This window comes from Streptomyces sp. 549 (genome assembly GCF_030124175.1).
Lineage (GTDB): Bacteria > Actinomycetota > Actinomycetes > Streptomycetales > Streptomycetaceae > Streptomyces.
Window position 1 is genome coordinate 57,672 of sequence record NZ_JASKMT010000004.1, and the last position, 55,788, is coordinate 113,459.

A 55,788-nucleotide genomic window follows, 5' to 3' on the forward strand; every position below is an offset into this window, starting at 1 on the left:
CAGCCGCGTCCGCCGCCGAGCGGTCGGCGGCGAGCTGCTCCTCGGGAATGGTGTACACCAGGCCCCCGTAGTCCAGCTCGACCATCGAACGCGGGTGGAAGTCCTCAAGCCAGCGCCCCACATCTATCAGGCCGTCCACGAGTGCTCCTTCGCCCAGCTCCGCGCGGAACAGCTTCAGCGCGCGGGCAAGGCGTCTGCGGGCCTGCACCATGGGCGTCCGGTAGCGCAGCGCAAGCCCATCCCGGGCCTTGCCGTACTCGCGCTCGGCGTCGTCGAACATCAGGAACCAGCGGACCGGGACGTGCCACAGGGCCGAGCGGATCCACGGGCGGGCGTCCGCGTGGTGCGGGGCGCGGCTGCGCCACTCGTCGAAGTCGGCCAGCGCCTCGCGCCGCACCACCGGTGGCAGGGCCGCGTCCCGCACCGGGGGCGGCAGCTCCTCCCCCGCCTCCGCCAGGGCCAGCCAGCCGCGCAGCCGGGTCCGCCACGGGCACACGCACAGCACGCCGTCCACCTCGCTGACGAACGCGTCGGCGCTCTCCCGCACCGGCACCGGCAGCGGCGGGACGGCCAGCAGGGCGGCCAGCGAGCGGCGCAGCTCGTCCTGGGCGTCCGGCAGGTCCGCCCTGCGGGCGTAGCCGACCCAGTGGGAGCGCTCCGGCTCGGGAAAGGCCGCCAGCGGCTCGTACACGCGCAGGTACGCCGCGTACGGCACGGACAGGGCCGGCGTCGGAGCCACAGCTGGCACCTTTCCTCGTCGGGGGTTCCGGGCAGCCACCGCCCCGCTGCGGGCCCGGTCGGCCACCGGCAGGTGACCCTCTCGATCTACCCCGATAGTGGCACCGTGACGATCCGCCGCGCCGACAGGTCGTACTCTGCTGCACTACAGGCCCTCCCCACCCGCAGGAGGGCGTCCCATGCGACTACAGGAGTCACCACCGTGACTGACGTACGTCTCCCCGTCAGCGTCGACGGGCAGCACGCCGACCGCGCTGACCAGGCCGACCGCACCGGCCACACCCTCCCGGCCGGTCCCGGCGACCGGGTGCTGCGCACCCTCTTCCGCTCCGAGCAGGGCGGCCACGAGCAGGTGGTGTTCTGCCAGGACCGCGCCAGCGGCCTCAAGGCGGTCATCGCCCTCCACTCCACCGCGCTGGGCCCCGCCCTGGGCGGCACGCGCTTCCACGCCTACGCGGACGCCGAGTTCCCCGAGCAGGCGGCCGCCCAGGACGCCCTCGACCTCGCCCGCGGCATGTCGTACAAGAACGCGCTCGCCGGCCTCGCGCACGGCGGCGGCAAGGCCGTGATCATCGGTGACCCCGACACGCTCAAGTCGGAGGAGCTGCTGCTCGCCTACGGCCGCTTCGTGGCCTCCCTCGGGGGCCGCTACGTGACGGCCTGCGACGTGGGCACCTACGTGCAGGACATGGACGTCGTCGCCCGGGAGTGCCGCTGGACCACGGGCCGCTCGCCGGAGAACGGCGGCGCCGGCGACTCCTCGGTGCTCACCGCGTTCGGCGTCTTCCAGGGCATGCGGGCCAGCGCCCGGCACCTGTGGGGCGAGCCGACGCTGCGCGGCCGCAAGGTCGGCGTCGCCGGGGTCGGCAAGGTCGGCCACCACCTGGTGCGGCACCTCGTCGAGGACGGCGCCGAGGTGGTCGTCACCGACGTGCGCGAGCAGTCGCTGGCCCGGGTCACGGCCGAGCACCCGCAGGTGGCCGTGGTGGCCGACACCGACACGCTGATCCGCACCGAGGGGCTGGACGTGTACGCGCCGTGCGCACTCGGCGGCGCCCTGAACGACCGGACCGTCCCGGTGCTGACCGCTCGCGTGGTCTGCGGCGCGGCGAACAACCAGCTGGCGCACCCCGGGGTCGAGAAGGCGCTCGCCGACCGGGGCGTGCTGTACGCGCCGGACTACGTGGTGAACGCCGGCGGTGTGATCCAGGTCGCCGACGAGCTGCACGGTTTCGACTTCGCTCGTGCGAAGGCGAAGGCGGAGAAGATCCTCGACACCACGCTGGAGATCTTCCGCGGTGCCGACCGGGACGGCGTGCCGCCCGCGGTCGCCGCCGACCGGCTCGCCGAGCAGCGCATGGCCGCCGGTCCCGCGGACACCACCGCGCGCTGAGCCCGTCCCGCACGCTCGCACACGGAAGCGACATGTCGGACCTGCGTGCGACTGTCCGGTGGCGGAGAGACATCGCTCACCACCCCGTGGCGGTACACGGGTTGTACAGAAGGTAAAATAAGCTCTGACCAGCGAACAACTGGTCGCCGGGGGCGTCAGCGGGCTGCCGGGTGGTGCGGGCGGCGTACCGTACGGCCTCGGAAGCAGGTACCGTTGAAGCCCTGGGAGCCGGGCCCTGACGTGAGGGTCCGCTCCGAACCATGAACGCGTGTCAAGACTCTGGGGCCGTCGAGCCCCGTCGTTGAGGGGGTCGAGCCATGGGGCGCGGCCGGGCCAAGGCCAAGCAGACGAAGGTCGCCCGCCAGCTGAAGTACAACAGCGGCGGGACGGATCTCTCGCGCCTGGCTGAGGAGCTGGGCGCATCGACGTCGGATCAGCCGCCTAACGGCGACGGTTTCGAGGACGATGAGCTGGAGGACGACCCGTACGCACAGTACGCGGATCGTTACAACGACGATGACGGCGGGCAATCGTCGGACTCGCCGAGTCGGCGCGTCTGACGCGTCGGTCGTCAGCATTTCCACCTAGGAACCCGGTCCGGCAGCCGCCGGACCGGGTTCTGTGCTGCCCGGGCCCGCCAGCCGGGCGTGCCTCGACGGCCGTCGGCACGCACCTGCGGTGGCCGTGGCAGATGCGAACCCGCGCAACCGTCAGTGGCTCACCACCAGCGCCCCACCGGCGGCTGCCCGGAGGCGGCGGCCGGTGGGGCGCTGGTGGTGCGTTGCCGTGGATCGGTGCCGAAGGTGCGGGTGCCGACCTGCCGGGGCTCCGGCGCGGGAGGCAGGAGTCAGGAGGCGCCCAGCAGCACCGGGGTCAGCTGGCGTAGTCACCGCTGAGGGCCGCTGCAGTGGAGTGGTCGCCGCGCTCGGTGACGTCACCGGCGACCCAGGCGTCCACGCCGCGGTCGGCCAGCGTGGCCAGGGCCGCGTCGACGGCCTCCGGCGGCACCACGGCCATCATGCCGACGCCCATGTTCAGCGTCTTCTCCAGCTCGTCCCGCGCCACGCCGCCGACCTGGCCGACGGTGTCGAAGACCGCGCCGGGGGCCCAGGTGGAGCGGTCCACCCGGGCGTGCAGCGCGTCGGGAACCACTCTGGCGAGGTTGCTGGCCAGGCCGCCGCCGGTGATGTGCGAGAAGGCGTGCACGTCGGTGGTGCGGGTCAGCGCCAGGCAGTCCAGGGAGTAGATCCGCGTCGGCTCCAGCAGTTCCTCTCCCAGAGTGCGGCCGAACTCCGGGACCTCGCGGTCCAGCGCCCATCCGGCCCGCTCCAGCAGCACGTGCCGCACCAGGGAGTACCCGTTGGAGTGAAGGCCGGAGGACGCCATGGCCAGGACCACGTCGCCACTGCGGATGCGGTCCGCGCCCAGCAGCCGGTCGGCCTCGACCACGCCGGTGCCGGCGCCCGCCACGTCGTACTCGTCCGGGCCGAGCAGGCCCGGGTGCTCCGCGGTCTCGCCGCCGACCAGCGCGCAGCCGGCCAGCACGCAGCCCTCGGCGATACCCTTGACGATCGCCGAGACCCGCTCCGGCACGACCTTGCCCACGCAGATGTAGTCGGTCATGAACAGCGGCTCGGCCCCGCACACCACCAGGTCGTCCACAACCATGGCGACCAGGTCGCGGCCGATGGTGTCGTGCACGTCCATCTGCTGGGCGACGGCGACCTTGGTGCCCACGCCGTCGGTCGCGGAGGCCAGCAGGGGCCGCTCGTAGCGCTTCAGGGCGGACGCGTCGAAGAGGCCGGCGAACCCGCCGAGACCGCCGAGGGACTCGGGGCGCTGGGCCTTCCTCACCCACTCCTTCATCAGCTCGACGGCGCGGTCCCCGGCTTCGATGTCGACGCCGGCCGACTTGTAGGAGACCGCGCCGACGGCGGGGCTCACCTGGTCGGCGGACGCGGGTCCTGCCGATGTGTCAGTCATGTCTCTCCGTAGGGATCACGCGGATCACGGGGGTCAGGGGCGGCGCAGCGCGTCCGCACCGCCGGGGCCGGTCAGCAGGGTCTGCACGCCGTCCACGTCCGGCTTCGACCGCTGCTCGGTCTCCGACTCCAGCAGGTGCTTGCCGAGCAGTTCGGGGTCGGGCAGGTCCATCGGGTACTCACCGTCGAAGCAGGCACGGCACAGGTCGGGCTTGGCGATGGTGGTGGCCTCGATCATGCCGTCGGTGGAGATGTACGACAGCGAGTCCGCACCCAGCGACTTGCCGATCTCGTCCACGCTGAGGCCGTTGGCGATCAGCTCGGCGCGGGTGGCGAAGTCGATGCCGAAGTAGCAGGGCCACTTGATGGGCGGTGAGGAGATCCGGATGTGCACCTCGGCGGCGCCCGCCTCCCGCAGCATGCGCACCAGCGCGCGCTGGGTGTTGCCGCGCACGATGGAGTCGTCGACCACGACGAGGCGCTTGCCGCGGATGACCTCCTTCAGCGGGTTCAGCTTGAGCCGGATGCCGAGCTGGCGGATGGTCTGCGAGGGCTGGATGAAGGTCCGGCCGACGTAGGAGTTCTTGACCAGTCCGGCGCCGAACGGGATGCCGCTGGCCTCCGCGTAGCCGATGGCGGCCGGGGTGCCGGACTCCGGGGTCGCTATCACCAGGTCCGCCTCGGCCGGAGCCTCGGCGGCCAGCTTGCGGCCCATCTCCACCCGGGAGAGGTAGACGTTCCGGCCGGCGATGTCGGTGTCGGGGCGCGCGAGGTAGACGTACTCGAAGACGCAGCCCTTCGGCCTCGCCTCAGCGAAGCGGCTGGACCGCAGGCCGTTCTCGTCGACGGCGATCAGTTCGCCCGGCTCGATCTCGCGGATGAACGAGGCACCCACGATGTCCAGCGCGGCCGTCTCGCTGGCCACCACCCAGCCGCGCTCCAGACGGCCCAGGACCAGCGGGCGCACGCCCTGCGGGTCACGCGCCGCGTAGAGGGTGTGCTCGTCCATGAAGACGAACGAGAACGCGCCCTTGACCAGCGGCAGCACCTTGGCGGCGGACTGCTCGACGGTGAGCGGCTTGCCGTCCTCGTCGGTCTGGCCGGCGAGCAGCGCGGTCACCAGGTCGGTGTCGTTGGTCGCCGCGACCTGGTTGGCCCGCCGGCCGCCGCCGCTGCCGGCGAGGCCCGCGACCAGTTCCGCCAGCTCGACGGTGTTGACCAGGTTGCCGTTGTGGCCGAGCGCGATGGAGCCGTGCCCGGTCGCGCGGAAGGTCGGCTGGGCGTTCTCCCACACCGAGGCACCGGTGGTGGAGTACCTGGCGTGGCCGACCGCGATGTGGCCGCGCAGGGACCCGAGGGAGGTCTCGTCGAACACCTGGGAGACCAGGCCCATGTCCTTGAACACAAGGATCTGCGAGCCGTTGCTCACTGCGATGCCCGCGGACTCCTGTCCCCGGTGCTGCAGAGCGTAGAGCCCGAAATAGGAGAGTTTGGCGACCTCTTCACCCGGTGCCCAGACTCCGAAGACGCCGCAAGCGTCCTGGGGGCCCTTTTCACCGGGGAGCAGGTCGTGGCTGAGTCGTCCGTCACCACGTGGCACGCTCACGAGTCTAGACGGGTGAACCCGCTTAGCCGAATCGACCACCGCACCGAACCCTGCTGACCTGCGCGGACGCGTTTTCGTACGAGACCGACGTCACCGCTGGGATGTGCGGTTCACCAGTACGGTGCCGGTGCCGGTGCCGGTGCCGGTGGCCGGTGCTGGTGCCCGGGCCTCGGCGGGCGCAACCGGGCCCGGGCCGTCGCCGCGGGGGCGGGCGGCCGTCAGCCGAGGACCGGCAGCACCTCGGAGAGGTTCGCGCGGGGGCCGCTCGCGGAGACGGCGCCCGCGGCGACGGCCCGCTCCCACCGCACCCGGCCGGTGGCCAGCCGCAGCCACGTCAGCGGGTCGGTCTCCACCACGTTGGGCGGCGTGCCGCGGGTGTGGCGCGGGCCCGCCACACACTGCACCACCGCGAACGGCGGCACCCGCACCTCCACCGAGGCGCCGGGCGCCCTGGCCGCGAGGGCGTCCGCGAGCAGCCGCACCACCGTCGCCAGCGCGTAGCGGTCCAGGGCCAGCGGCACGCCGGTGGCGCGGGCCAGGTCGTCGCTGTGCACGATCAGCTCGACGAGCCGCGTCACGGTGAAGTCGAGCGCCCGCATCGCGCCGAACCGGTGCGGCAGCAGCACGTCCTCGCGGACGGCCATCTCCAGGACCGGTTCCAGTTCCTCGGCGGCGGCGTCGATCGCCGCGGCCGGGTCCTTCACGGACGCCGCCTGCTCCCTGGTGCGGGTGTCGAGCAGTTCCGCGATCCCGGCGGTGGACGCGGCCCAGGTCACCAGATCGGTCTCCGGGCGGCGGGCCGCCGGTGCCGGCTCGGCCAGCAGCCGCGGCAGCGCGTCGATCTGCCCGGCGACGTGCACCAGCAGGTGGTGCACGTCCCAGCCGGGCAGCCCGCAGGGGCGTGCCAGCTGCTCGGCGGTGCAGTCGTGGGCCGCCGTGCGCACCGTCTCGACCTGCGCGGCGAGGGCGTTGCGCACCCGGAGAGCGTCGTGGGTTCGCGGCTTGCGGCGTGCGGGAGGCATGGCAGGAGGGTAACGGGCGCGTACCGGGCGTTCCCGCTCCGTAGGCGACCCGCACGGCGTGTGCCAGGATTCTGCACATGCCAATTGCGGAACGCTATCTCGCGGACGACGAAGAGCTGGTGCACGTCACCCGCCAGCACTGGACCGAGATGGTCAGTGAGTTCGTCGTGCTGTGTGTCATCTGGGCCGTCGCCGGTGCACTCCTGTGGGTGACGCCCACGGACGAGACGTGGCGCGACACGGCGGTGTGGGTGATCGTCGGCGCGGCGGCGGTCGCCTCGCTGTGGTTCTGGCTCATCCCGCTGTTCCAGTGGCGCCGGACGATGTACATCCTGACGACGAAGCGCATGTACAAGCGCAGCGGCTTCCTCACCAAGGCCGGGCGCAGCATCCCGCTGAGCCGCGTCAACGACGTGTCGTTCAAGGCGTCGCTGTGGGAGCGGATCTGGCGCTACGGCACGCTCAACATCCAGTCGGCGTCCGAGCAGGGAATGATGACGCTCAAGCACGTGCCCGACCCGGAGGGCCTGACCGCGCTGATCTACCGGCAGGTCGACGAGGAGCAGCGCCGCCAGTCGGGCCCCAGCGGCATGATGCCCCCGATGCGCTGACGGGCCGCCGTCGTGGTGCGCGGTCGCGGGCCGGTCAGGCCAGCAGGGCGGGGATGGCCGCCTCGTGGACCCGGCGCAGCTCGTCCAGCGGGAGCGAGAACTGGCCCTGCACCTCGATCTCGGTGCCGTCCACCACGCCGATGCGGGTGACGGGCAGGCCGCGGGCGCCGCACATGTCGTTGAAGCGGACCTCCTCGCTGCGCGGAACGGCGACCACCGCGCGGCCGGCCGACTCCGAGAAGAGGAACACGAACGGGTCGAGGCCGTCCGGGACCACCAGGCGCGCGCCCCGCCCGCCGTGCAGGCAGGACTCCACGACGGCCTGGACGAGGCCGCCGTCGGACAGGTCGTGCGCCGCGTCGACCATGCCGTCGCGGGACGCGGCGACCAGGATCTCGGCCAGCAGCCGCTCGCGCTCCAGGTCGACCTTCGGCGGCAGGCCGCCGAGGTGGTCGTGGGCCACCTGCGACCAGGCGGAGCCGCCCAGCTCCTCGCGGGTGTCACCGAGCAGGTAGAGCAGCTGGCCCTCCTCGGCGAACGCCACCGGGGTGCGGCGGGTGACGTCGTCGATGACGCCGAGCACGCCGACCACCGGGGTGGGGTGGATGGCGGTGTCGCCGGTCTGGTTGTACAGCGAGACGTTGCCGCCGGTGACGGGGGTGCCGAGGACCTGGCAGCCGTCGGCCAGACCGCGGGCGGCCTCCGCGAACTGCCACATCGCGTCCGGGTCCTCCGGGGAGCCGAAGTTGAGGCAGTTGGTGACGGCGAGCGGCGTGGCGCCGGTGGCGGCCACGTTGCGGTAGGACTCCACCAGGGCGAGCTGGGCGCCGGTGTAGGGGTCGAGCTTGGCGTACCGGCCGTTGCCGTCGGTGGAGACGGCGACGCCGAGGTTGGTGTCGGCGTCGATGCGGATCATGCCGCTGTCCTCGGGCTGGGCGAGCACCGTGTTGCCCAGCACGTAGCGGTCGTACTGGTCGGTGATCCACGCCTTGGACGCCTGGTTGGGCGAGCCGACCAGGCGCAGCACGTCGGCGCGCAGCTCGTCGCCGGTCTGCGGGCGGGGCAGCTTCGCGGCGTCGTCGGCCTGCAGCGCGTCCTGCCAGGAGGGGCGGGCGTAGGGGCGCTCGTAGACCGGGCCCTCGTGGGCGACGGTCCGCGGCGGCACGTCGACGATCTGCTCACCGTGCCAGAAGATCTCCAGCCGGTCGCCCTCGGTGACCTCACCGATGACGGTGGCGATGACGTCCCACTTCTCGCAGATCTCCAGGAAGCGGTCGACGTTGCCGGGTTCGACGACGGCGCACATGCGCTCCTGGGACTCGCTCATGAGGATCTCCTCCGGCGAGAGCGTGGCGTCGCGCAGCGGGACGGTGTCCAGCTCGACGCGCATGCCGCCGGAGCCCGCACTGGCCAGCTCGCTGGTGGCGCAGGACAGGCCGGCGCCGCCGAGGTCCTGGATGCCGACGACCAGCTGCTCGCGGAAGATCTCCAGGGTGCACTCGATGAGCAGCTTCTCCTGGAAGGGGTCGCCGACCTGGACCGCGGGCCGCTTGGCCGGGCCGTCCGCGTCGAAGGTCTCCGAGGCGAGCACGGAGACGCCGCCGATGCCGTCGCCGCCGGTGCGGGCGCCGTAGAGGATGACCTTGTTGCCGGTGCCGGAGGCCTTGGCGAGGTGGATGTCCTCGTGCCTCATGACGCCCACGCACAGCGCGTTGACCAGCGGGTTGCCCTGGTAGCAGGGGTCGAAGACGACCTCGCCGCCGATGTTGGGCAGGCCCAGGCAGTTGCCGTAGCCGCCGATGCCGGCGACGACGCCGGGCAGCACCCGCTTGGTGTCGGGATGGTCGGCGGCGCCGAAGCGCAGCGGGTCCATCACCGCGACCGGGCGGGCGCCCATGGCGAGGATGTCGCGCACGATGCCGCCGATGCCGGTGGCCGCGCCCTGGTAGGGCTCGACGTACGAGGGGTGGTTGTGCGACTCCACCTTGAAGGTGACGGCGTAGCCCTGGCCGACGTCGACGACGCCGGCGTTCTCGCCGATGCCGACGAGCAGCGCGTCGGACTGCGGCGCCTTCTCGCCGAACTGGCGCAGGTGGACCTTGCTGGACTTGTACGAGCAGTGCTCGGACCACATGACGGAGTACATGGCCAGCTCGGCGCCGGTCGGGCGGCGGCCGAGGATGTCCTTGATACGGGTGTACTCGTCGCTCTTGAGGCCCAGCTCGGCCCAGGGCTGCGCGTCGTCGGGGGTCTTGGCTGCGTGCTCAGTGGTGTCGAGCGTCATCAGGCGTCCACCAGCTTCTTGATCGCCGAGGTGAAGAAGCCGAGCCCGTCGGTGGTCGGGCCGGTCAGGGTCTCGACTGCGTGCTCGGGGTGCGGCATGAGGCCGACCACGTTCCCGGCCTCGTTGGTGATGCCGGCGATGTCGCGGCGCGAACCGTTGGGGTTGCCGCCGAGGTAGCGGAAGACGACGCGGCCCTCCGCCTCCAGGGCGTCCAGGGTGCGCTCGTCGGCGACGTAGCCGCCCTCGCCGTTCTTCAGCGGCACGGTGATCTCCTGGCCGGCGGAGTAGTCCGTCGTCCAGGCGGTGGTGTCGTTCTCGACCCGCAGCCGCTGGTCGCGGCAGACGAAGTGCAGGTGGTCGTTGCGGGTGAGCGCGCCGGGCAGCAGGTGCGACTCGCACAGCACCTGGAAGCCGTTGCAGATGCCGAGCACCGGCATGCCGGCGCGGGCCTGCTCGATGACGGTGGCCATGACGGGCGAGAAGCGGGCGATCGCACCGCAGCGCAGGTAGTCGCCGTAGCTGAAGCCGCCCGGCAGGACGATGGCGTCGACCTGGTGGAGGCTGGTGTCGCGGTGCCACAGGGCCACCGGCTCGCCGCCGGCGAGGCGGACCGCGCGCAGCGCGTCGCCGTCGTCCAGCGAGCCGGGGAACGTGACCACTCCGATGCGGGTGCTCACTGCGCCGCCCCGGCGGGACGCGCGGCGGCTGCCTCGTCCACGCGGACGGTGAAGTCCTCGATCACGGTGTTGGCCAGGAACGTCTCGGCCATCTCCCGGATGCGGGTGAGGGCCGCGTCGTCGACGGGCCCCTCCACCTCGAGTTCGAATCGCTTGCCCTGGCGGACGTCCGCGATGCCCTCGAAACCCAGCCGGGGCAGGGCGCGCTGCACTGCCTGGCCCTGGGGGTCGAGGATCTCCGGCTTGAGCATGACGTCGACTACGACGCGAGCCACAGGTACTCCCGGTGGTGATTGGTGCTTGGCTGCCCGGTGCCGTGTCCGCTGCCGCGGCGGTGCGGATCATGCGGAGGAATCGGCTGCTGTCTCAGCGTACCCGGGCACAGGATCTACGCGGGTAGATATCGGACAGCCCTCATCACATTCGTATCTCGGCCCCAAAAAACCCTGCCCTGCGCGCGGCGAGAAACGTATCGTCCCGATTGCGGTGGACACGCGGGCAGAAATTCTCCGGCTTCGCATAACAATGGCTGCCGCTGTACAAAGGGAAAGGCGGCGGCGCCGCCTTCCGGCGCGACCGGCGTCACCCCATGTCAGCGCGGTGATCGCAGCGGTACTTCGCAGGCGATCCTCCCGAAAGGACCGAATATCCGTGGCACAGCGTGTAGTGGTCACACTCTCCGACGACATCGACGGCGGGGAAGCGGCCGAGACGGTCGCCTTCGGCCTCGACGGTAAGGGCTACGAGATCGATCTCAACTCGGCCAACGCCGGAAAACTGCGCGAGTCACTTGCCCCCTTTGTGGAGGCGGGACGCAAGCGTGCGAAGTCGGGCCGGACGTACCACCGCACCGCGGTGGCGCCCGACCCCCAGGCGGTACGGGCCTGGGCCAAGTCCAACGGCCACGCGGTGCCCGCCCGCGGGCGCATCCCCAAGCGGGTCTACGAGGCGTTCAACGCGGCGAGTTGAGGCGGCCGGCCGCCTCGGCGGGGGACCGATTTGCATCACACCCCGGGTGATCCGCTACAGTCAGGGCACACCGCGAGGGCGGGCCGGAAACGGCAGGCGCTCAAGGTGACGCAGATCATGCGGGTGTAGCTCAGTAGTAGAGCGCCCTCTTTCCAAGAGGGAGGCGCAGTGTGCAATCCCTGTCACCCGCTCCACTGCTCGACCGGTCCGAAGGATCGGGTAGAGTGGCTTCGCGCCACTCGGTGAAAGCCGGGTGGAGGCGTGCGGACGTAGCTCAGCTGGTAGAGCGCAACCTTGCCAAGGTTGAGGTCGCGAGTTCGAACCTCGTCGTCCGCTCCACGAAGGAACGGCCCCGGTCCACTGGACCGGGGCCGTTCTCTGTTCCCCCTCCCCGACTCCCGCTTTCGCCCGCCCGCGGACTGACATTTGTCATCGCGGCCGGTGACAGGCGGCACTGCCGCCGGCCCGTGCGCCGCGGAACGCTGGAGGCATGGACACCGGGGAACAAGTGATCACGGCAAGCGGGCTGCGGCGGCGCTACGGCCCGAAGGGTGCGTCCGGCTTCGACGCGGTACGCGGACTGGACCTGGACGTGCGGCGGGGCGAGGTGTTCGCGCTGCTGGGCACCAACGGCGCGGGCAAGACCTCCACCGTGGAACTGCTGGAGGGGCTGGCCGCTCCGACCGCCGGAACCGTGCGGGTACTGGGCCACGACCCCTACCGCGAGCGGACCGCGGTACGGCCGCGCGTCGGCATGATGCTCCAGGAGGGCGGACTGCCCTCCGACCTGACGGCACGGGAGACCGCCCGCATGTGGGCGGGCGTCACCTCCGGCGCGCAGCCGGTGGCGGCGACGCTGGAACGCGTCGGCCTGGCCGGGCGGGCGGACGTCCGCGTCAAGCAGCTCTCCGGCGGTGAACGGCGCCGCCTGGACCTGGCGTTGGCGCTGCTGGGGCAGCCGGAGGTGCTGTTCCTCGACGAGCCGACCACCGGCATGGACCCCGAGGGCCGGCAGGCGACCCGCCGACTGGTGCGCGAACTCCAGGCCGAGGGCACCACGGTGCTGCTCACCACGCACTACCTGGAGGAGGCCGAGCAGCTCGCCGACCGGCTGGCGATCATGCACCAGGGCCGGGTGGTGGTCTCCGGCACACCCGCCGAGGTCACCGCGACCCGGCCGTCCGTCATCCGCTTCACGCTCCCCGAGGGCGTGGAACCGGCCAGGCTGCCGCTGTCCGTACCGGCCGCCGCGCACGGCCGCCGCATCGAGGTCCGCACCGAGCAGCTCCAGGAAGCGCTGACCGAGCTGCTGCTGTGGGCGAGGCAGCAGCAGGTCGAACTGATCGGCCTGGACGCCCGGTCGGCGTCGTTGGAGGACGCGTTCCTCGACATCGCCCGGCAGGAGGAGGACCCCGGCCCGCCGGACGGCGCCGACCCGCAGCTCGGACCCGACCCGCAGCTCGGACCCGACGCCCGCCACGCCCCGCCGGAGCCGGCGCCCGGCAACCCGCGCCCGGCCACCGCCCGACAGGAGGCTTCCCGATGAGCACCACCACCGTTCCCCCGGCCCGCGCGGACGGCGACCGGGCGCCGGGCGCCGCCCGCACCCGGACCGCCGGACGGCTGCTGTCCCTGAGCCGGGCCGAGTTGACGTTGCTGGCCCGCAACCGCACCGCGGTGTTCACCGCGCTGCTGATGCCACTGGGTATGGTCCTGCTGCTGCGGGTGTCCCTCGGCGGCGGCGAGCTGGAAGGCAGCGCGCTCACCGGCAGCTCGGCCGTGGTGACCGGCGGCATCGGCGTGGTCCTGGTGCTGGTCGTCTACATCAACCTGGTCGCCGCGTTCGTGACCCGCCGCGAGGAGCTGGTGCTCAAGCGGCTGCGCACCGGCGAGGCCGCCGACGTGGAGATCCTGACCGGGACGGCCGTGCCCAGCGCCTTGCTGGCCTTCGTCCAGGTCGCCGTACTCGTGGTGGCCGGCACCCTCGTCTTCGGCCTGGCGGTGCCGCGGCGGCCCGACCTGCTGCTGGCCGGTCTGGTCCTGGCGGTCGTCACCCTCACCGCGCTGGCGGCGGCGACCGCCGCCTTCACCAGGACGGCGGAGAGCGCGCAGATCACCGCGCTGCCGCTGATGGCGGTGTCGTTCTTCGGCTCTGGCATGTTCGTGCCGCTGGACCTGCTGCCCGACCAGGTCGCCTCCGTCTGCGGGTACCTGCCGATGACACCGGTGATGGACCTCGTGCGGTACGGCTGGCTGGGCGCCGAGTCGGGCGTGGAACCGCTGCGGGCGCTGGGGCTCGCGGTGGCCTGGACCGCGCTGTCGGTGTTTGCTGTACGCCGGTGGTTCCGCTGGGAGCCGCGGCGCTGACCGCCCCGCGACCGGAGCGGCACCCACCCGCGGCGGGCGGCGGACGCGGCCGGCGCGGAAGACGAGCGGGAAGCGGGGGGAGAGCGGTGGTGCAGGCCGACGGCACGGTGCAGTCCGACGGCACGGCGGCGTCCGGGCGTACGACGGCGACCGGGGGCACGGTGGCGCCCAAGGGCAGGAGATGGACCGCCTGGTGGGACCGCAGGAGCGACCCGGCCCGGATCGAGCTGTACACCCGCTGGTCGTTCTACTTCTTCGTCCTGATGGGGGCGGCCGCCACCGCGCTGCTCGCCCTGGCCCAGACCGGCCATCCGGTCTGGGCCAGGGCGCTGCTGCCGGCCGTGGTCCTGGGCAACGGCGTGCTCACGATGTGCGCCGTGGGACGGGCCATGGAGTGGACGCTGGACCGCCGGGAGCGGCCGTCCCGGCTGCTGGCGGCTACCGGCACGCTGTCGGCCGCCGTGGCGGTGCTGGGCATGGCGCTGTGGCGGTCGGGCGCACTGACCGATCCGGAGACGCTGGCCTACGTGGTCATCGCCCCGCCGTCGCTGGCGCTGATCCCGCTGGCCGCGAACCTGCGCACCGCCCGCCACCTGGCCGCCCTGGTGGCGGGCACCACTGCGGGCGCACTGCTGGTGGCCCTCGCGCTGGGGCTGCCGACGGCGCTCGGCCTCGGGCTGGCCTTCGGTCTGCTGACGGGGGGCCTGTTCATGGCGTTCACCACCCGTTTCTCGATGTGGCTGCTGGCGGTGGTGTGGGAGCTGGACGCGGCCCGGGACACCCAGGCGCGGCTGGCCGTCGCCGAGGAGCGGCTGCGCTTCGGCCGGGACCTGCACGACGTGATGGGCCGCAACCTGTCGGTGATCGCACTGAAGAGCGAGCTGGCGGCCGAACTGTCGCGGCGCGGCTCGTCCGCGGGTACCGACCAGATGGTCGAGGTGCAGCGCATCGCCAGGGAGTCGCAGCGTGAGCTGCGCGAGGTGGTGCGCGGCTACCGGGAGGCCGGCCTCGACACCGAACTGGCCGGCGCGCGCGGCGTGCTGGAGTCGGCCGGCATCCGGTGCCGGATCGACGCCGGCGACGACCGGCTGCCGGGGGCGGTGCAGTCGGCGCTGGGCTGGGTGGTGCGGGAGGGCACGACCAACGTGCTGCGGCACTCCGACGCCCGGCTGTGCACGGTGGCACTGCGGGTCGGCCGGGAGGCGGTACTGACGATGGCCAACGACGGGGTACCGGAAGGACGCACCGCAGGACGTACCGCAGAGCCGGTCGGCGGGGCGTCGGCGGGCGACGCGTCGACGGGCGGGCACGGCCTGGCCGGGCTGCGCGAGCGGCTGGCACCGCTCGGCGGCACCCTGGAGGCCGGTGTGCGCGACGGTGGGCGGTTCGTCCTCACCGCGCGCCTTCCGCTGACGGAGGAGAGCTGAGATGGGCGAGGGCGGGGCGCACCCCATCCGGGTGCTGCTGGCGGACGACGAGCACCTGATCCGGGGGGCGATGGCGGCGCTGCTGGCGCTGGAGACCGACCTGCTGGTGGTCGCGGAGGCCGCGACCGGCCCGGAGGCGCTGGCCAGGGCCCGGGCCCACCGCCCTGACGTGGCGGTGCTGGACCTGCAGATGCCGGGTTCCGACGGGGTCGCGGTGACGTCGGCACTGCGGACCGAACTCCCCGAGTGCCGGACCATGATCGTCACCGGTCACGGCCGGCCGGGGCACCTCAAGCGGGCACTGGCCGCGGGTGCCCGGGGCTTCCTGCCCAAGACGGTCTCCGCACGCCGGCTCGCGGAGATCATCCGCAGCGTGCACGCCGGGGACCGCTACGTGGACCCGGAGCTGGCGGCGGACGCCATCAGCTCCGGCGAGTCACCGCTGACCGCCCGGGAGGCGGAGCTGCTGGAACTGGCCGCGGACGGCGCCCCGATCGCGGAGATCGCCCGGCGGGCGTCGCTCGCGCCGGGCACGGTCCGCAACTACCTGTCGGCCGCCGCCGCGAAGCTGCACGCGGAGAACCGGCACACCGCGGTGCGCCGGGCCCGCGAGCACGGCTGGCTCTGACGGGCATCCCGGGGCGAGCCGCGGGTATGCGTCCCAGTCGTGTCCCGGTGACCGGCCGCGGACACAGCTACGCGTATCGGACGGATGGGCGCACAATGGCGTGGGCCCTCCCCGGGCCGCGGACCCCGCGTCCCTCTCTCCCGACAGGTGGCACCGGTGACAACACTCGACGACAAGGCGGCAGCGGACGGCGTCACGACAGGACCGCCCGCTGACGCCGACGCACGCAAGCGGCGGCTGCGGAGACGGCTGGAACGGCTCATCGGTATCGCCGCCACCGAGGGCAACAGCCTCACGGTGCTGCGCAACGGCGACCAGATCTTCCCCGCGATGCTGGAGAGCGTCCGGGCCGCCGAGCACACCGTGGACATGATGACGTTCGTCTACTGGCGCGGCGAGATAGCCAGGGAGTTCGCCGAGGCGCTCGCCGAGCGCGCCCGTGCCGGGGTGCGGGTGCGGCTGCTGCTGGACGGCTTCGGCAGCCGGCTCATCGAACGGGACCTGCTGGACCTGATGGAGGAGGCGGGGGCGCAGGTCAGCTGGTTCCGCAAGCCGCTGCGGCTGTCCCTGTTCAAGCAGAACCACCGCTGCCACCGCAAGGTGCTGGTGGTCGACGAGGAGGTCGCCTACACCGGCGGCGTCGGCATCGCCGAGGAGTGGTGCGGGGACGCACGCAACGCCGACGAGTGGCGGGACACCCACGTGCGGGTCCGCGGGCCGGCGGTGGACGGCATCGGCGCGGCCTTCGCCCAGAACTGGGCGGAGACGCAGGAGGCGCTGTTCGACGAGCGGGACCGATTCCAGGGCGCCTCGTCGCAGGGCGACTCGGTGGTGCAGGTGGTGCGGGGCTCGGCCAGCTTCGGCTGGCAGGACATGCAGACGCTGATCCGGGTGGTGGTGGAGTCGGCCGAGGAGCGGCTGCGGCTGGCCACCGCGTACTTCGCACCCGACGAGTACTTCATCGACCTGCTGTGCGCGGCGGCGGGACGCGGTGTGCAGGTGGAGATACTGCTGCCGGGCCCGCACACCGACAAGCGCGTCTGCCAGCTCGCCGGTCAGCGGTTCTACGAACGACTGACCGCGTGCGGCGTGAAGATCTGGCACTACCAGCCGACGATGATGCACGCGAAGATCATCACGGTGGACGGAGTGGCCTCGCTGCTCGGCTCCACCAACCTCAACCGGCGCTCGCTCGACCACGACGAGGAGGTCATGCTGGTGACGCTCGACGAGCATCTGACCGCCACCCTGGACCAGCACTTCGACGAGGACCTCAGCCGCAGCGAGCTGATCTGTCCGGGCCGCTGGCGCCGCAGGTCGGTGGCCCAGCGCCTGCGCGAGCACTCCGTCCTGCCGATCCGCCGCTTCCTGTGACTCCCGGCGCCGGGAGGTCCACGGAGAAAGCAGGCACGCGGCACCGCCCGGGGCGGATATAGTGGACTCCGCACGCGGACGTAGCTCAGCTGGTAGAGCGCAACCTTGCCAAGGTTGAGGTCGCGAGTTCGAACCTCGTCGTCCGCTCCACGACGAACGGCTCCGGTCCAGTGGACCGGGGCCGTTCGCTGTTCCGTGCGACTGCCGTGCGGCCCGTGCGGCCCTTAGGCTGGTCCACCACCGGTTGGTCTCGTCCTTGGAGCACCCTTTGGCCTGTGATCTGTGGCTGGTCCCCCTAGTCGACGTGCTGTGCCACAGCCCCGACAACCCCTTCGCGCAGGAGATCGCCACCTACGACAAGGCCCTGGAGGCGGCCGGACTGCCGCCGGTGCCCGTCTACGGGTACATGCCCGGCCTGTCCGGGGACGTCGCCCCGGTGGCGGGCTTCGACTACGACGCCCTGCACCTGCTGCGTCGCGCCTACCTGCTGCAACTCAGCGGGCTGGAGGTGACGCCGGTCGACGCGCTCGGCAGCGACTACGAGCAGCTGCTGGAGATGTTCGAGCCGACGGCCCAGCAGTCGCACCTGGTGTGGCACTACGACCACGCGGGCGCCTACGTGCCGGTGGACTTCGCCGCGCCGCTGTCCGACGAGGAACTGCTGGCGGGCGGTGGGCCGCTCGGCTCCAGCCACGGCCTGCTGCGCGAACTGGAGGCGGTGGCAGCGGTCCTGGGCATCGACCCGGCCAACCCGCCGCCCGCCCCGCCCGCGCCCTCCCGCCCGACCGAGCTGGAGGAACCGGCGATGCCCGCCGGCGAGGGCGGCCCGTTCGCCCGCGAGCGGCACGTCTGGCTGGGCCTGCACGCGGCGGCGACCCGCAGCCTCGCCCAGGGCTCGATGATCGTCTTCTCCTGATCCGGACGACGGCCCGAACGGCCCGCGGTCCGCACCGAATCAGGTGCGGGCCGCGGGCCGTCGCGTCGGTGGCTCAGCGCGGGTTCTCCGGCTCAGCGCGGGTTCCCCGGCTCAGCGCGGGTTCCCCGGCTCAGCGCGGGTTCTCCGGCGGGCGCTGACGCGGCATGTTGGGCCGGGCGCCGGGCGGCATGGGGAACCTGGCGACGGACCCGCCGCTGTCCCGGTCCGGGCGCGGGACGAACGCGGTGGGCGACGCCGACCGGGTGGGCAGCGGCACCGGGCCGTTGCGGAACTCCACCATCCAGTCGGCGGTCTCACTGCGCACCAGGTCGGTGATGTCCTCGTTGAAGCGGCGCAGCACGGCGAGGCAGCGTTCCGCCGCCTCGCTCGCGGTGCCCTCCGTCGGGCCCAGCACCTCGCGCACCGACTCCGACGCCCACTCGTACTGCAGGATCTCAAGCCGCCGCTGCACGTTCTGGGCCGACGAGACCGCACGCATCCAGCCCGACGTGAGGCCGAACCAGCGGTCGGCAGCCGCGCACAGCACGGCGCCGAGCAGCGCCAGGTACCCCCACGACGCGATGTCCGCGACCGCACCGACCAGTTCCAGCACCGGCAGCACCGCGCCCGCGGCCACTCCCAGCGCCACCCCCAGGCGTGCCGCGCGGGCGGCCCTGCGCTTCACCCTCCGGTCCGCGAGGTACCAGTCGATGACCTGGAGCGCGCCCTGCTCGACCCACTGGTACAGCTCGTCGAGCCGTTCGGCCGGCTCCCCCCAGTCGCCGAGCGGAAAGGCACGTCCCAGCAGGTCCCCCTGCCCGTCCCACCTGGCGCCCTCGGGCCGCATTTCCGGCTGACTCACCCGCCACTCCCAACAACTGGCCGAACACTCGGACCGCGTGAAGCCCCCATTCCTACCCTCAAAAGCGGCGCCAGGATGACGGGTTGGCGGCCAAACCGCTCGGAAGTGGCTGCCCGGCAGGAACAACGCCGTCGCGCACTCACTCGAAAGAGTGGGCGCCCGGGCGCCCGTACCCGCGGGCCGCCGTCCCGTCGACCCCGTACGCGGCCCCTACCGCCCGGTACCGGCACACCGGCTCCCGCCCGGAGACCCCGTGGCGGCGCCCGCGGCCCGGCGCACACTAGGCTGCCCCCCGTGAAGGTCCTCGTCATCGGCGGCGGCGCCCGCGAACACGCCCTGTGCCGCTCTCTGTCCCTCGACCCCGACGTGCGGGAGCTGCACTGCGCGCCGGGCAACGCCGGCATCGCCGAGGTCGCGGCGACGCACCCCGTCGACGCCCTCGACGGCGACGCGGTCGCCGCACTGGCCGAGCAGCTCGGCCTGACCGGCTCCGACCTGGTGGTGGTCGGTCCTGAGGCGCCGCTGGTCGCCGGGGTTGCCGACGCCGTCCGCGAGGCGGGTGTGCCGGTCTTCGGCCCGTCCGCCGAGGCGGCCCGGCTGGAGGGCTCGAAGGCCTTCGCCAAGGACGTGATGGCGACGGCCGGTGTGCCCACCGGCCGGAGCTACGTGTGCACCACCACCGAGGAGGTCGACGAGGCGCTGGACGCGTTCGGCGCCCCCTACGTGGTGAAGGACGACGGCCTCGCCGCCGGCAAGGGCGTGGTGGTGACCGACGACCTGGCCGCGGCCCGCGCCCACGCCCTCGCCTGCGAGCGCGTGGTGATCGAGGAGTTCCTGGACGGCCCTGAGGTGTCGCTGTTCGCCGTCACCGACGGCCGCACGGTCGTGCCGCTCCAGCCCGCGCAGGACTTCAAGCGCGCCCTGGACGGCGACGAGGGCCCCAACACCGGCGGCATGGGCGCCTACACCCCGCTGCCGTGGGCGGACCCCAAGCTGGTGGACGAGGTGCTCACCACCGTGCTGCAGCCGACCGTGGACGAGCTGCGCCGACGCGGTACCCCGTTCTCCGGGCTGCTCTACGCCGGTCTGGCGATCACCTCGCGCGGGGTGCGGGTCATCGAGTTCAACGCCCGTTTCGGCGACCCGGAGACGCAGGCGGTGCTGGCCCGCCTGAAGACGCCGCTGGCCGGGCTGCTGGCCGCCGCCGCGACCGGTCAGCTCGCCGCCTTCCCGCCGCTGCGGTGGAGCGAGGGCGCCGCCGTCACCGTCGTCGTCGCCTCGCACGGCTACCCGGCCGCGCCGCGCACCGGCGACCCGATCGGCGGCCTCGCCGAGGTCGCCGAGCTGGACGCGCCGAAGGCGTACGTGCTGCACGCCGGCACCCGGCTCGACGAGGACGGCCGGGTGGTCAGCGCCGGCGGACGGGTGCTCTCCGTCACCGCGACCGGCTCCGACCTCGCCACCGCCCGCGAGCGCGCCTACCGGGCCGTCGCCCGCATCTCCCTGGACGGCTCCCACCACCGCACCGACATCGCCGAGCGCGCCGCCGCCGACGCCGCAGCGGGCACCGGCGGGCAGAGCTGACGGAGCTGCCAGACCCGCCAGCTGACAGGCCTGACGGGCTGACGGGCTGACGGGCTGACGGCCGGGGACGATCACCCCGGCCGTGCGGAGGGTCCGGTACCGGGGTTGCCACCCCGGTACCGGACCCTCCCGTCGTCGGCCGAGCCCGCCCCGAGCCCGCCCGAGCCGCGAACTGGCCCAGCTCACCGGCCGGTTCGGCGAATACCGGCTATCCGGTTATAGGCGGACACCCCCGGCAGCCACCGTTCCGCAAGACCTCTGCCCAAAGCCATTCCATCGGGTGACCGCACCCCGGGTACGGCTGACCGCCCGTGCGGGGGCCAACTAGGGTGCCGCGCAGCAGGCCCGGACGCCGTGGGTCAACTGGCCCACCGCACGTTGCGATGTCCGCGGCCGGTGCGACAGTGGGAAAGGCCCAGGGCACTTCGACACGGCAGGGGGTGAGTGGACGATGGCGGTCCTCACGGACGGAAACCGATCGGCGCGGGACCACGCTCTGGCCGTGCTGCGCGTCCGCAGCACGGCGTTCGCCCTCGCGCTGCTGCCCGCCGCGGTGGCCGTGGTGCTGCTCACCGCCCGCCTCACCGGCCGGATCGGCCCCGGCTGGGACGCCGCCGGGTGGGTGCTCGGCGCCGTCGCGCTGGTGTGCCTCGCCGCCGCCGCAGTCCTCACCGTGCGGATCGCGAGCGCCCGGCCCGCCGCCGCGCCCACCGTAGACCTGGCGCAGAGCGCGGCGCCGGACCTCTACCGGCTGGTCCGCGACCTCGCCGACCGGCTGGACGTACCCGCGCCCGACGCCGTGGCCCTCACCCCCGACTGCGACAGCTGGCTGGAGGACCGCGGCGGGCGGGCCCCGGTGCTGGTCATCGGGTCCCCGTTCCTGTGGTGGATGCGGGTGGCCGAGCTGCGGGCCGTGCTCGCCCCGGTGGTCGCCGGCACGGGCCCGTCCGCCCACCCCGACATCGCCGCCGCCCGCCGCTTCCTCCGCGCCCTGGACGCCGCCGTGGGCGACCGCCGGGCGCCCCGGACGGCCCGGCTGCTGCTGCGCGCGGCCGGCCCGCACGCGGCCGAGATGGAGCGGCTGGTGGCCGCCGCCGCGTCGGCCCGCGCGATGGGCGTGGACCACGGGCTGCGCATCGTCGCGCAGGAGCAGGTCGGCCTGGCGTACGCGGGCTGGGACCGGCTGCTGACGCGGGTGGCGCTGCCCGCCTGGCGGGCGGGGCGCTGGCCGGCCCGGCTCGACGCGGGTGTGGTCTCCGCGCTCACCGAGCTGTCCCGGCGGGACCGGCTCGCCGAGGGCTTCGCCTCCCGTCTCGGCGAGCGTCCGGCCTGCGACCTGCTGGAGGAGCCCGGCAAGGTCGACGCCGACGTGTCGCTGCTGGCCGCGAGGCTGTTCTACGGCGGCCCGTCCGCCGAGGGCGCCGACTGGTCGCCGGTCAGCTGGCAGGAGTACCCGGAGGAGGTCGTGGACCGGGTCTGGCGGATCGAGGCGGCCCGGCTGTTCAGCGCGCTGGACGCCACCGAGAGCCCCGGCATGTCACAGGACCGGGCCGACGGCGGCACCCCGGCGCAGGGTCTGGGCCGGCCGACGCTGGCCCGCGTGCTGGAACGACTCTGCGACGAGGAGGGCCGGGGCGCGCTGGCCGCCCGGCTGAGCGCCGACGCCGCCCGGGACGAGCAGCGGGCGGCCGGACCGCCGGAGCCCGTCGCGTCGCTGCCGGACGTGCCGGGTGTCGTCGCGCCCATGGGCTTCCCCCCGCAGGAGCCGCGCAGCACGCGCGAGCTGCTGGCCGACCACATCACCGCTGCGGTGTGCTGCGCGGCGGTGGAGAGCGGCAGCGGTGCCCCGGGCCTGGACTGGCTGGACGGACCGGTGCTGCTGCTCGGCGGGGAGCGCCGCTCCGACCTCGGCGGCACCGTGCTGGCCCTGGCCGAGGACGGCGACCCGGGCCCGCTGCACGAGTGGCTGGCGCTGGCCGGGGTCCGGGCGGACAAGCCCGTCCGCCTCGTCTGACGACCCCCGGGGGGCCGCACGCCGTCCCGCGCGCTGCCGTGTGCCGGTTCGCGCGCTCCCCCGCCTCCGCCGGTGCCCGGCCCGGCGACCGCTCCCCGACCTGCACGGGAACGCGCGGCCCGGTGGGCGGCTCCGGCGGCCCCTCGCGCACCGGGATGCCCGCTCTCGAACAATTCGCGACGAACGGTAACGGTTCCGCTGCGGCATGTGATGTGCTGGACGCAGCATCCGGGGGAACGCGGGGTCGACGGGAGGGGCACACCAGGTGGGGACGGAGCAGATCCGGCGCTGGGAGTCGGGGGCGCTGGCGCACGCCGTGACGGACCCGTTCGGCCAGGGTCCGCTGCCCTGGTTGCGCGACAGCGAGCACTACTTCGACAACGGCCAGGTGGTCCCCTGGTACGTCGACCCCGCCGACCTGGCCGACGGCGGGCCCCTGACCGGCGACGGGCGCGTCCCGGCGAGCCGGCGCTCCGGCGGGCGGTCGCTGCGGACGGCCGACGACGTGCGCTGCCAGATCAAGGGGTTCACGTCCACCGGCGCGGTGGCGCCCGGCGAGTCGATCGACTTCCGCGTCACGGTGAACCCGCCGCAGCCGTTCAGCGTGGACGTGTACCGCATCGGCCACTACGCGGGTGAGGGCGCCACCAAGATCACCACGAGTCCCCGGCTGTCCGGCATCGTGCAGCCCGAGCCGCTGGCCGCCGACCGGACGGTGTCCTGCCATCACTGGTGGCTGTCGTGGCGGCTCCAGGTGCCGGAGTACTGGAGCACCGGCGCGCACGTCGCCGTGCTCACCACGGCCGACGGCCACCGCTCGCACATCCCCTTCACCGTGCGGGACATGCGCAACGCGGACCTGCTGCTGGTCATCCCCGACATCACCTGGCAGGCGTACAACCTGTTCCCCGAGGACGGCCGGAGCGGCGCCAGCCTCTACCACGCGTGGGACGAGCAGGGCCGGCTGCTCGGCGAGGAGGACGCCGCCGTGACGGTGTCCTTCGACCGCCCGTACGCCGGCGCGGGCCTGCCGCTGCACGTGGGGCACGCCTACGACTTCATCCGCTGGGCGGAGCGCTACGGCTACGACCTGGCATACGCCGACACCCGGGACCTGCACGCCGGACGCATCGACCCCAGCCGCTACCGGGGGCTGGTGTTCGCCGGGCACGACGAGTACTGGTCGGTGCCGATGCGCAAGGCGGCGGAGCGGGCCAGGGACGGCGGCACCGCGCTGGTCTTCCTGTCGGCCAACACCATGTACTGGCAGGTGGAGCTGAGTACGCTGCCCTCGGGTGAGCCGGACCGGCTGCTGACCTGCCGCAAGCGGCGCGGCCCCGGCCGTACCGCGCTGTGGCGCGACCAGGGGCGGCCTGAGCAGCAGCTGCTGGGCATCCAGTACGCCGGCCAGGTGCCGTCGCCGCACCCGCTGGTGGTGCGCAACGCCGACCACTGGCTGTGGGACGCGACCGGGGCCGCCGAGGGCGACGAGCTGCCCGGTCTGGTCGCCGGGGAGGCGGACCGCTACTTCCCCCGCACGTCGCTGCCGCCGCACACGCGGCGCATCCTGCTGGCGCACTCCCCGTACCGCGACCGGGCCGGTGTTCAGCGGCACCAGGAGACGTCGCTGTACCGGGCGCCGAGCGGGGCGCTGGTGTTCTGCTCGGGGACTTTTGCCTGGTCACCGGCGCTGGACCGGCCCGGACACGTGGACTCGCGGGTGCAGCGGGCGACGGCGAACCTGCTGGACCGCATCTGCAAGCTCGACTGACGGTGGCGATGTTCCCCGGCTGACCCCGGCCGGGCCGTATCCCGGCCGGTACGGGAGAATCGGGGGACCGTCCCAGACCCGATGGAGGACCTGTGTCCGGATTTGCCGAGAAGCCCGAGCCGGTGCAGGTGCCCGGTCTGGTGCACCTGCACACCGGCAAGGTGCGCGACCTCTACCGGAACGGTGACGGCGATCTGGTGATGGTGGCCAGCGACCGCATCTCGGCCTACGACTGGGTGCTGCCGACCGAGATCCCCGACAAGGGCCGGGTGCTGACGCAGCTGTCGCTGTGGTGGTTCGACCAGCTCACCGACCTGGTGCCGCACCATGTGCTGTCCACCGACGTGCCGCCGGGCGCGCCCGCGGACTGGGCGGGCCGGGTCACCGTCTGTCGATCGCTGGACATGCTGCCGGTGGAGTGCGTGGCCCGCGGATACCTGACCGGGTCCGGCCTGGTGGAGTACCGGGAGACGCGCACGGTGTGCGGGCTGGCGCTGCCTGCGGGCCTGGAGGACGGGTCGGAGCTGCCCGCCCCGATCTTCACTCCGGCGACCAAGGCCGAGGTCGGCGAGCACGACGAGAACGTGTCGTACGAGGAGGTCGCCCGCCGGGTCGGCGCCGAGACGGCCACGCAGCTGCGGCAGACCACGCTCGCGGTGTACTCCCGGGCCAGGGAAGTCGCACTGCGGCGCGGCATCGTGCTGGCGGACACCAAGTTCGAGTTCGGGCTGCCGGCCGGTGAGACCGACCCGGAGTCGCTGGTGCTGGCCGACGAGGTCCTCACTCCCGACTCGTCGCGGTTCTGGCCGGCCGACGTGTGGCAGCCGGGTCGGGCCCAGCCGAGCTACGACAAGCAGTTCGTGCGGGACTGGCTGACCGGTCCGGAGTCCGGCTGGGACCGCGGAGCCGGTACTCCCCCGCCGCCGCTGCCGCAGAAGATCGTGGAGCAGACCCGCGAGAAGTACGTCGAGGCGTACGAGCTGCTGACCGGCACCCCCTGGGGCTGACGGGCACTCCTCGCCTCCGGTGGCCGGCCCCGCCCCGAGGCCGTGCCACGGGGGCTCAGGAACCGCCGGCGGCCAGCTTGTGTATCAGCGTCAGCGAGTGCAGGTTGTGGTCGGCGATCACCCGTTCGGCGGCACGGATGTCCTGCCGCTCTATGGCCTCGGCCAGTTCGAGGTGCCCGGCCCACAGCAGCCCCCGCAGGTCGCCCTGGGCCCGCAGGTGCGGCACGGCGAAGACCCAGCAGTGCACCCGGACCCGCTCCAGGAAGTCGGAGATGTAGGGGTTGCCGACGAGTTCGCCGGTCTCCCGCCAGAAGCGCAGGTCGTAGGCGATGAGCACGTCCAGCTCACCGGCGAGTGCCGCCCGGTGGGACGACTCGGCGCGGCGGCGGATCGACGCGACCCGGTCGGTGTACGAGCCGGGTGGGTGGCGGGCCGCGGAGGTGCGGAACACACCCTCGATGATGAGCGTGCGGGCCTCGACCATGGCCGTGAAGTCGGACAGCGTGAACCGGTGGACGCGGAATCCGCGGTGCTGGTCGGAGTCGAGCAGTCCTTGGGCGGAGAGGTCCACCAGGGCCTCGCGCACCGGGGTGGCGGAGACGCCGTACTGCTCGGCGATCTCCTTGACCGTGAACTGGCGGCCCGCCGGCAGCCGCCCGGCCAGCACCTCGTCCCGCAGCGCGTCCGCGATCTGTTGGCGCAGGGTGCTGCGGGTGATGGCGGGGGCCATGGGAGCGTTCTCCTTCGTGGGGGGGCTCCGGCCACCCTAGGCCAGGTTCGCGGCGGCCCACCCGTCGAAGCGCGGGCCTGCGCGTTCCGCCCCCGGCCGGGAGGCCCGGCCCGGAGGTCCGCGGCGGGGGCGGCGGTCAGTGTGCGGTGTGCGCGTCGGCGACGCTCAGCGCCTCGTCGAGCACGGCCAGGCCCTCCTTCGCCTCCGCCTCGCTGATCGTGCACGGCGGCACGACGTGGGCGCGGTTCATGTTCACGAACGGCCACAGCCCGCGCTGTCGGCAGGCGGCGGTGAAGTCGGCCATCGGCCGGTTGTCGGCGCCGGAGGCGTTGTAGGGCACCAGCGGCTCGCGGGTCTCGCGGTCGCGGACGAGTTCCAGGGCCCAGAAGACGCCCAGGCCGCGGACCTCGCCGACCGAGGGGTGCCGCTCGGCCAGCTCGCGCAGGCCGGGGCCGAGCACACGCTCGCCGATCGCCGCGGCGTTCTCCACGATGCCCTCCTCGGCCATGGCGTTGATCGTCGCGACCGCCGAGGCGCAGGCCAGCGGGTGGCCTGAGTAGGTGAGCCCGCCGGGGTAGGGGCGCTGCCGGAAGTCGGCGGCGATGCGCTCGGAGATGGCGACGCCGCCGAGCGGGACGTAGCCGGAGTTGACGCCCTTGGCGAAGGTCAGCAGGTCAGGGACGACGTCGTGGTGGTCGAGCGCGAACCAGGCGCCGGTGCGGCCGAAGCCGGCCATCACCTCGTCGAGGATGAGCACGATGCCGTGCCGGTCGCAGATCTCCCGCACGCCCCGCAGGTAGCCGGGCGGCGGCACGAGGATGCCGGCGCCGCCGACGACGGTCTCCAGGATGACGGCCGCGATCGTCTGCGGCCCCTCGAAGAGCACGGTCTGCTCCAGGTGCGCGAGCGCGCGCTCGCACTCCTGCGCGTCGTTCTCGGCGTGGAAGTGCGAGCGGTAGGTGTACGGGCCCCAGAAGTGCACGACGCCGGCCGTGCCGGTGTCGGACGGCCAGCGGCGCGGGTCGCCGGTCAGGTTGATCGCGGCGGCGGTCGCACCGTGGTACGAGCGGTAGGCGCTGAGCAGCTTGGGGCGGCCGGTGTGCAGCCGGGCGAGGCGGACGGCGTTCTCCACGGCCTCGGCACCGCCGTTGGTGAAGAAGATCTTGTCCAGGTCGCCGGGGGTGCGTTCGGCGATGAGGCGGGCCGCCTCCGAGCGCACGTCCACCGCGAAGCCGGGCGCGACGGTGCACATCCTGCCCGCCTGCTCCTGGATCGCGGCGACCACCTTGGGGTGCTGGTGGCCGATGTTGGCGTTGACCAGCTGCGAGGAGAAGTCGAGGTAGCGGTTGCCGTCGTAGTCCCAGAAGTACGAGCCGGCGGCCCGCTCGACGGGCAGCGGGTCGATGGCGTCCTGCGCGGACCAGGAGTGGAAGACGTGGGCGCGGTCGGCGGCCTTCACGGCCTCCTTGGCGGGACGCGCGGTGCCGGGGGCGTCGGTGCTCATCGGTTTCCTCATCACTCGCTCTCGCCCGCGTCGAACCGGGCCGCTCACGGACCTCAGCGTAGTCCTCACCCTCTCACCCATTGACAGCATGCTGCCTTATTGACAGAATGCTGTCATTGACATGGGAGGAACCATGAACGACAGCCGCCTGGTGCACGTCGCCCTCTACGACACCCTCGCCGACTGGGAGATCGCCCTGGTCACGCCCTACCTGCGCAAGAACGGCCACCGGGTGGTGACGGTCGCCGAGCACGGCGCACCGGTCACCACCATGGGCGGGCTGCGCGTGCTGCCCGACCTCACGCTGGCCGAACTGCGGCCCGAGGACAGCGCGCTGCTGATCGTGGCCGGCGCCGAGCAGTGGCCGACCCGCATCGCCCCCTTCGCGTCCGCCGCCCGCCGGTTCCTCGACGCGGGCGTGCCGGTGGCGGCGATCTGCGGCGGGACCGCCGCGCTCGCCGCCGAGGGGCTGCTCGACGACCGCGCCCACACCGGTGCGGTACCGGAGGCCCTGGCCGCCACCGGATACGCGGGCGGCGCGCACTACCGCGAGGCCGACGCGGTGACCGACCGGAACGTGGTCACCGCCGGGCCGACCGCGCCGATCGCCTTCGCCCGCGAGATCCTCGCCCACCTGCGGGTGCTCGACGAGAACGTGCTCGACGCCTGGTTCCGGCTGTACGCCCACTCCGACCCGGACGCGTTCGCCGAGGCGATGGCCGCCGAGGGCCCCGGGGAGGCGGCGTGAGCAACGAGCAGGACCTGCTCAGCCGGGCCGCGCTGACCGCCTTCCGGCTCAACGGCCAGTTCCTCGGGGTCGCCGAGGAACTGGCCCGGCCCGCCGCGCTCACCGCCGCCCGCTGGCAGGTACTGGGCGCGGTACTGCGCGAGCCGCTGCCGGTGGCGGCGATCGCCCGCGTCATGGGCATCACCCGGCAGAGCGTGCAGCGCGTCGCCGACCTGCTGGTGGCCGACGGGCTGGCCCGCTACGAGCCGAACCCGGCGCACCGGCGGGCGAAGCTGCTGGCCCCCACCGAGGCCGGGCTGGACGCGATCCGGCGCATCGACCCGGCGCACGCCGCGTTCGCCGCCCGCCTGGCGGCGGCGGCAGGCGGGCAGCAGCGGCTGGGCGAACTGGTCGCCGCCCTGGAGCAGTTGTCCGGCCTGCTGGACACGGTCGCCGACTGAACCGCCACCACCCCCGGACTCAGTTCCACTTCACTCCTCCCCGCTCGCACAGGGCATCCATGGTCGAACTGCTGACCGTTATCCTCGGTGACCATGGGGGCACGGGGAGGAGTCAGGGGCCATGGAGGCACTTCAGGGGGACGATCCCCGCCGGCTGGGCGGCCACCGGCTGCTGGGCAGACTGGGCGCGGCCGGGGCGCGCCGGACCTATCTGGGCCGGTCGGAGCACGGCGCGCGGGTGGCGGTGGAGGTGTTCCGCGTCGAGGAGGCGCGTAGGGAGGCGTTCCTGGCCGGCCTGCGGCAGGAGGTGGCCGCAGCCGGCGCCCTGAGCGGCGGTCGGACAGCTCCCGTGCTCGACGCCGGGGCCACCCCCGACCTCGCCTGGGTGGCCACCGCCTACCGGCCGGGCCCACCGCTGAGCCACCTGGAACTGGGAGCGCCGCTGCCGCCGTCGGCTCTGCGTCCGCTGGCCCGCGAACTGGCCGAGGCACTGCGGGAGTTACGTGCGGCGGGCCTGCCCGCCGTGCCCCTCTCCCCGGCCCGGGTGCTGCTGACGGCCGACGGCCCACTGGTACTCCCCGCTCTCGGCCGCCGCCCAGGCGGCGTGGAGTTGGGCGGGTCGGAGCCGGAGACGGACGGGTCGGAGACGGGCGGCACGGAGACCAGCGAGGCGGAGGCGGTGCACGCCCTGGGCGGCATCCTGCACCTGGCCGCCACCGGGCAACCCGATGGCGGGCCGGCGGCCTCCGCGCCCCCGGGCACGGCAGCCGACGCCGACTCCGACTCTGACGCCGAAGCCGATGCCGACGGCACGGCCGTCGAACGGGAGGTGTGGGAGCTGATCGAGGCGTGCCTGCACCCGGACCCGGCCCGGCGCCCCTCGCTGGAGCAGGTCGCCGCACTGGCCGGACCGCCCGAAGCGGAGCGGCCGTGGCTGCCCGACGCTCTGCTGGAGCGGGTGCGCGGCCACGACGCGGAGGAGCCCGGCCCGGCCGACGGCCGCAGTCCAAGCACGGCCGCGGACGCGCCCGCCGCCGCTGGGACGGAGGCCGGGGCGCTCCAGGGGGCGTGGGCACGCAAGGCCGTGGTGGTGCTGGCCGTGGTCGCGCTGCTGGCCTCGCTGTTCGCGGTGCTCACCCTGCTGCTGGTCCGGTCGGACCCGCTCGACCGTCCCCTCGCCCCCGGCCCGTCGCCCGCCCGTCCGTCGGCCTGACACGCACCGGCCCGGCAAGGTACCGGTCCGACACGCACCGGCCTGACACGCACACGTCCCGGCCGTCGATCGCCCGGCCGGGACGTGGGTGCTGGATGCGGGACGCTGCCGGCGGCTATGTCGCCTTCTGCGTCGGTGTCACTTCTTGAGGCTTGCGAAGGCGACGATATTCGCGTCATAACCCTCCTCCTTGCTCCAGCTTCCGCCGCAGGTGATGAGCCGTAGCTGCGGCGTCCTGGTGGGTCCGTAGACCCGCTCGTTGGGGAAGTCGTCCTTGCGGTACTGCTCCACCGAGTCGACCGTGAAGACCACGGTGCTGCGGTCGTCCCGCTCGACGCGGATCTCAGCACCCGGTTGGAGCGAGCCCACCCCGGCGAAGGCGGCGGGTCCGTCGTCGGTGTCGAGGTGGCCGATGAACAGGGACGGACCCTGCTCTCCGGGCGACGGCCCGCCCTGGTACCAGGCGGCCCGTTCAGCGTCCCGCTCCGGCGGCACCGGCGGGGTGCCGTCGTCCTCCGCGTCCGCCGCGAAGACCTCGATGCGGGACGAGAGTTGCGGGATGATCAGTCGTTTCGGCTCGGAGCGCGGCATCACGTCGAGCTCGGGCAGCGGAGGCAGGGTGTCCACGGCCTGGGGCTGGGAAACTCCCGCCGCCACCTGGGTGCTCTCGTTGCTACGGCCCCCGTTGTCGTCCCGGCCGGCGTTGGCCGGGACGACTGCGCACAGGGCCGCAGCGACCGCCAGCGTCACCACCGCGGCGACGCCTTCCATTCGGCGGCCACGGGCCGCGAGCCGTTGCTGTCGGGTCGTCATGGCTATCCGGGGGCGCTTCACGCCTGGTCCGCGCCCGCCCGGCGGCGCCAGACGAAGTACCCGGCGGCGCCCGCGAGGGCCAGACCGCCCGCGGCGGCGGCAGCGGTGGTGGTCGCCGAGGCGCCACTGGTGCTCTCGCCCGCGGCGAGACCGCCGAGGCCGGCGTGCGCACCGCCGTGCACCCCGGTGTAGGTGAAGGTGCCGGTCATCGGCTGGTGGTTCCTGCAGTAACCGGTGACCTGGTACGTCTTGCCGTGCGTCAGGCCCTGGTGCATCACCTTGGCGGTCGCGAACGGACGGTGACCGTGGTGATTGCCGCCGTGGTGGTTGCCACCGTGGTGGTTGCCACCGTGGTGCGGAGTGCCGCTGGGGTGCGGGGTGGCGGTGTGGTGGCCGCCGTGGTGCCCGCCGTGGCCACCGTGGTGCCCGCCGTGGTGGCCGTGGTGGTCGGTGTGGGCCTGGCTCGACTCGAACGCGTCGGAGGCGACGGTGCCGTGACCGCCGTCCTTGCACAGCGCCTTGACCTCGACGTGCGTGCCCGGGCCGCCCGAGGCGGGGATGACCTGCAGGCCGCCTGCCTGGCCGGTGTCGCCGCCGGCGAAGGCGGGACCGGCCATGCCGAGGACGAGGACGGTGGACGCCGCCGCGGTGGCGAGAGTGCGCATCTTCATGAGAGGTGTGACCTCCGGTCGGAAGGAACGCGTGCGGAGGCTTTTCCTCCGCAGTGGTTCGCGTGGCCTTCGACCTCATGCCAGCAGCGACCCGGGCGAGCCGCATCCGCTGTACCGCCCCCCGGGTGTGGGGTTGGACCAGTCGAGGGCGAGTTGAGCCCCCGTCACCGGCGTCCCTGAAGCCCCGTCATCCCGCTCCCTCCGGGCGCCACGCACGGACGGGCCGGACAGCGGATGCCGTCCGACCCGTTCGCGCGAGGTGTCACTTGCAGTCGAGGTCCCGGCGGCGGAAGCCGGCGAGTCCCAGTGCGGTCAGCGCCGCCGCCAGCGCGGTGAGCACCAGCAGCGGTGTCCAGTCGAGCGAGGCGGCGGGCAGCTGCGGCACATGACCGAACGGGGAGAGGTTGTTCATCCAGTCGGGGAACTGGAGCAGCTGCCCCAGGTAGCCGACCGCGAACGCGTATACCGGCACCAGCCACACGGCCGCCGCCGCACGCGGCAGCCAGCCGAACAGCAGCAGGGCGAGCGCACCCGTCACCCACAGCGCGGGCGCGTAGGCGAGCGCGGCGCCGGTCAGCTTCGGCAGCAGCACGGCGTCACCGGTCATGAGCGCGCCCATCACCCCGAAACCGAGCCCGGCGAGCAGCAGCAGGAACGTGCCGCCGCCCAGGGCGACGGCGAAGTGGCTGCCGGCCCAGCGGGTGCGGGACAGGCCCGTCGCCAGCAGCGGTTCCGCCCGTCCCGCGCTCTCCTCGGCGCGCGGCCGCAGCGCCGCCAGCGCCACGTACACGGCGGCGACGACGGAGATCACCACCATCACCATGGACGCGAACGACTCCGCCACGGACGCCCCGCCGACCTGTTGCAGGACCTCCTCCAGCGCGGTGATGTTCTCCAGCATCGCCTCGACCTCCCTGAGGATCGAGCCGTAGGAGACACCCAGCAGGAACAGTCCGGCGCCGAAGCCGATCAGCATGCCCCGGTGCAGCCGCAGCGCGAAGCCCAGCGGATGGGTGAGCGCCCCGGTTGCCGTGGGCCGTCCGGACGGGGTGGGCCGCAGGCCCGCGCCGACGTCCCGCAGGGTGCTGAGCCGGTATGCCAGCGCTGCGGCGGCAGCTGCCAGCGCCAGTGCCAGCAGCAGCGGCCACCAGCGGTTGTCGAGGTAGGGGTAGGTGCGCTGCGCCCAGCCGATCGGCGACAGCCAGGACAGCGTGTCGCTGCCCACGTCCCCCGCCGCGCGCAGCACGTAGGCGGCGCCGACCGCGGCCAGCGCCATGCCGGAGGCGCCGCGGCTGTAGGCGGTGACCTGGACGGTGACGGCGGCGAGGCAGGCGAAGACGATGCCGACGGCGGCGTGCGCGGCGCCGTAGAGCAGCGAGCCGCCCCAGTCCATGCTCTCGACGCCGAGCCCGGCGAGACCCGCGGTGAGCAGCAGGGCCAGCGCCACGTTGGCGAGCACCGCGACGGCGAGCGCGGCCGTCAGGTACGCGTGGCGTCCGACGACGGTTGAGCGGACCAGTTCGGCGCGGCCGGTCTCCTCCTCGGTGCGGGTGTGCCGGGTGACGATGAGCACGCTCATCAGGGCCGTCATGACCACCATGAAGCCGAGCATCTGGTGGCTCAGCATGGAGCCGAAGGAGTAGTCGGTGAGGTAGTGCCGTGGCCCGGACGTGGCGAGTCCGGCACCGCTGTTCATGGTGGCCGCGACCGAGGCCCGGTCCTCCGCGTCGGCGTACAGGTCGCGGTAGCTGGTCGCGGTCGAGACCGTGACGAGCAGCAGCGCGGCCAGCCACACCGGCAGCCGGACGCGGTCCCGCCGCAGGTTGAAGCGCAGCAGGGTGCCCGTTCCGGCCAGGGTGTGCGCGCCCGTCCGCCCGGTGGTGCCCTTCGGGCGCGTGGCGGTGGCGGCGGCGCTCATCGCGCGTCCCCGGCCGCGTCCGACGCCGACTCGGGCCCCGAGCCGGCCCCCGAGCCGGTCGGCGTTCCGCCGCCCTTCCCGCTCGCGTTGCCGTTGCCGTTGCCATAACCGTTGCCGTTGGCCTCGGCGAGTTCGTCGCCGTAGTGACGCAGCATCAGCTCCTCCAGCGTGGGCGGGTGGCTGGTGAGGCTGCGGATGCCGGCGTCGCTGAGGTGGCGGACGGCGGCGTCGAGGTGGTTGCCGTCGACGGCGAACCTGACCCGTCCGGTCTCGGCGTCGGTGGTGACGGCGTGCACACCGGGCAGGTCGGCCAGCCCGGTCACCGGGCGGCCGGTCTCGGCCTCCACCGTCGTGCGGGTGAGGTGCCGCATCTCGCTGAGCGTGCCCGACTGCACGATCCGGCCCAGCCGGATGATGCTGACGCGGTCGCAGAGCTTCTCGACCTGCGCCAGGATGTGGCTGGACAGCAGCACCGTCTTGCCCGCGGCCTTGGCCTGGAAGATGACGTCCTGGAAGACGACCTCCATCAGCGGGTCGAGTCCGGCGGTGGGCTCGTCGAGCAGCAGCAGTTCCGCGTCGGAGGCGAGGGCCGCGACGATGGCGACCTTCTGCCGGTTGCCCTTGGAGTAGCTGCGGCCCTTCTTCGTCGGGTCGAGCCCGAACCGCTCGACCAGTTCGTCGCGGCGTTCGCGGTGGATGCCGCCGCGCAGCCGGGCGAGCAGGTCGATGGCCTCGCCCCCGGTGAGGTTGGGCCACAGTTCGACGTCGCCGGGCACGTAGGCGAGGCGCCGGTGCAGTGCCACCGCGTCCGCCCATGGATCTCCGCCGAGCAGTCGCGCCTCGCCGGAGTCGGCACGCAGCAGGCCGAGCAGGACCCGGATCGCGGTGGACTTGCCGGCGCCGTTGGGACCGAGGAAGCCGTGCACCTCGCCGGTGCGGACGGTCAGGTCGAGTCCGTCGAGCGCACGGGTGTGCCCGAAGGTCTTCACCAGCTGGGAGACGGAGATGGCGGTGGTTGCCGTGGTCATGGTACGAAGCTACGCTTGTTTCACAAATTTGTGAAGTTAAGGAACCGCTAAGACGGGCAACCCGTCACACCTGGAAGGATGAAGGGGTGGCGACAGACGAACGACCCGCCGGGCCGGGCACCCACCCCGCACCGGCCGCACCAGCAGACCCGAACCCTGCGGGCGCGGATTCGGCAGGCGGGGCGGACCCGCACTACGGCGAGGAGGTGTCCGCGTTCGTCGAGCGGTTCGCCGCCGACCTGGTCGAGGCGGGCATGCAGCGCATGCCGTCCCGCGTCTTCGCCTGCCTGCTCGTCTCCGAGGACGGCGCGCTCAGCTCCGCCGAACTCGGCGCACGGCTGCGGATCAGCCCGGCGGCGGTGTCCGGTGCCGTGCGCTACCTCGCCCAGGTCCACCTGATCAGCAGGGAGCGCCAGCCCGGCTCGCGGCGCGAGCGCTACCGGGTGCACGCTGACGCCTGGTACGAGGCCATGACCCAGCGGGACGCCGTACTCGGCCGCTGGGTCAACACCTTCCAGCTCGGCGTCGACGCGCTCGGACCGCAGACCCGGGCCGGCCGCCGAGTCGCCGAGACGGCCGAGTTCTTCACCTTCATGCAGGACGAACTCGCCGGCATCATGCGACGCTGGCGCGAACGCCACCCCGGCAGCGACTCAGCCGCCCAGGCCGCCGGGACCGCCGGGACCGCCGGGACCGCCGGGGCCGGCTCCACCGGGGCCGGGACCCCCGGAACCGGTGCTGCCGGGGACGGTCAGCCGCAGCGCTGACGGCGCGACCGTCCAGGTGCGGGTCCGGAAGCCGGGACCCGACACCGTCACCGCACGGGCCCGCGCGGTGACCGGCTCGGACCCCGCACGCACCGCCGCGGGCCGCACCACCACCTCGGCGAGGCCGCCGCCCGTCCCGCCGCCCGTCCACGTCGAGACCGACACCTCCCGCACCGGGCGGCCCGGCTCGGCCAGCACCACGCCGTCCGCCTCCACCCGCAGCCGCGGCGGCGGCACCGCCGGCGCCCGCCGCGGGCGGATGGCCGAAACACATCGGTCGAGCGTGCCGCGCACCCCGCCCGCCACGGGTCGCGGCGCCGGGCTGCGGGCGGACGGGATGCGCAGCGGGCCCAGCACCACCATGCCGGAGTCCTCCACCAGCAGGTCGAGCCGCCGCACACTGCCCTCCAGCACCGCCCGCGCCGCGCTGACCGCGTCCACCGGCAGGCCCAGCCCCGCCGCCAGCACCGTCGCCGCGGGCGCGCCGACCGGCACCACCGACAACGCCGCCGACTCCCGCCCGCCGCGCCGGCCGCCCGTCAGCCGCTCCCGGTGCAGCACCTGCACCGCGCACAGCAGCGCCCGGTCGTCGCCGACGACCACCGGACGGCGGCTGCCGCGGCGGGCCAGCACCCCGGCAAGGTCCTCCCGGCGCTCGGGAAGGCACAGCTTCAAGCCGGGCGCTCCCGCGCGCAGCACGTCCCTGGCGATCCGCACGGACTCGCCGTCACTCCGCCGAGCAGCCGGGCAGACGACCACGAGCAGGTCTGGAGCCGACACCTTCGTCCTTCCTCAGGTAACCTCTCGGTGCAAGAGCCCCTGCTGCCGCTGTTGCGCCAGGGGCTTCGTCTATCCGGGGCACCGGTCCACGACTCCTGTGTGGAGAGCCGCTTGGCAAGCGGCATTCTCGCCACTTGCGCACGTGGGACATGCCCCGCCCGGAAGGGGTGTACGCCTGTGCCCGCACTTGTGCTGCTCGGTGCTCAGTGGGGTGACGAGGGCAAGGGGAAGGCCACCGACCTGCTCGGTGGCTCCGTGGACTACGTGGTGCGTTTCCAGGGCGGCAACAACGCCGGCCACACGGTCGTCGTCGGCGACCAGAAGTACGCGCTCCACCTGCTCCCCTCCGGCATTCTCTCCCCCACCTGCACGCCGGTGATCGGCAACGGAGTCGTCGTCGACCCGGCGGTCCTGCTCTCCGAGCTGAGCGGGCTCCAGGAGCGCGGCATCGACACGTCGAAGCTGCTGCTGAGCGGTAACGCGCACCTGATCACACCGTTCCACACCGAGATCGACAAGGTGACCGAACGCTTCCTCGGCAAGCGGAAGATCGGCACCACCGGCCGGGGCATCGGCCCCACCTACGCCGACAAGATCAACCGGGTGGGCATCCGCGTCCAGGACCTCTTCGACGAGTCCATCCTGGTGCAGAAGGTGGACGCCGCGCTGGACTTCAAGAACCAGGTCCTCGCCAAGCTCTACAACCGGCGCTCCATCAGCTCCGCCCAGGTCGTCGAGGAACTGCTCGGCTACGCCGACGAGCTGCGCGGATTCGTCTGCGACACCACGCTCGTGCTCAACAACGCCATCGACGAGGGCAAGGTCGTGCTCTTCGAGGGCGGCCAGGGCACCCTGCTCGACGTCGACCACGGCACGTACCCCTTCGTCACCTCCTCCAACCCGACCGCGGGCGGCGCCTGCACCGGTGCCGGAGTGGGGCCGACGAAGATCAGCCGCGTCATCGGCATCCTGAAGGCGTACACCACCCGCGTCGGCGCCGGCCCGTTCCCCACCGAGCTGCTCGACGCCGACGGTGAGGCGCTGCGCACCATCGGCGGCGAGAAGGGCGTCACCACCGGCCGCGACCGCCGCTGCGGCTGGTTCGACGCGGTCATCGCCCGCTACGCCACCCGCGTCAACGGCCTCACGGACTTCTTCCTGACGAAGCTCGACGTGCTCACCGGCTGGGAGCAGATCCCGGTCTGCGTCGCCTACGAGATCGACGGCCGCCGCGTCACCGAGCTGCCCTACAGCCAGACCGACTTCCACCACGCGAAGCCGGTCTACGAGATGCTGCCGGGCTGGTCGGAGGACATCACCAAGGCCAAGACCTTCTCCGACCTGCCGAAGAACGCCCAGGACTACGTCCTGGCGCTGGAGCAGATGTCCGGTGCGCGGATCTCCGCGATCGGCGTCGGACCGGGCCGCGACGAAACAATCCAGATTCACTCGTTCCTCGACTGAACACCTGGCGCTCCCCCGTCGTACTAGGGGGTGGAGGTGTGAGAAAGCCCCCCCTCACACCTCCACCAAAAGCTTCCGCAGTCCCCGGATGACGTACCCCGGGCTCCACTCCGGCTCAACCGCCGGACGCAGCCCGGGGGCACGCTCCAGCAGCGCGGAGAACGTCGCCGCCAGCTCCAGCCGGGCCAGCGGCGCACCCAGGCAGTAGTGGATCCCCGCACCGAACGTCAGATGCGGGTTGTCGCGCCGCCCGAGGTCGAGCCGGTCCGGCTCGGCGAACCGCGCCGGGTCCCGGTTCGCGGAACCGAACAGCAGCGCCAGCTCGGCGCCCCGCGGCACCACCGTGCCGCCGATCTCCACGTCGTCCAGCACCCAGCGCTCGAACATCTGCAGCGGGGTGTCGTAGCGCATCAGCTCCTCCAGCGCCGACGGCAGCAGCGCCTCGGGTGCCGCGCGCAGCCGGGCCAACTCGCCCGGATGCCGGAACAGCGTCCACCAGCCGTTGCCGGCGGTGTTGACCGTCGCCTCGTGCCCGGCGTTGAGCAGCAGCACGCAGGTCGACACCATCTCCTGCTCGGACAGGTGCTGCCCGTCGTCGTGCACCGCGATCAGCGCGCTGATCAGGTCCTCACCCGGCGAGCGCCGCCGCTGCGCGACCAGCTCCCGCAGGTACGCCGAGAACTCCACCGACGCCCGCACCGCGCGGCGTACCGTCTCCGGGCCCGGGCGCAGCTCGAACATGCCGCAGATGTCCGCCGACCAGGGCCGCAGCAGCGGCCGGTCGGCGGCTGGCACGCCCAGCATCTCCGCGATCACCGCCACCGGCAGCGGCTCGGCGACCCGCTCGATCAGGTCGCCACCGCCGTCCGCCACCAGGCCGGCGACCAGTTCGTCGGCGAGCCGGCGCACGGTCGGCTCCAGCCGCTGCACGGTCCGGGGTGTGAACGCCTTGGAGACCAGCCGCCGCACCCGGGTGTGGTCGGGCGCCTCCAGGTCCAGCAGCCCGTGCCCGTTCAGCGTCTGGAACGGCTCCTCCTCGGGCGGCGGGGGCGTGCGGCCGAACTCCTCGTGGGTGAAGCGGTGCAGGTACGTCCGCCCCAGCCGCCGGTCCCGCAACAGGGCGCTCACGTCCGCGTGGTGGGGCACCAGCCACTGCCCCGACGCCTCGAACCACTGCACCCGCCCGGCGGCGCGCAGCGCCGCGTACGCGGGGTAGGGGTCCGCGACGAACGCCGGTGACCAGGGGTCGAACTCCGCGCGAGGCGCGCTGATGCTGCTCATCCCCGAACGGTACGCGCCCGCGCACGCCCGGCACAGGGGCGACGCTCGGCCCAGGGGGCGACGCTCGGCTGGGGGGTGGTGGCGGGGGCCAGGGCACGGGTTCGGGGTCCGGGGCCAGGGCACGGGTTCGGGCGGCGGGTTCGGGCGGCGGCGCGGATCTTGGTGCGCGTCACAAAGCCGGGCTTACCACTCCAAGCGGATTATCGTAATGATACGGATTTCCACCCCGCCCGATGCACCGTTCGGCCGTTCGACCGGTCCTAGTATCCGGCGGCCCCACCGCACCACCACACCACCACAGCCGCCGCAGCCGCCGCACCACCGGCCGGACCGTGCCGCCACCTGACCACTGGCGGCGCGGGCCGGCCGCGGAGCCCACCACTGACCACCACCGATACACCACCGACCGGGGGAACCACGTCGTGAAGATCTCCATACTGCTCCACAACGCGTACGCGATCGGCGGCACCACCCGCACCTGCCTGACGCTGGCGCGGACACTGACCGACCTGGGCCACGAGGTGGAACTGGTCTCGGTGTTCCGGCACCGCGCCACACCCAAGCTCGCGCCGTCGCCCGGAGTGCCCGTGACCGCGCTCGTCGACCGCCGGCGCGGCTGCGCCGACCTGGCCGACCCGCTGGCCCACTCGCCGGGGAACGTCTTCCCGCCCGGCGAGGTCCGGGCAGACCAGTACCACCGCCTGGCCGAGCAGCGCATCATCGACTGGCTGGCCCGGACCGACGCCGACGTCATCATCAGCGCCCGCACCGGCCTGAACGTGCTGCTCGCGAGATTCGGCCCCGAACGGGCGGTGCTCATCGGGCAGGAGCACCTCACCCACAACGGGCACCCGCACCGGCTGCGCAAGGAACTCCAGCGCTACTACCCCCGCCTGGACGCGCTGGTGACCATGACGGCGGCCGACGCCCGCGCCCACCGCACCGGCCTGCACCTGCCCCGCACCCGCGTCCTGTCCATCCCCAACTCCGTCCCCGCCCCGGACGTCACCCCCGTCGACGGCAGTGCCGAGGTGATCGTCGCCGCCGGCCGCATCGTGAAGGTGAAGCGCTACGGCATGCTGGTCAGCGCCTTCGCCCGGGTGAGCGCCGACTTCCCCGACTGGACGCTGCGCATCTACGGCGAGGGCGCCGAGCGGGAGGCCGTCACCCGCCGCATCCAGCAGCTCGGCCTGGAGGACCGCGCGTTCATGATGGGCCCGGCCACCCCCATCGAGGCGGAGTGGGTGAAGGGCTCGATCGCCGCCGTGACGTCCGCGCAGGAGTCCTTCGGCATGACCATCGTCGAGGCCATGCGCTGCGGCCTGCCCGTGGTCAGCACGGACTGCCCGCACGGCCCGGCCGAGATCATCCAGGACGGTGAGAACGGCCGCCTGGTCCCCCGCCACAGCGTCGAGGCGTTCGGCGAGGCGCTGCGCGAGCTGATGGCCGACCGCGACCTGCGCGTCCGCATGGGCCGCGTCGCCCGGCAGCGGGCCGCCGAACGCTACGCACCGGAGAGGATCGCCCGCCGCTACGAGCAGCTGCTGGAGGAGCTGACGGCGGCCCGGGGCCTCCGCACGTCAGCCCCTGTCCCGCCTTCGGCCCCGGCTCCTTTGCCTGTTTCTTCCCCTGCTTCTGTCCCCGTCCCGGCCCCGGTCCCCGCCCCGGTCGGCCCGTCGGGGTCGGCGCTTCCGTCCGCACCCGCTACTCCGTCGGACACCGCCGGGGCAGCTACCGCCGCGTCTCCGGCGCCCGTCGTGCCCGCCCCCGCCGGGCGGGAGCCGCAGGCGAGCGTGATCGGCTTCGTCAAGGTCCGCCTCGTCACCGCCCGCCGGTACACCCGCGCCACCCTCGGCCGCCTCCGCCGCCACCTGCGCCGCCTGGCCCGCGCCCAAGGCTGAACCCGGCGGGCACCGCCACCCCGTCACCCCCGGCGGTCGGTGCCGCCCGGGGTGACGAGGCCGGACTCGAAGGCGAAGACGGCGGCCTGCGTGCGGTCCCGCAGGCCGAGCTTGACGAGGATGCGGCTGACGTGGGTCTTCACCGTGGACTCGGCCACCACCAGGTGCGCGGCGATCTCCCCGTTGGACAGCCCCTGCGCGATGAGCGCCAGCACCTCCGTCTCCCGCTCGGTCAGGTCGGCGATGCGTTCTTGCAGCGGGGCACGGGCGGCGCCGCCCGCCCCCGCCAGGCGCGCGAACTCGACGATCAGCCGACGCGTGACCGTCGGCGCCAGCAAGGCCTCACCCGCCGCCACCGTCCGCACCCCGTCGGCGAGTTGCTGGGCGGACGCGTCCTTCAGCAGGAAGCCGGACGCGCCGGACCGCAGCGCCTGGTAGACGTACTCGTCCAGGTCGTAGGTGGTGAGGATGAGCACCCGCGTGCCGGCCGAGGACGCGGCGATCTCCCGGGTGGCGTCCAGCCCGTTCATCTCCGGCATGCGGATGTCCATCAGCACCACGTCCGGAGCGAGTGCACCGACCCGCGCCACCGCCTCCCGGCCGTTGACAGCCTCGCCGACGACGGTGATGCCAGGCTGCGCGTTGAGCAGCACCGAGAAGCCCTCGCGGACCATCATCTGGTCGTCGGCCACCAACACCCGGATCACGGCGCCGGCTCCGTCCGGTCGGCCGGGAACCCGCTGCCGCTCAGTTCCTTCGTGTCCGTGCCGTCCCCGGCTCGGGCATCTGCTCCCCCGCCCCCGCCCGGCACGACGCCCTCCTCGCCGTCGGGGTCGATCGGGACGGGCAGGAACGCCTCCACCGCCCAGCCGCCGTCACCCGTCGGCCCCACGGTCAGCACACCGTCCAGCATCGCGGCACGTTCACGCATGCCCAGCAGGCCGTGACCGGCTCCCGGTGAGGGCTGCGGCGCGGTGTCCGGCGCCTCGTTGACGACACGCAGGCCCAACCCGCTCAGCACATAGCTGAGTTCCACGCTGGCCGGAGCACCCGGCGCATGCCGCAGCGTGTTGCTCAGTGCCTCCTGCACGATCCGGTACGCGGACAGTTCCACGCCCGGCGGCAGCGCACGCACCGCACCCGTCGTGGTCTTCCGCACTCCCAGCCCGGCCGCCCGCACCCCGTCCAGCAGGGTGTCGAGGTCGGCGAGGGTGGGCTGCGGCGCCTCCGGAACCGACGGCATGTCGGCCCGCACGACCCCCAGGACGCGCCGCAGCTCGGTCAGCGCGGCCACGGCGTTCTCCCGGATCGTGCCCAGCGCCGCGACCAGTTCCTCCGGCGGGTCCTCGACCCGGTAGCGGGCGGCCTCCGCCTGGATGGCGACCACCGACATGTGGTGGGCGACGACGTCGTGCAGCTCCCGGGCGATCGTGGTGCGCTCCTCAAGGACCGTGCGCCGCGACCGCTCCTCCCGCACCACCTCGACCTGCTGCTCCACCCGCTGCTGCGACTGCCACCAGCCGCGCACCAGCAGCAGCACACCCAGCGCGGCGCCGCTGACGATGGCCATGCCCGCCACGGTGCCCACCGCGAAGTCCACGGTGTCCCGCATCCACAGCGATGGATGGTTGCCTCCGACCACCGTGAGGAACACCCCCACCACCGCCGTCACACCCCACAGATGCGCGGCGACCCGAGGGGGCTTGCGGGCGGCCACGACCAGCATCACCACCAGGTGTGCGGTGCCGCCCTGCACCGACCAGGGCCACGCACCCCACACGGGCACCACGAGCAGGACCCCCACACAGGTGGCGGCCAGCGAGAGCCAGAACGCCGCGATCGGACGGAACAGCGCCAGCATCAGCGGTGCCACCAGGAACAGCCCGCGCACCATCCCGTACGGATCGCTGTTGATGCTGGCCTCGACCAGGAGCAGCAGCAGGCAGAGAAAGACCACCACCGCGTGCGGTGCCCACCGGGCCGGTCCGCGCAAGGAAGCGGGCAGGCCGCTGGTCCGCCGGGCGGACAGCGGCGGCAGCGGGTGCCAGGCGAACGCGTTGTCCACCAGTTCCGCTTTCAGCTCGCGCAGCGAACCACGGACCATGCCCCACTCGGAACGCGGATTGGGATCCTCATACTGTGCCGTCATGGGAGGGAACGTTACGGACGTCACCGGTTCGTCCGCGTCCGCCCATGGTGCCGTGCTCCGCGTCCCCCTCAAGGGGGAGGCGGCCAGGCCGCTCGCAGCCCACCGGACGGAGACCGGTCGGGGCGGAACGCGTGCCAGGGCCGGGTGATCAGCTCGCGGTAGCTGTGGTGCGAAGGGTGGCGTCCGGCGTGCCGGAACGTCCACGCCTGCGCGTCCGCGAAGTCCACCGACGGGACGGAGGCGGCGCAGCAGACCGCGCACTGCATGGCGAACGTCACCGGCTCGGCGCCCGGCTCCCGGTCGGGCCGCAACGTCCACACCTCGTGCCGCAGCACCGACACCGTCCGCCGCGGCCCGCCTTCCAACGGCACGGCGGGCGGGCTGTCCCCGGGACCCAGCGCCCCCTCACGGCAGCCGACTGTGGCGGTTGCGCTCGGCGAGCCGGGCGGCCAGCCCCTCCGTCGACCCGCGCAACCGCAACGCGTCGGTCAGCCTCCCGGCCGTCTCCTGGTTGCAGCAGCCCAGGTCCACGAGCGGGTTCGGTTCCTCCCGCGCGCACGTCACCGGATCGACCCGCAGCGACGGCAGCACGATGCCGCGAGCGGCCAGCACCTCCCGCAACCGGTTCGCCACGTCCTCCGCCGCCCGCAGCCGTTCGACCGCCGCGCGGCGCCGCTCGGTAGTTGCCACCTGATCCACCTCTTCACTCCGTGTTGCTCATCGACACACCCAGCGTGCCCGAACCCGGCTAGCCTGAGGAGGGCAAAACGTCCAACAAGGCCACATGTCTGACAGGGAGTTGCCGTGCCCGCACCCAAGAAGCTGGACCCGGGATCCTCGCCGCGTGCCCTCCTGGGCGCCGAACTCCGCTTCCAGCGCGAGCAGGCCGGCCTGAGCCAGGAGGAGCTGGGCAGGCCGCTGTTCGTCAGCGGCTCGTTCATCGGCCAACTTGAGGCCGGTACACGCCGCATGCAGCCCGAGTACGCCACCCGCCTGGACGACACCCTCAACACCGGCGGCTTCTTCGCCCGCAACTGCGCGGCGGCCACCACCTCCCGCTACCCGGACCACTTCGCCGAGGCGGCGGAGGCCGAGGCGGTGGCACAGTCCATCAAGGAGTACGCGCCCCTCCTCATCCCGGGGTTGCTCCAGACAGAGGGGTATGCGCGGGCCGTGTTCCGCGCATACCAGCCCACCGCCCCCGAGGAGACGATCGACGAACTCGTCGCTGCTCGACTTGAACGGGCAGCCATCCTGAACCATCCAACGCAGCCGCTGTTGTGGGTGGTGCTGGATGAGAACGTGCTGCGCCGGGTCGTGGGCTGCGCTTCGACAATGGCCGATTCCCTCAACGCGGTATGCCGCCTCGTGCAGCAGCACCGCATCATCGTCCAGGTCCTGCCCTTCTCCGCAGGAGCGCACCCCGCCCTCGGCGGCGGCCTGAAAGTGATGGACTTCAGCGACGCAGCCCCTCTCGTCTACGTGGAGGGCCTGGGAACCGGGAAGCTGATCGACGATCCGTCGCTGGTGACCAGGTATCGCCTGTCCTACGATCTGCTCGGGGCCGCCGCGCTGTCGCCGAAGGCGTCCCTCACGCTGATCGCTTCGGTGGCGGAGGAGTACGCCCATGAGGACTCACCATGACGGCAGCGCGGGCGAATGGCGCGCCTCCAGCTACAGCGACGGCAGCGGAGGCAACTGCCTCCAGGTGCGGGACGACCTGACCGGCGAAGCCGTGCCCGTCCGCGACTCGAAGGACCCGGGACGCGGCACGCTCACCGTCCCGGCACCCGAGTGGACCGCCTTCGTCACGGCCGTGAAGACGGGCGTGCTGAACGGCAGTTGACCGTCACCAGCAACGGCTGTCGGGAAGCAGGAACGTCCGGCGAGGGCTCCAGGAGGTGCTGACGCTTGCCACGTGCCCGGAGGGTGAGGAAGGGCTCCGTGGGCGAGCTGTTCCTCGGCCTGCACGGCGTCGTGGATGTCGACACCTCCGTCCTCGCACGCTGGCGCCAGGACGACGTGGCCGAGCCGGCTGACGGGATCAACGGCCTGATCGTCAGCCGGGCCGACGCGTACGGCTGGCCCTCGGTCCACTCCAGCGCGGGTGTGCCACCCGGGCGCCGCTGGTGGCACCTGGATGCAGGCGGTGACTGGCAGCACCCTGGCCGGCAGACCGAGATGGCCTGGTGCCAGGTCGACGTTGCTCCCCAGTTACCCGGGCAGCGCCTGCCCTTCCTCCCGCTTGCCATCCTCCTGTCCGACGCGCTGAACGCCGTCGGCACCTATCGCCTCACCGGCTTCCACGCCCTGGTGCCCCTGGAAGCAGCCGCCGATGCCCGCCCGGCACTCGCCTCCATGGCGGAGTGGCAGGAGCTGACCGCCTTCCGGCAGCCTGAGCGCACCCTGCACGTCCGGTTGGAAGGGGCTCCGGACTCACTACAGGCCGATGTGCTCGCAGCCACAGCCCAGGAACTCGCCCAAGGACACCTGACGTGCCGACCCGGGCCGCAGGCCGACGGTCTTCCTACGGGTGTCGCTGCTCAGCCCGTGGGCCACGAGCGTCTGCGGGACGTCCGCGCCGGAGAACTCGGCCTGGGCTTTGACTGCGCTGTCCGGGGGTGGGGCCCGGACACAGCAGCGTGGATTGCCGAACTCTTCGTCGAGGCGCTGCGGCAGCAGTCACGCCGGACACCGGGCAGCGTGCTCGTCGCGGTGGGAAGCAAACTACCTTGAGGCGCCGGACGGATTGAACGCAACCGTTCCCGTCCGCGACTCCAAGGATGCAGGAAGCGGCAGCCTCCACACCGTGCCCCACGTCGGCCCGTCATTACGTGGCCCACGAAGCCAGCTGCCCTGACCAGTAGTTGAAACTTGACGCGCTCCACCGGACGCATACAGCAAGGACGTGCGTCCCACCTCACTCCCATGAATCACTTGTGTTGGCAGTTGCGATTCTGCTTTCCTGTGGGCACAGATGTCGCGCATGACCGGCCGACGTCTGCGACACGGGAGGGGAACCGTGCCAGAGGAACGGATCGATCCGTCCGGCATACCGCAGTTCACGGGGAATCTTGAGCTTCTGGAGGAGAAGGCCGGGAGTCTGAGGAAGGACGCCAAGGCCATCCGGGAGACCGGAGCGAGCATCCACACCGGCTTCCAGGGACTCAGCTCGTTCTACGACGCCCCGGAGGCGGAACAGCTCTTCGCCACCACCAAGCCGGTCTCGACACGTGCGGACGGCTTCGGCGACAAGCTGGAGAAGGTCAGCTCGGCCCTGGACGACTACGCCGCCGAGGTCCGGCCGATCGACAGCAAGCTGAAACGTCTCCGCACGGAGGCGACCGCCTTCGTCAACTCGATCGAGGGCGACGCGGACTGGCGCAAGGACGAGGACAACACCACCAGGAACAACGACCTCCACCAGGACGTGAGCGTGGCGGTCGCCCAGTTCTGGGCTGCGGAGCGCCGTGCGGCGAACCGCATCCTCCGCCTTGTCGGCGGCACTCCGTGGACGGCCGACGACGGCTCGGGCGGAGACCACATGTACGGCCTGAGCACCGCTGACATGAAGAAGGCGGGCGAGACCCCTTGGGGCAAGGTCGTCGAGCGGCAGCGGGAGTGGTGGGAAGTCGGGCACCACATCAAGAGCTTCGCCTGGGACGGCTTCGTCATCGACGGTGCCTGGGCGGCCCTGAAGGGCCTCGGAACCCTGGTCAACCCGTGGGGCGACGACTTCGGCAACGCCTGGTCCGGCCTAGCGGACGCCTTCGGAGGCATCGGCCTCTACACCGTCGCGCCCTTCGAGTGGGTACTCGACAAGACGCTCGGCACGTACGAGGAGACGGCCGACGAGAAGCGTATGAAGCAGGCCGCCAGGGACTTCGGCAAGGGCATGGTGGCCTGGGACGAGTGGGGCCGGAACCCGACACGCGCCGCCGGGCTGGTCACCTTCAACGTGCTCACACTGGGCGTCGTGGGCAGCAAGGCCGGAACCGCCGGCAAATTCAGCAGGACCGCCCACACCGCAGGCCGCCTCGCCGACCCCATGACCTACATCGGCAAGGGTGTGGGAGTCACCGTCGGTAAGCTGCCCAAGATCAGCGAAGTCGCCGCCAACCTGAACCGAGTCACGACCGGTCTTGTCGCCAAGCTGCCGGACGGCCGGGTCTCGCTTCCGCTGCGGACGGACACGGTCCCTGAGTTGCCATCGACGCCCCCACAGACGGGTCGCTCGTCCGGGAACCTGGCCGTAGAGGAGGTGAGGCTCCCCGACGGCAGGCTCTTGACACCATCGGGACGGCTCCTGGACCCGGACGGCAATCTGCTTCCCGCCAACCGCCAGGTCGAAGCCGCTGGCCCACGAGGTGGCACAAGCCCGCCGGAGTTGGCAGGCCCCGCAGGGCGCGCGTCGGGCGAGCCTTCGGCCCCGTCCGTTGTGAACGCCGCAGACAACGCCAGACAGAGCACGGTGACCACGGGCGAGACGAGCACCGACGTAGGCGACGTCAACGGCCGCGCCCACTACCGAGATGGCGGTGAACCGCCCAACGGGCGGGCGACCACCCCAGAGGTCCCCGGCTACCTCGAAGAACTTTTCCGACGGGAGTCCCCGCGAGGAGTCAACGACCCCCTGCCGTCATTCGACGAGGTACGACAGGCTTTGCTGGACCGGCAGCTGACGCCTTCGAACCGCTCTTACACCTCGGAGCAGGGACATGCGTATGCCACGCGGGTCTTCGCAGGCGGAAGGGCTGACGGACAGACGGTACTGGCGGGCCACGGCTTTCTGGAGAGCAGAGCCGGAGTTCTTACGGTACCTCCGGGCACTTCTATTTCATTCTATGTGCAACACGGTGAGAGAATACCCGGATTGAATGGCGTGGCAGTGGAAAGCGGAGTGTACCCTAAAGGTGGGTACGTGGAGACCTTCCACGCAGGGGATCAGATACCGAACTACACTCTGGGATCACCTCAAGCAAGGCTCGGCGAGGGGTTCAGCGTCATGGAAGAATCCACGACGGTGGCGAATCGTACAAAACTGTCCGAACTCCTGCGGCCCGGAATGGGAGAAATACACTGGGCGGCATGCCGCGAGGTAAGGTAACCGACATCACTGGAGAGACGATGCACCCCTTCAGGGACAGCGAATACGAGTGGGTCCTCACCAGCGTCGCACTCGTCGTCGAGGAAGATTCACTGAACCCAGAATATGTGACGGAGATCCTGCAAGTCCAGCCCACATCATCCGGGAAGCCTAGTATTAGCCCTTGGTGGCCAGAGCCTCTTCCGGGCAGTTGGGCCTGGGAAGTAAACGAACACACCTCCCGGGATTTCACCACGCAACTGAACCAGGCCCTTGAGATCATCGAGCAGAAAAGGGGGGAACTCAAACTCCTGACGAACGAGGGCATCGACGTCTATCTACACATTTACGGATTCGCCGGCAACAACTCTGCGGTCACCATTTCGGGCGATCAGATGAGAAAACTCTCGCTCGCGGGAATCCCAGTGCTCTTCTCACCGAACACCAATGAGAGATGACAACATGGAGAAAAAGACCCGCACGAGAAAGACCTTCTGCGACGTACAGGTCTCTCTACTCGTGACCGCACCGAATCTCAATGGAGGGTTCGTCACGCAAGTCCTGGAGGCCGAGCCAACAAGTGAGATCGACAAGGGTCGCTACCCAGACTTCAGAGACGGGCAACCATTCTGGATCCTCTCCTCACAGGTAGAGCCTGACACTGACCCCGTGAAGGCGATTGAGTCATTTCTCACCGAGCTTCTGAGAAAAAGAAGCCAGCTGGACCAGCTGACCGAAACGGGGCACCTGGCATCCATCGACATCTCGGGGCGGGCAGAAACCCAACAGCACCTGTACTTGCCTCCGGAGGTGTTGCGCCTGCTGGGTGACACAGGCATGCCCGTATCTGTCACTGTCCTCTCCGATGCAGTCAAAGATGACATGGCATGGTTGACGGAGGGTCGATAGGTCGCTGCCGTCAACAGGATCATGGTGCGTATCGCCGGAGGCTTCAAAGAATTTTGGTGGTGTGCAGAAGAAAGCTGCCCACATCACAAAGACAGCTTGACCGATCATACCCGCGGGAAAGCAGAAGCAGACGTTATCCCCATAGCCGACTACTTCGATCACGGTCACGCGCTATGGGAAATTATGGGCGTCGCCGTTGACGTTCTCGGGTCCGAGCAGGGCATAGTCGGCGGCTACTCCATTGTGACTGACGGCGAGTGGATATGGCGCCAGGATCTGGGATTCTACGTGCGCACCTACAACCTGTCCCTGCCCACAGATCTCCTGTCACGAATCCGCGAGTTGAACTACACGATTCCCGATGTTCCCACAGAGAGACTGATCGCCTTGACCGAGGAATCCGCCGCTCATTTCTAGCGCTTCACAGAGCTCCAGGACAGATGGAATGAGCTGCTACTTCCAGACACACAGGGACATCGTGTGGAACCCCTCGAACTCCGTGGCCCGTCTCTTTGTTCAGCAGGTGCACCAACAGAGTGAGCGGTTAGGGGTTCCCTCGGGGCTGGGGCCGCTCGCCGAAGACGAGTGCGAGATCCACGTAGAAACCTTCGCCAGTTTCGTCGACGCCTCAGTCAGAGATTTCAACAATACCAACAATGCCGTCAAGAAAGCTCTGATGCGAGGCGTCACGTTGACTTGCCTGGTACTGGCCGAACGCGCCGGACTGTTGGCGTTCGAGACACTGGAGAGCAACTGGCGAGACGAGGTCGTGGAGCTGAGCCGCCACATGACCCGGCCATGACCGCTGACGATGCGCCACCCATCTGACCCAACCCGCCAGAACGGACGGGCAACAACGTTCAAGCATCGAATCCGCAGGCACGCCATCATCCGAGGCGCATAACCCATGAAAATCGCCGGGTACTACAAAGAATTCTGGAGACTCCCCGGAACAGGGGATCGGGAAACGCTGACAAGCGCGTCCGATAATCTACTTGCCCAACCCGAGCCCGACGTCGATCTAATCGTCGGCTACCTCCGCTCAGGACATGCCGTCTGGGACATCATGGGGATCTCGGACGATGTACTCGGATCGGAGGCAGAATTTGTTGGTGGATACTCCACCCTGACCGATGGGGAATGGGTATGGCGCCAAGACCTCATGTTCTATGTCAGGAGGTATAACCTGGCTCTGCCCCAGGAGCTCGTTTCGAAGATTCGAGGGTTGAACTACGCCGTGCCTGCGATCCCCCCGGAGAGAACAGTCGAGCTGGGTGAGGAATCCGCAAAGTACATGTAGTTCCATGTGCTGCGCGCCGGCAGGACGGCACGAACGCACCTGCATCCGCCAGACGCCCCTCCAGGTTCCGGAACCGTGCGCGGAGGCTTGACGTCCTCAGTCCGCAGCCCGACGCTGAGAGCGCTCTCACTCAGGCCGAGAGTTCTCCGCTCCCCAGCGGTGACCGCCCCCACCCCTCCACACCCAGCCTCTCCCCCGTCGACGCCAACCCCTCCGGGTCGGGCCGCGACGGCTGATCCGTGCGTCGCCACCCCGCGGCGCACGTACCCCACGTTCCGCCTGAACGGGAACCCCCACCCCAAGGAGGAAGAGCGTGCGCGCTCTGCGAAGAACACTGGCGTACCTCGGCACGGCGGCGATACTCGCCACCGGCCTCATGACCGTCGGACCGGCGTCCGCCGCCGACAGCTCCACGGCCGGCAGCACCAGGGACGCTGCCGCCGTACCGACGACCATCCCGCTGACGTTGAAGAACGACTCCGGCCGCGGCGAGCAGACCTACGTCTACGTCATCGGCACCGAGCTGGCCTCCGGGCGGCAGGGCTGGGCCGACGCCAACGGCACGTTCCACCCGTGGCCGGCCGGTGGCAACCCGCCGACGCCCGCGCCCGACGCGTCCATCCCCGGTCCGGCCAACGGGCAGTCGAAGACGATCCGGATGCCGAAGTTCTCCGGCCGGGTCTACTTCTCCTACGGTCAGAAGCTGGTCTTCCGGCTGACCACGGGCGGCCTGGTGCAGCCCGCCCTCCAGAACCCGACCGACCCGAACCGCAACATCCTGTTCAACTGGACCGAGTACACGCTCAACGACTCCGGCCTGTGGATCAACAGCACGCAGGTGGACATGTTCTCGGCTCCCTACGCGGTCGGCGTGCGGCAGGCCGACGGCGTGGTCAAGAGCACGGGACGCCTCAAGCCGGGCGGCTACAACGCCTTCTTCAACGCGCTGCGCGGGCAGTCGGGCGGCTGGGGCAACCTGATCCAGACACGTCCCGACGGAACGGTCCTGCGTGCGCTCTCCCCGGGCCACGGCCTCGGCGCCGGCATGATCCCGGCGAACATCCTGGACGACTACGTCAACCGCGTCTGGAGCCGGTACAGCAGCCAGACGCTGACCGTCACGCCGTTCTCGCACGAGCCGAACACCCGGTTCCACGGCCGTGTCTCCGGCAACACCATGCACTTCACCAACAACGCGGGCGCCCGGGTCGCGTCGTTCGAGAAGCCCGACGCGGACAGCATCTTCGGCTGCCACCGGCGGCTGCACGCGCCCAACGACCACGTGGTCGGCCCGATCGCCCGCACCCTGTGCGCGGGCTTCCACCGGTCGACGCTGCTGACCAACGCCAACCAGCCCGACGCGAACAACGCCAACTTCTACAAGGACCCGGTGACCAACCACTACGCCCGCCTGGTGCACGCCCAGATGGTCGACGGCAAGGCGTACGCCTTCGCCTTCGACGACGTCGGCGCCCACGAGTCCCTGGTGCACGACGGCAACCCGCAGCAGGCCTACATCACCCTGGACCCCTTCAGCTGACCTGCCCGGGCCGGGGAGCCGCCGCACGCCAGCGGCCTCCGCCGCAGTTCCCGCGCCGCCCGTGAGGGCGACCCGGGCGACCGGCCCCGCACGGCCTCCGCCGTGCGGGGCCCTCGCACACCACCGCCCTCCATCGGGCACGAGCCGTGCCGCTCTCCGCGGTGCGGGACGCCTCCCGCACCGGCCACACAGGCGGCTAGCCTGGGCCGATGAGCGACGAGAGCACTGTCCCCTTCGGTTCCTTCGACGCCGCCTGGCCCGCTGTCCGGCGGCCGGAGCTGGTGGCCGAGCCGGTGTCGGCCGCGCTGGCCGCCTGGGCCGGTTCCGGACCGGTGGAGTCGGTCCTGGTCGTGGACACCGACCCCGACAAGGCCGACACGACCGTCTTCTGCCAGACCTACGACGTGCCGCCCGAGGCGTCGGCCAACTGCGTGGTGGTCGCCGCCAAGCGCGGGCAGGACACGACGCTCGCCGCATGCGTCGTGCTGGCCACGACCCGCCTGGACGTCAACCGGACCGTGCGCAAGCATCTCGGCGCCCGCAAGGCCTCGTTCGCGCCGATGGACACGGCCGTCGTGGAGACCGGTATGGAGTACGGCGGCATCACGCCGCTCGGGCTGCCGAAGGGCTGGCCGCTGCTGGTCGACGAGGCCGTGATCGCCACGCCGCACGTACTGGTCGGCAGCGGCCTGCGTCGCGGCAAGCTCATCCTGCCCGGTGCCGCGCTGGCCGAACTGCCCGGCGCCGAGGTCGTCCCCGGCCTGGCGGGCTGACGTGTACGCCGGAGATGCGGGTCGTCACTGGGGTCTTCCGGCAGGGAGACGGGACTGACCTGCGGGACAACCGCTGGGTAGGACCGTGCAGTTCAGCGCAGTGAGGGGAGGGGGTGCGCGGCCCAGTGGTCGGCGGCGGTGATGCCCAGGAGCACCACGTCCCGGTAGTCGCCGGCAAAGAACTCGTGCTGGCGCAGCCGTCCCTCCTCGACGAAGCCCAGACTGCGGTAGAGAGCAAGGGAGGCATCGTTGAACGCGTAGACCTCCACTTCACACTTGTTGCAGCGCTGCTCGGCGAACATGTAGGTGAGGACCAGCCCGGTGGCTTCCGCCGCGTAGCCCTTGCGCCGGTGCTCACGGGCGATCTCGATGCCCGTCTTGAATCTTCCCGCACGGCTGTCGGTTTCCCCGACCGTCACGGAACCGGCGAACGTACGATCGGCCGCTGACTCGATGACCAGCCGGAACGTTCCGCCCTCCGGTGCCCGCCCTGCACGCTCGGCAGTCCAGGCACGAAAGCTCTCCTGCGAGCGGGGAGGCCCGACCAGGTCGGCGTTGCGGACATCAACAGTGTGCTCGGCCAGATCGCGGAAGTCCTCCCAGTCCTCCGGCTCGACACCGCGAAGACGCACCTTCTCACCGGTCCACATGTCACTCATGATGGCCATGGTGTCCGCAACTGCCGTCGCATGCAGGCGCTGAGGGGAATCCACGGCCCGGGGCTCAAGCTCCGACCTCCGAGCCCCTTCTACAAGGAATGGGCGGCGGGTCCCCTTCCCACCCGCCCTCCCCCTCACAAGGGCGCGGCACGGAACCGGCGGAGTCGCGACCGACCCCGCCCGAACGACTGTCAGGATGCCGCCAACCGCCGCTTATACCAGGGGTGATGACCCTGGGTGAGTGGTTTGCGACAACGCGTCGCCGGGGTCTAGCGTGCGCGGAAAGAGAACGACCCCGGCCGGTGCGGGAACACCGGGACGGGGTCTGACCGTCCGAATCGAAGGCTGAGTACGATCCGATGGCTATTGACGACCCTAGCGCCGACCTGCCCACCGCCGCACACCCGATGGCCAATCCGGGGTACGGCAAACGCAGCGCCCCCGGCCAAGACCCCGCCCACCCGCAGGACTTCGCACACCTGCCCGCCCGGGAGGCGGCCGTCGCGTCCTACCTGGACCGGCTGCCCGAAGGCGCCGACCTCTCCGTGAAGACGCTCGCCAAGGTCCTGCCCTACGGCCAGTGTGCCCTGCGCACCGCGCTGCGGCGGCTGTCGGAGGCCGGGCACCTCCGCCGCGTCAAGGAACACGTCCGCACCGGGCAGAGTGCCCGCTGGGTGACCCGGACCTACTTCACCCGCACCCCGCGCGACGACCGCCTGGTGGGCGGCGTTCCGGGCCGGTGAGACGGTGCCGGAGTGCAGCGGTCCGCCCGCCCGCAGCCGCGCCTACCGCGCGCTCGCCGCGCTGGGCCGCACCGACCGGCGGATGAGCCTGTCGGCGGCCGACTGCGCCGAGCTGGAACCGCTGGTCACCGTGTGGTTCGCCCGGGACCCCGACCCGCGCCGACTGGTCGACGCCCTCACTGCGGGCCTGCCGCCCGTCGTGTTCCACCCGGCGGGCATCGCCCGCCGCCGCCTCACCACCAAGCTGCCACCCGAACCCTTCCCCGAGCCGGCCCCCGGCCTCCCGTACGGGTCCGCCACCCCTCCCGACGGGACCGGGCCCGCCCCCGCCGAGGTGCCGCCGCTGCGCATCCTGGAGTGCACGGTCTGCCGGGTGCCCGGCAGACCCGACGCGCTGCCCGGCGGCGTGTGCCGCGACTGCCGTGGTGACGCCCCACCACCCATGCCGGGTCCGGACGCGGACGAGATCCAGCGCCGGGTCGCCCGCCTCCGCGCCGCCGCCCGCAACACCGCCCGCACCTCGCAGCAGCACCCGCGACAGGCCTCGCCGCAGGCCCCACGACCGGAACGCCCCTCGCACTCCGCGACGGCTGCGTCCCCTCCGGGCGGAGCGAGCCGCGCATGACCTCGCAGCCCGTACGTCCCCTGCACGCCGTGCCGCACGCGGTCGCTCGTCCCGGGGCAGGATGGAGACGAGGAGGCGACGCCATGACACCAGCCACAGCGGACCGGCCCCAGATGCCCGTCGAGGACTTCGAACAGCTCGCCGCCACGGCCCCCGAAACCGTGACGCTCGAATTCGTCAACGGAAAACTGGAGGTCAAGCCCGTGCCCGACGGCGACCACGGAGCGATTGTCATGTGGTTGCTCAAGCGGTGCATGGAGCAACGACCGGAGCTGGCCCTCTACCCCGACCAGGGGCTCAGGGTGGAGGCCTACCGGCAGGGCCGGGCCCGCCCGGACGGCACGCTCGCGCCGGAGGACCACTTCGTCGGCCAGGGCGAGTGGGCCGACCCCGACGGCGTGCTCATGACGGTCGAGGTGACCTCGTACGACCGGGACACCGACCGCCGGGACCGTACGGAGAAGCGGGACGGCTACGCGGCTGCCGGAATCCCGGTGTACCTCCTGGTCGACCGCGAGGCGTGCACGGTGACCGTCTACTCCGAGCCGCAGGACGGGACCTACCGGCGCCGCGCCACCCAGCCCTACGGCGAGGTGGTCGAAGTGCCCGCCCCCGTGAGCGTCACCCTGCACACCGCGAAGCTCAAGGACTACGCGCACTGACCCCGGCCCCCGCCCGCGATCGGCCCACTGCGCCCGGGCGTCCAGGAACGACAGCACGCGAACGGCGTCGCGGAGAGGGAAGGGGAGCGAGAGTCAGAGGCGGGTGGCCGTGCGGACCAGTCCGGCGAGGGCGAGGGAGCGGCTGTGCGCGGGCCACGCGAGGTGGGTGACGACGGGGGGTGCGTCGGCCAGCGGGACGGCGGCGTGCTCGGCCCACAGCCAGGCGCGGGCCGAGTCAGGATAGACGGCCACGGTGCGTCCCAGGGCGATGAGCTGGGCCAACTGCGTCTGGTCGTGGATCTCGGGGCCCGGGCCGGGCGGAAACGTGCCATGGCGGGACCAGCGGGCGAGCGGAAGATCGGGGATGTCGGTGACGTCGGCCAGGGTCAGAGTCCGCCGCGCGGCGAGGGGGTGCCCTGCAGGCAGGACAGCGATCTGCCCCTCGGTCATCAGTTCCTCGCTGTCGAACCCGGCAAGGGAGTTGAACGGCGCGTGCATGAGGGCCACGTCGGCGCGGCCATCGCGCAGCATCCGTTCCTGCTCACACGTGCCGCTCGGCAGCACCTCGATCTCAGCGGCGTCGGGCTCGGCCGCGTAGGCGTCGAGGAGCTTGTGCAGCAGTTCGTGAGACGCGCCGGCCTTCACCGCCAGCACCAGACGGTTTCGGGGGCCGGCCGGACTGTCGGCGCCACCGGCGCCACCGGCGCGACGGGTGCGGCGAGCGGCGGCGGTGGTTGCGTCGAGGGCTGCGCGGCCCTCGTGCAGCAGCATCTCTCCAGCGCCGGTCAGGGAGACGCCCCGGCGGTGGCGTTGCAGCAGGGAGACGCCTAGGCGCCGCTCCAGCCGCTGGAT

General features: G+C 72.1%; 56 protein-coding genes and 3 tRNA genes (2 of these 59 running past the window's edge). 37 read left to right on the forward strand and 22 right to left on the reverse strand.

The window, feature by feature from the left end; genetic code table 11:
• On the reverse strand, positions 1-739 hold the 5' portion of the coding sequence (locus tag QNO07_RS06260; RefSeq protein ID WP_283990581.1) for a DUF8083 family protein. Its footprint begins 107 nt before the window's first position; the window shows 739 of its 846 coding nt (coding positions 1-739); the start codon lies at positions 737-739; its stop codon lies off the left edge, out of view.
• Between the two features lie 306 nt (positions 740-1,045).
• Here QNO07_RS06260 and QNO07_RS06265 point away from each other — a divergent pair, with 306 nt between their 5' ends.
• Positions 1,046-2,131, forward strand: coding sequence for a Leu/Phe/Val dehydrogenase (locus QNO07_RS06265; protein ID WP_283990885.1), 1,086 nt, complete (start codon positions 1,046-1,048; stop codon positions 2,129-2,131).
• A gap of 317 nt (positions 2,132-2,448) precedes the next feature.
• The gene (locus QNO07_RS06270) at positions 2,449-2,691 is read left to right on the forward strand and encodes a DUF3073 domain-containing protein (RefSeq protein ID WP_283990582.1); all 243 of its coding nucleotides are present in this window, start codon (positions 2,449-2,451) and stop codon (positions 2,689-2,691) included.
• Between the two features lie 313 nt (positions 2,692-3,004).
• Here the strand turns inward: QNO07_RS06270 and purM are convergent, their stop codons facing one another.
• The 3 genes from purM to QNO07_RS06285 all read right to left on the reverse strand — a co-directional run bounded on the left by purM (position 3,005) and on the right by QNO07_RS06285 (position 6,741).
• Positions 3,005-4,114: a phosphoribosylformylglycinamidine cyclo-ligase gene (gene purM / locus QNO07_RS06275; RefSeq protein WP_502961788.1), complete on the reverse strand. Its 1,110-nt coding sequence runs from the start codon at positions 4,112-4,114 to the stop codon at positions 3,005-3,007.
• A gap of 33 nt (positions 4,115-4,147) precedes the next feature.
• Complete coding sequence (gene purF, locus QNO07_RS06280) at positions 4,148-5,713, reverse strand: amidophosphoribosyltransferase (RefSeq protein ID WP_283990583.1); 1,566 nt, start codon at positions 5,711-5,713, stop codon at positions 4,148-4,150.
• 224 nt (positions 5,714-5,937) lie between these two features.
• Entirely contained in the window at positions 5,938-6,741 is an 804-nt protein-coding gene (locus QNO07_RS06285) for a sterol carrier family protein (RefSeq protein ID WP_283990584.1), read from the reverse strand.
• A 77-nt stretch (positions 6,742-6,818) separates the two neighbouring features.
• Here QNO07_RS06285 and QNO07_RS06290 point away from each other — a divergent pair, with 77 nt between their 5' ends.
• Complete coding sequence (locus QNO07_RS06290) at positions 6,819-7,352, forward strand: PH domain-containing protein (RefSeq protein WP_283990585.1); 534 nt, start codon at positions 6,819-6,821, stop codon at positions 7,350-7,352.
• Between the two features lie 34 nt (positions 7,353-7,386).
• Here the strand turns inward: QNO07_RS06290 and purL are convergent, their stop codons facing one another.
• From purL to purS, 3 genes are read right to left on the reverse strand one after another with little or no spacing between them, the layout of a single operon-like run.
• On the reverse strand, positions 7,387-9,636 hold the full coding sequence (gene purL / locus QNO07_RS06295; RefSeq protein ID WP_283990586.1) for a phosphoribosylformylglycinamidine synthase subunit PurL: 2,250 nt from the start codon (positions 9,634-9,636) through the stop codon (positions 7,387-7,389).
• Complete coding sequence (gene purQ, locus QNO07_RS06300) at positions 9,636-10,313, reverse strand: phosphoribosylformylglycinamidine synthase subunit PurQ (RefSeq protein WP_283990588.1); 678 nt, start codon at positions 10,311-10,313, stop codon at positions 9,636-9,638. Before purQ ends, purL begins: the two co-directional genes overlap by 1 nt.
• Entirely contained in the window at positions 10,310-10,588 is a 279-nt protein-coding gene (purS, locus tag QNO07_RS06305; protein ID WP_283990589.1) for a phosphoribosylformylglycinamidine synthase subunit PurS, read from the reverse strand. Before purS ends, purQ begins: the two co-directional genes overlap by 4 nt.
• A 376-nt stretch (positions 10,589-10,964) precedes the next feature.
• On the opposite strand from purS, the gene QNO07_RS06310 reads away from it, so the two are divergent.
• The 10 genes from QNO07_RS06310 (at position 10,965) to QNO07_RS06355 (ending at position 17,994) form a co-directional block, all read left to right on the forward strand.
• Positions 10,965-11,282, forward strand: a complete 318-nt coding sequence (locus QNO07_RS06310; protein ID WP_283990590.1) for a histone-like nucleoid-structuring protein Lsr2 — start codon at positions 10,965-10,967, stop codon at positions 11,280-11,282.
• A gap of 119 nt (positions 11,283-11,401) precedes the next feature.
• A tRNA-Gly gene (locus QNO07_RS06315) sits at positions 11,402-11,476 on the forward strand.
• A gap of 69 nt (positions 11,477-11,545) precedes the next feature.
• Positions 11,546-11,621 (forward strand) — tRNA-Gly (locus tag QNO07_RS06320).
• Positions 11,622-11,772: 151 nt separating this feature from the next.
• Positions 11,773-12,828 carry an ABC transporter ATP-binding protein gene (locus QNO07_RS06325; protein ID WP_283990591.1) on the forward strand — a complete coding sequence of 352 codons (1,056 nt, stop codon included), beginning with the start codon at positions 11,773-11,775 and terminating at the stop codon, positions 12,826-12,828.
• Complete coding sequence (locus QNO07_RS06330; protein WP_283990592.1) at positions 12,825-13,649, forward strand: ABC transporter permease; 825 nt, start codon at positions 12,825-12,827, stop codon at positions 13,647-13,649. Before QNO07_RS06325 ends, QNO07_RS06330 begins: the two co-directional genes overlap by 4 nt.
• 86 nt (positions 13,650-13,735) lie before the next feature.
• The gene (locus tag QNO07_RS06335) at positions 13,736-15,076 is read left to right on the forward strand and encodes a sensor histidine kinase (protein WP_283990593.1); all 1,341 of its coding nucleotides are present in this window, start codon (positions 13,736-13,738) and stop codon (positions 15,074-15,076) included.
• A 1-nt stretch (position 15,077) separates the two neighbouring features.
• Positions 15,078-15,704 carry a response regulator gene (locus QNO07_RS06340; RefSeq protein WP_283990594.1) on the forward strand — a complete coding sequence of 209 codons (627 nt, stop codon included), beginning with the start codon at positions 15,078-15,080 and terminating at the stop codon, positions 15,702-15,704.
• Between the two features lie 156 nt (positions 15,705-15,860).
• The gene (locus QNO07_RS06345) at positions 15,861-17,078 is read left to right on the forward strand and encodes a phospholipase D-like domain-containing protein (RefSeq protein ID WP_502961789.1); all 1,218 of its coding nucleotides are present in this window, start codon (positions 15,861-15,863) and stop codon (positions 17,076-17,078) included.
• 74 nt (positions 17,079-17,152) lie between these two features.
• A tRNA-Gly gene (locus QNO07_RS06350) sits at positions 17,153-17,228 on the forward strand.
• 118 nt (positions 17,229-17,346) lie between these two features.
• Positions 17,347-17,994 (forward strand): putative DNA-mimic protein, encoded by a 648-nt coding sequence (locus tag QNO07_RS06355; protein WP_283990596.1) that lies wholly within the window; start codon positions 17,347-17,349, stop codon positions 17,992-17,994.
• Positions 17,995-18,124: 130 nt separating this feature from the next.
• Here the strand turns inward: QNO07_RS06355 and QNO07_RS06360 are convergent, their stop codons facing one another.
• The gene (locus tag QNO07_RS06360) at positions 18,125-18,856 is read right to left on the reverse strand and encodes an SLATT domain-containing protein (protein WP_283990597.1); all 732 of its coding nucleotides are present in this window, start codon (positions 18,854-18,856) and stop codon (positions 18,125-18,127) included.
• 294 nt (positions 18,857-19,150) lie between these two features.
• Here QNO07_RS06360 and purD point away from each other — a divergent pair, with 294 nt between their 5' ends.
• From purD to QNO07_RS06380, 4 genes are all read left to right on the forward strand, one after another.
• A complete protein-coding gene (gene purD / locus QNO07_RS06365) occupies positions 19,151-20,440 on the forward strand; it encodes a phosphoribosylamine--glycine ligase (protein WP_283990598.1) in 1,290 nt (429 codons plus the stop codon).
• 451 nt (positions 20,441-20,891) lie between these two features.
• The gene (locus tag QNO07_RS06370; protein ID WP_283990599.1) at positions 20,892-22,454 is read left to right on the forward strand and encodes a hypothetical protein; all 1,563 of its coding nucleotides are present in this window, start codon (positions 20,892-20,894) and stop codon (positions 22,452-22,454) included.
• A 265-nt stretch (positions 22,455-22,719) separates the two neighbouring features.
• On the forward strand, positions 22,720-24,225 hold the full coding sequence (locus tag QNO07_RS06375) for a N,N-dimethylformamidase beta subunit family domain-containing protein (protein WP_283990600.1): 1,506 nt from the start codon (positions 22,720-22,722) through the stop codon (positions 24,223-24,225).
• Positions 24,226-24,317: 92 nt separating this feature from the next.
• Complete coding sequence (locus QNO07_RS06380) at positions 24,318-25,232, forward strand: phosphoribosylaminoimidazolesuccinocarboxamide synthase (RefSeq protein WP_283990601.1); 915 nt, start codon at positions 24,318-24,320, stop codon at positions 25,230-25,232.
• A gap of 55 nt (positions 25,233-25,287) precedes the next feature.
• On the opposite strand, the gene QNO07_RS06385 is transcribed toward QNO07_RS06380, so the two are convergent.
• Together QNO07_RS06385 and QNO07_RS06390 are read right to left on the reverse strand one after the other, a co-directional pair.
• Positions 25,288-25,962, reverse strand: a complete 675-nt coding sequence (locus QNO07_RS06385) for a GntR family transcriptional regulator (protein WP_283990603.1) — start codon at positions 25,960-25,962, stop codon at positions 25,288-25,290.
• Positions 25,963-26,098: 136 nt separating this feature from the next.
• Positions 26,099-27,466, reverse strand: a complete 1,368-nt coding sequence (locus tag QNO07_RS06390; protein ID WP_283990604.1) for an aspartate aminotransferase family protein — start codon at positions 27,464-27,466, stop codon at positions 26,099-26,101.
• Between the two features lie 133 nt (positions 27,467-27,599).
• Here QNO07_RS06390 and QNO07_RS06395 point away from each other — a divergent pair, with 133 nt between their 5' ends.
• The 3 genes from QNO07_RS06395 (at position 27,600) to QNO07_RS06405 (ending at position 29,867) form a co-directional block, all read left to right on the forward strand.
• A complete protein-coding gene (locus QNO07_RS06395) occupies positions 27,600-28,214 on the forward strand; it encodes a DJ-1/PfpI family protein (protein ID WP_283990605.1) in 615 nt (204 codons plus the stop codon).
• The gene (locus tag QNO07_RS06400; protein WP_283990606.1) at positions 28,211-28,654 is read left to right on the forward strand and encodes a MarR family winged helix-turn-helix transcriptional regulator; all 444 of its coding nucleotides are present in this window, start codon (positions 28,211-28,213) and stop codon (positions 28,652-28,654) included. The genes QNO07_RS06395 and QNO07_RS06400 overlap by 4 nt, the downstream gene beginning before the upstream one ends.
• 121 nt (positions 28,655-28,775) lie before the next feature.
• Positions 28,776-29,867 (forward strand): protein kinase family protein, encoded by a 1,092-nt coding sequence (locus QNO07_RS06405; RefSeq protein WP_283990607.1) that lies wholly within the window; start codon positions 28,776-28,778, stop codon positions 29,865-29,867.
• Positions 29,868-30,005: 138 nt separating this feature from the next.
• On the opposite strand, the gene QNO07_RS06410 is transcribed toward QNO07_RS06405, so the two are convergent.
• The 4 genes from QNO07_RS06410 to QNO07_RS06425 all read right to left on the reverse strand — a co-directional run bounded on the left by QNO07_RS06410 (position 30,006) and on the right by QNO07_RS06425 (position 34,297).
• The gene (locus QNO07_RS06410; RefSeq protein WP_283990609.1) at positions 30,006-30,680 is read right to left on the reverse strand and encodes a class F sortase; all 675 of its coding nucleotides are present in this window, start codon (positions 30,678-30,680) and stop codon (positions 30,006-30,008) included.
• A 17-nt stretch (positions 30,681-30,697) separates the two neighbouring features.
• On the reverse strand, positions 30,698-31,351 hold the full coding sequence (locus tag QNO07_RS06415; RefSeq protein ID WP_283990610.1) for a hypothetical protein: 654 nt from the start codon (positions 31,349-31,351) through the stop codon (positions 30,698-30,700).
• 262 nt (positions 31,352-31,613) lie between these two features.
• On the reverse strand, positions 31,614-33,269 hold the full coding sequence (locus QNO07_RS06420) for an ABC transporter permease (RefSeq protein WP_283990611.1): 1,656 nt from the start codon (positions 33,267-33,269) through the stop codon (positions 31,614-31,616).
• The gene (locus QNO07_RS06425) at positions 33,266-34,297 is read right to left on the reverse strand and encodes an ABC transporter ATP-binding protein (RefSeq protein WP_283990613.1); all 1,032 of its coding nucleotides are present in this window, start codon (positions 34,295-34,297) and stop codon (positions 33,266-33,268) included. Before QNO07_RS06425 ends, QNO07_RS06420 begins: the two co-directional genes overlap by 4 nt.
• Before the next feature lie 206 nt (positions 34,298-34,503).
• Between QNO07_RS06425 and QNO07_RS06430 the strand changes: the two genes are divergently transcribed.
• Positions 34,504-35,064 carry a GbsR/MarR family transcriptional regulator gene (locus QNO07_RS06430; protein WP_283990888.1) on the forward strand — a complete coding sequence of 187 codons (561 nt, stop codon included), beginning with the start codon at positions 34,504-34,506 and terminating at the stop codon, positions 35,062-35,064.
• On the opposite strand, the gene QNO07_RS06435 is transcribed toward QNO07_RS06430, so the two are convergent.
• Positions 34,951-35,844 carry a diacylglycerol kinase family protein gene (locus QNO07_RS06435; protein ID WP_283990614.1) on the reverse strand — a complete coding sequence of 298 codons (894 nt, stop codon included), beginning with the start codon at positions 35,842-35,844 and terminating at the stop codon, positions 34,951-34,953. The two genes, QNO07_RS06430 and QNO07_RS06435, sit on opposite strands and share 114 nt — an antisense overlap.
• A gap of 177 nt (positions 35,845-36,021) precedes the next feature.
• On the opposite strand from QNO07_RS06435, the gene QNO07_RS06440 reads away from it, so the two are divergent.
• Positions 36,022-37,308, forward strand: a complete 1,287-nt coding sequence (locus QNO07_RS06440) for an adenylosuccinate synthase (RefSeq protein WP_283990616.1) — start codon at positions 36,022-36,024, stop codon at positions 37,306-37,308.
• Between the two features lie 54 nt (positions 37,309-37,362).
• On the opposite strand, the gene QNO07_RS06445 is transcribed toward QNO07_RS06440, so the two are convergent.
• Entirely contained in the window at positions 37,363-38,589 is a 1,227-nt protein-coding gene (locus QNO07_RS06445; RefSeq protein WP_283990617.1) for a cytochrome P450, read from the reverse strand.
• A 422-nt stretch (positions 38,590-39,011) separates the two neighbouring features.
• On the opposite strand from QNO07_RS06445, the gene QNO07_RS06450 reads away from it, so the two are divergent.
• Complete coding sequence (locus tag QNO07_RS06450) at positions 39,012-40,490, forward strand: glycosyltransferase family 4 protein (RefSeq protein WP_283990618.1); 1,479 nt, start codon at positions 39,012-39,014, stop codon at positions 40,488-40,490.
• Between the two features lie 23 nt (positions 40,491-40,513).
• On the opposite strand, the gene QNO07_RS06455 is transcribed toward QNO07_RS06450, so the two are convergent.
• The 4 genes from QNO07_RS06455 to QNO07_RS06470 form a co-directional block, all read right to left on the reverse strand.
• A complete protein-coding gene (locus QNO07_RS06455; protein WP_283990619.1) occupies positions 40,514-41,197 on the reverse strand; it encodes a response regulator in 684 nt (227 codons plus the stop codon).
• Positions 41,194-42,639, reverse strand: coding sequence for a sensor histidine kinase (locus QNO07_RS06460; protein ID WP_283990621.1), 1,446 nt, complete (start codon positions 42,637-42,639; stop codon positions 41,194-41,196). Before QNO07_RS06460 ends, QNO07_RS06455 begins: the two co-directional genes overlap by 4 nt.
• 68 nt (positions 42,640-42,707) lie before the next feature.
• Positions 42,708-43,010, reverse strand: a complete 303-nt coding sequence (locus QNO07_RS06465) for a DUF7848 domain-containing protein (protein WP_283990623.1) — start codon at positions 43,008-43,010, stop codon at positions 42,708-42,710.
• 34 nt (positions 43,011-43,044) lie between these two features.
• Positions 43,045-43,329, reverse strand: coding sequence for a hypothetical protein (locus QNO07_RS06470; protein WP_283990624.1), 285 nt, complete (start codon positions 43,327-43,329; stop codon positions 43,045-43,047).
• A 114-nt stretch (positions 43,330-43,443) separates the two neighbouring features.
• Between QNO07_RS06470 and QNO07_RS06475 the strand changes: the two genes are divergently transcribed.
• From QNO07_RS06475 to QNO07_RS06525, 11 genes are all read left to right on the forward strand, one after another.
• Positions 43,444-44,283 carry a helix-turn-helix domain-containing protein gene (locus tag QNO07_RS06475; RefSeq protein WP_283990626.1) on the forward strand — a complete coding sequence of 280 codons (840 nt, stop codon included), beginning with the start codon at positions 43,444-43,446 and terminating at the stop codon, positions 44,281-44,283.
• The gene (locus tag QNO07_RS06480) at positions 44,267-44,485 is read left to right on the forward strand and encodes a DUF397 domain-containing protein (RefSeq protein ID WP_283990627.1); all 219 of its coding nucleotides are present in this window, start codon (positions 44,267-44,269) and stop codon (positions 44,483-44,485) included. Before QNO07_RS06475 ends, QNO07_RS06480 begins: the two co-directional genes overlap by 17 nt.
• 98 nt (positions 44,486-44,583) lie before the next feature.
• Positions 44,584-45,375 carry a hypothetical protein gene (locus QNO07_RS06485; RefSeq protein ID WP_283990628.1) on the forward strand — a complete coding sequence of 264 codons (792 nt, stop codon included), beginning with the start codon at positions 44,584-44,586 and terminating at the stop codon, positions 45,373-45,375.
• Positions 45,376-45,661: 286 nt separating this feature from the next.
• Complete coding sequence (locus QNO07_RS06490) at positions 45,662-47,746, forward strand: putative adhesin (RefSeq protein WP_283990629.1); 2,085 nt, start codon at positions 45,662-45,664, stop codon at positions 47,744-47,746.
• Positions 47,728-48,183: a DUF4279 domain-containing protein gene (locus QNO07_RS06495; protein WP_283990630.1), complete on the forward strand. Its 456-nt coding sequence runs from the start codon at positions 47,728-47,730 to the stop codon at positions 48,181-48,183. The genes QNO07_RS06490 and QNO07_RS06495 overlap by 19 nt, the downstream gene beginning before the upstream one ends.
• On the forward strand, positions 48,173-48,634 hold the full coding sequence (locus tag QNO07_RS06500) for a DUF4279 domain-containing protein (RefSeq protein WP_283990631.1): 462 nt from the start codon (positions 48,173-48,175) through the stop codon (positions 48,632-48,634). Before QNO07_RS06495 ends, QNO07_RS06500 begins: the two co-directional genes overlap by 11 nt.
• A gap of 21 nt (positions 48,635-48,655) precedes the next feature.
• Positions 48,656-49,051, forward strand: coding sequence for a hypothetical protein (locus QNO07_RS06505; RefSeq protein WP_283990633.1), 396 nt, complete (start codon positions 48,656-48,658; stop codon positions 49,049-49,051).
• A 28-nt stretch (positions 49,052-49,079) separates the two neighbouring features.
• On the forward strand, positions 49,080-49,436 hold the full coding sequence (locus tag QNO07_RS06510) for a DUF6086 family protein (RefSeq protein ID WP_283990634.1): 357 nt from the start codon (positions 49,080-49,082) through the stop codon (positions 49,434-49,436).
• A 105-nt stretch (positions 49,437-49,541) separates the two neighbouring features.
• Positions 49,542-49,934, forward strand: coding sequence for a hypothetical protein (locus QNO07_RS06515; protein ID WP_283990635.1), 393 nt, complete (start codon positions 49,542-49,544; stop codon positions 49,932-49,934).
• A gap of 313 nt (positions 49,935-50,247) precedes the next feature.
• Positions 50,248-51,474, forward strand: coding sequence for a glycoside hydrolase family 64 protein (locus QNO07_RS06520; protein WP_502961790.1), 1,227 nt, complete (start codon positions 50,248-50,250; stop codon positions 51,472-51,474).
• 209 nt (positions 51,475-51,683) lie between these two features.
• Positions 51,684-52,247: a YbaK/EbsC family protein gene (locus QNO07_RS06525; protein WP_283990636.1), complete on the forward strand. Its 564-nt coding sequence runs from the start codon at positions 51,684-51,686 to the stop codon at positions 52,245-52,247.
• Positions 52,248-52,339: 92 nt separating this feature from the next.
• On the opposite strand, the gene QNO07_RS06530 is transcribed toward QNO07_RS06525, so the two are convergent.
• Positions 52,340-52,906: a GNAT family N-acetyltransferase gene (locus QNO07_RS06530; RefSeq protein ID WP_283990637.1), complete on the reverse strand. Its 567-nt coding sequence runs from the start codon at positions 52,904-52,906 to the stop codon at positions 52,340-52,342.
• A 359-nt stretch (positions 52,907-53,265) separates the two neighbouring features.
• Between QNO07_RS06530 and QNO07_RS27525 the strand changes: the two genes are divergently transcribed.
• The 3 genes from QNO07_RS27525 to QNO07_RS06540 all read left to right on the forward strand — a co-directional run bounded on the left by QNO07_RS27525 (position 53,266) and on the right by QNO07_RS06540 (position 54,936).
• On the forward strand, positions 53,266-53,649 hold the full coding sequence (locus QNO07_RS27525; protein ID WP_349636809.1) for a hypothetical protein: 384 nt from the start codon (positions 53,266-53,268) through the stop codon (positions 53,647-53,649).
• Positions 53,650-53,653: 4 nt separating this feature from the next.
• Positions 53,654-54,274 carry a hypothetical protein gene (locus tag QNO07_RS27530; RefSeq protein ID WP_349636810.1) on the forward strand — a complete coding sequence of 207 codons (621 nt, stop codon included), beginning with the start codon at positions 53,654-53,656 and terminating at the stop codon, positions 54,272-54,274.
• Between the two features lie 83 nt (positions 54,275-54,357).
• A complete protein-coding gene (locus QNO07_RS06540) occupies positions 54,358-54,936 on the forward strand; it encodes a Uma2 family endonuclease (protein WP_283990638.1) in 579 nt (192 codons plus the stop codon).
• Positions 54,937-55,029: 93 nt separating this feature from the next.
• On the opposite strand, the gene QNO07_RS06545 is transcribed toward QNO07_RS06540, so the two are convergent.
• Positions 55,030-55,788 carry the 3' portion of a LysR family transcriptional regulator gene (locus QNO07_RS06545; RefSeq protein WP_283990639.1) on the reverse strand. It continues 114 nt past the right edge of the window, so only the last 759 of its 873 coding nucleotides appear in the window; its start codon lies off the right edge, out of view — the gene reads right to left on this strand; the stop codon is at positions 55,030-55,032.

Bases quoted from the DNA above. Each gene is read 5' to 3' on its own strand.
- QNO07_RS06270 (WP_283990582.1), top strand. From the start codon at position 2,449: ATGGGGCGCGGCCGGGCCAAGGCCAAGCAGACGAAGGTCGCCCGCCAG.
- purM (WP_502961788.1), bottom strand. From the start codon at position 4,114: ATGACTGACACATCGGCAGGACCCGCGTCCGCCGACCAGGTGAGCCCC.
- QNO07_RS06285 (WP_283990584.1), bottom strand. From the start codon at position 6,741: ATGCCTCCCGCACGCCGCAAGCCGCGAACCCACGACGCTCTCCGGGTG.
- QNO07_RS06290 (WP_283990585.1), top strand. From the start codon at position 6,819: ATGCCAATTGCGGAACGCTATCTCGCGGACGACGAAGAGCTGGTGCAC.
- purL (WP_283990586.1), bottom strand. From the start codon at position 9,636: ATGACGCTCGACACCACTGAGCACGCAGCCAAGACCCCCGACGACGCG.
- QNO07_RS06325 (WP_283990591.1), top strand. From the start codon at position 11,773: ATGGACACCGGGGAACAAGTGATCACGGCAAGCGGGCTGCGGCGGCGC.
- QNO07_RS06330 (WP_283990592.1), top strand. From the start codon at position 12,825: ATGAGCACCACCACCGTTCCCCCGGCCCGCGCGGACGGCGACCGGGCG.
- QNO07_RS06340 (WP_283990594.1), top strand. From the start codon at position 15,078: ATGGGCGAGGGCGGGGCGCACCCCATCCGGGTGCTGCTGGCGGACGAC.
- QNO07_RS06370 (WP_283990599.1), top strand. From the start codon at position 20,892: ATGGCGGTCCTCACGGACGGAAACCGATCGGCGCGGGACCACGCTCTG.
- QNO07_RS06385 (WP_283990603.1), bottom strand. From the start codon at position 25,962: ATGGCCCCCGCCATCACCCGCAGCACCCTGCGCCAACAGATCGCGGAC.
- QNO07_RS06390 (WP_283990604.1), bottom strand. From the start codon at position 27,466: ATGAGCACCGACGCCCCCGGCACCGCGCGTCCCGCCAAGGAGGCCGTG.
- QNO07_RS06395 (WP_283990605.1), top strand. From the start codon at position 27,600: ATGAACGACAGCCGCCTGGTGCACGTCGCCCTCTACGACACCCTCGCC.
- QNO07_RS06405 (WP_283990607.1), top strand. From the start codon at position 28,776: ATGGAGGCACTTCAGGGGGACGATCCCCGCCGGCTGGGCGGCCACCGG.
- QNO07_RS06410 (WP_283990609.1), bottom strand. From the start codon at position 30,680: ATGACGACCCGACAGCAACGGCTCGCGGCCCGTGGCCGCCGAATGGAA.
- QNO07_RS06415 (WP_283990610.1), bottom strand. From the start codon at position 31,351: ATGAAGATGCGCACTCTCGCCACCGCGGCGGCGTCCACCGTCCTCGTC.
- QNO07_RS06420 (WP_283990611.1), bottom strand. From the start codon at position 33,269: ATGAGCGCCGCCGCCACCGCCACGCGCCCGAAGGGCACCACCGGGCGG.
- QNO07_RS06425 (WP_283990613.1), bottom strand. From the start codon at position 34,297: ATGACCACGGCAACCACCGCCATCTCCGTCTCCCAGCTGGTGAAGACC.
- QNO07_RS06445 (WP_283990617.1), bottom strand. From the start codon at position 38,589: ATGAGCAGCATCAGCGCGCCTCGCGCGGAGTTCGACCCCTGGTCACCG.
- QNO07_RS06460 (WP_283990621.1), bottom strand. From the start codon at position 42,639: ATGACGGCACAGTATGAGGATCCCAATCCGCGTTCCGAGTGGGGCATG.
- QNO07_RS06480 (WP_283990627.1), top strand. From the start codon at position 44,267: ATGAGGACTCACCATGACGGCAGCGCGGGCGAATGGCGCGCCTCCAGC.
- QNO07_RS06495 (WP_283990630.1), top strand. From the start codon at position 47,728: ATGCCGCGAGGTAAGGTAACCGACATCACTGGAGAGACGATGCACCCC.
- QNO07_RS06500 (WP_283990631.1), top strand. From the start codon at position 48,173: ATGAGAGATGACAACATGGAGAAAAAGACCCGCACGAGAAAGACCTTC.
- QNO07_RS06505 (WP_283990633.1), top strand. From the start codon at position 48,656: ATGGTGCGTATCGCCGGAGGCTTCAAAGAATTTTGGTGGTGTGCAGAA.
- QNO07_RS06510 (WP_283990634.1), top strand. From the start codon at position 49,080: ATGAGCTGCTACTTCCAGACACACAGGGACATCGTGTGGAACCCCTCG.
- QNO07_RS06515 (WP_283990635.1), top strand. From the start codon at position 49,542: ATGAAAATCGCCGGGTACTACAAAGAATTCTGGAGACTCCCCGGAACA.
- QNO07_RS06525 (WP_283990636.1), top strand. From the start codon at position 51,684: ATGAGCGACGAGAGCACTGTCCCCTTCGGTTCCTTCGACGCCGCCTGG.
- QNO07_RS06530 (WP_283990637.1), bottom strand. From the start codon at position 52,906: ATGAGTGACATGTGGACCGGTGAGAAGGTGCGTCTTCGCGGTGTCGAG.
- QNO07_RS27525 (WP_349636809.1), top strand. From the start codon at position 53,266: ATGGCTATTGACGACCCTAGCGCCGACCTGCCCACCGCCGCACACCCG.
- QNO07_RS06540 (WP_283990638.1), top strand. From the start codon at position 54,358: ATGACACCAGCCACAGCGGACCGGCCCCAGATGCCCGTCGAGGACTTC.